The organism is Thermohahella caldifontis, assembly GCF_041153465.1.
In the GTDB taxonomy this organism is placed as follows: domain Bacteria; phylum Pseudomonadota; class Gammaproteobacteria; order Pseudomonadales; family Oleiphilaceae; genus Thermohahella; species Thermohahella caldifontis.
The window spans coordinates 1,665,642-1,723,312 of the sequence record NZ_CP154858.1; the positions used below are offsets into that span (position 1 = coordinate 1,665,642).

Here is a 57,671-nt window from a genome sequence, read left to right on the forward strand (position 1 = left end):
ATTCGATCAGTGCAGTCTGGCGATCAGCCGTCACCACCTTGGGCTGAGCGACAATCTCACCCTTGCCGTCTGCTTCCAGAGCGGAAAGCTCAAGGTTCAGGAGCAGGTTATCACGCGCAAAACCCAGTGCCAGTGACGAGGTATTGGCCTTGGTAACCGCCAGATCAACCGCGTAGGCATCGGGGAACGCGTAGTTGTTGCTCACAAAATCCTGATCACCGGCGTTGGGGCTGCCATTATTGTTAGCCTGTTGTTGGACCTGGTTATTGCTGCCCCCGACGTAGTAGACATTGCGACCACGAACCGCCTTGTGACCGCCACCCCACTGCACTCCCAGATCCGAGGTGACATCCGTCCGGGCACGCACGATACGGGCCTCGATCAGCACCTGGCGCACGGGCACGTCCCAAGTCTGGATCAGCTTGCGTACCTGGGCGATCTTTTCTGCCGTTTCGCGGATGGAAATGGTATTGGTCCGCGCATCAGAGGAAATGAACCCACGTTCGGAGATCAGGTCCTTGTCCTGCTTGAGCAGCTCCACCAGATCTGCCGCCTTGGCGTAATTGATCTGGATGACCTCCAGACGCACCGGTGCCAGTTCGCGCACCTGCTTGTTCGCCTCCAGCTCGAGGCGTTCGCGTGCAGCGATTTCCTCGGCCGGCGCGACCAGCAGGACGTTTCCGACCTTGCGCTTGTCCAGGCCCTTGGTCTTCAGCACCAGCTCGAGCGCCTGATCCCAGGGCACATTCTGCAGACGCAGTGTAATGCGGCCTCCTACAGTATCACTGGCCACAAGGTTCAGGCCGGTAAAGTCGGCAATCAGCTGCAATACGCTCCGCACCTCGATATCCTGGAAGTTGAGGGACAGCTTCTCGCCGGTATAGGGGAATTTTTCCTTCTTGCGCTGCTCGGCCTCGTCGGCAGTCAGGGGTTCCACTGCCAGCGTGAAGACATTTTCTGTCTGGTACGCCAGATAGTCATACTCACCCTGTGCCTTGACCGCAATCACCGCGTTGCCTTCTTCTTCATACGCATCAATCAGGGTGACAGGCGTGGCAAAATCAATGACATCCAGACGACGACGCAACTCGGTCGGCAGCTTGGCATCATTAAAGACCAGTTTGATCCGTCCTGACTCTTCGCTCATGTCCACCGCGATTTTGGGATTGGACAGCTCGATGACCACACGACCATCTCCGCGTTCACCCCGGCGGAAATCCACATTCGCAATGGCAGCATCTGCACTGGCCGTCGCGACAGGCATGGAAACGGTCGCCGCGCTGGCAGTGCTGGTTTGTGCTTCCGCACCGGGCTTGGCCCCCAACTGGACGATGAGCGCGTTGCCATCCACGCGGGTGGCATAAGGTACCAGAGACAGAAGATTGACAATAACACGCGTCCGACCTGAAGCCTCGAGAACCGTGACGCTCTGAGTATTCCCTGTGGAGAGCTGATGGTAACGCTCACTCAGCTTGCTTGAAACGCCCGGCAGATCCAGTGCAATCCGTGCAGGCTGCTCAATGGCATACCCTTTTGGCTGTGGCGGTGTCCCGTCAAAGCTGAGCTTGATCTCGGTCCGGTCACCGGGCAAGGCAGCAAAGTCGATTCCGACCAGGTTTGCCCCCAGGCGGTTGCCGTCGCCACAAGGCCCCCAACAACCATCAGCAGTGTTTTCAAACGCTTTACCATCGTATTCTCCGCCCTATTACTCTTGGCTTCTGCCCTGAATCCCATTTATGACTTCTTGATCGACAGGGAGCGAGGCCGTTCGAACCAGCCACCCTGCCCGTCGGACACGATTTCAACGATTTCGATGTGCGTCTCATCCAGCTTGGTGATCCGCCCGAAATTCTTGCCGATATAGTTGCCCACCTTGACCCGGTGAATTCCGCCCTGATCATCAGCAATCAGCGCATACAGCGTCGGATCACCGGCCTTGCGGATGGTACCCACCATCTGCAGGGAGGATAACGGGAAGGCCTCCAGAGGCTCCTTGGGCCGGTCAAAGTCCGGCTTGATATTGCTCTTGGGCTTGTTTTCAACCTCTGCCAGCTTGACTTCCTGAGGCGGCTGGAAAGGTGACCTCAGGTTGGCTGCGCTATAGGTAAACGCCTGATAGGTTTTGAATTCAGGCAGAGGCTCAATCCTGCCTTTCGGACGCGCCTTGACCTCGGCCACGAATGCCTCCAGGTCAGAAAAGTCGTTACTACCACCGCAACCGGAAAGCACCGCAGCAGTCAGCACAAGAAGTACGGAAGCAAGTTTGCGCATCATTTCTTCTTCGCTCCCTTTTTCTTTTTCTTTTTCGTACCCTGTCCGTTATAGCGGTAGGTTTTCGCCTGGATCTTCATGGACAGGAGATTGCTGTCCTTGCTCTTCTGAATGGCAAAATCATGCAGCGTCACGATACGTGGCAGGCCGGCCACACTGCTGACAAAGGTCGCAATTTCGTGGTAGCCACCTGTCGCCGCAATATCAATCGGCAACTCCACGTAAAATTCCTTTGACACCTCGGGGCGAAGATCAATGGCCTGCAGATTCAGGCCGGACTGTGCCGCCGAGGTTGAAATATCCTCCAGCAATCCGGGCACTTCCGTATCACTGGGCAATTGCTTGAGCAGCGCACCGAATGAGCGCTCCATTTCAGCCATTTGCTCTCGATAGGCGTCAATGTTGGCCACCTTGTAGGCCTTGTCCTCGAACTGCTGCTTGAGCTTTGGTTCCTCGTTACGCGTACTTTCCAGTCGATTGTTCAGCTCCTGGATATCAAACCAGTAGAAGCCGGCAAGTACCAGAGCGAACACGATCAGACAGACAAACGCTTTTACCGGTGCAGGCCAGGAACCCGCGTTGTTGACGTCCAGATCGCTCAGATCCAGTTCGTTCAGTTTCTGTATCGATTCAGCCAGACTCATTCTTCGCTCCACCTAGCTCCGTGCCCCGGAGGATGTATCCTGCTCTTCCGGCGTTTCAAGCCTGACCGTCAGCTCGAAGGCACTCATGCCTTCCCGATCCCCGTCTTCTGCGGCCTTGACGGACGTGAGGTTGGGCTCTGTAAACCACGGCGACCGGTCAAGGTTGCGCATCAGGCTTGAAATGCGGCTGTTGGATTCACCCAGGCCGCTGATCCTGAGCGTATCGCCTTCACGAACGAGACTAGTGTAGTACACCCCGTCCGGCAATGTCCGTACCAATTCGTCAAAAATGCGAACAATGACCGGACGCTTGCCCTGCAGATCCTGAATGACGCGCATCCGCTCAATCAGCTCCTTGCGCTTTTTCTTCAGATCCTGAATTTCCCGGATCTGCTTTTCGAGCTGAGCCATTTCAGAGCGAATGAAGTTGTTGCGCTGCTCCTGGTATTCAATCTGGCGCAGAACCTGCTGGTGCCAGAGAAAACCCAACCCTACGGCAATGATGGCCACGCCGAGAAGCGCGGTAAGAAACTGTTTCTGTTTTTCTGCCCTGAGCTCTTCCCGCCAGGGCCGCAGATTGATTTTTGCCATCAGTCAAAACTCCTCATGGCCAGTCCACAGGCAATCATCAACGATGGCGCATCATTGGCCAGAAGCGATGCATTGACCCTGGAAGAGAGTGCCATGTCGGCAAACGGATTGGCCACCAGCGTGGGAATGCCCATGTGTTCCTGTACCTTTTCCGGCAGGCCGGCAATGGATGCCGTACCACCGGCAAGAATGATGTAATCCACCTCGTTATAAGGTGTTGAAGAAAAGAAGAAGTTCATTGAGCGATGGACTTGCTGTACAACCGCATCCTTGAACGGCTCGAGCACTTCGGGCTCGTAGTCATCCGGCAAACCGCCCTGTTTCTTGGCCATGCCGGCTTCCTCCAGTGACAAGCCATAGCGGCGCTGGATCTCTTCTGTCAGCTGACGCCCGCCAAACAGCTGCTCGCGGGTATAGACCGTCACGCCGTCTGCCAGAACGCTGAGTGTGGTCATGGTCGCACCGATATCCACGATGGCAACCGTCAGTTCCTCACCGGTACGCTCCAGCGAAGGCTCGATCAGACTGTAGGCCCGCTCCATCGCAAAAGCCTCCACGTCAACCACCTTCGCCTGCAACCCCGCGATTTCCAGGGCATCTTCGCGCATCTCGACATTTTCACGACGACACGCAGCCAGCAGGACATCCACCTGATCCGGATTGTTCGGGTTGGGTCCGATCACGTCAAAGTCGATGGCCACTTCGTCCAGGGGATAAGGAATGTACTGATCGGCCTCAAGCTGGATCTGGTTCTCCATCTCGGAGTCCTTGAGGCCTGCCTGCATCTGGATGGTCTTGGTGATGACAGCCGAGCCCGCAACGGCGACAGCAGCCAGACGGGTGCTGGTCTTGGCCTTGGCAACACAACGCTTGACGGCCTCTCCGACGGCCTCGACGTCAGTAATGTTTTTCTCGACCACTGCGTTGGGAGGCAGAGGCTCCACTGCGTAGCTCTCTACGCGGTAACGGCCGCCCTGCTGCCCAAGCTCAATGAGCTTGACCGCTGTGGAGCTGATATCAATCCCCAACAGGGCCTGCTTCTTTTTGCCGAATAGTCCGAACACGTCAATCCCTTCTCCAACCGGTTACCGTTCAGGATTTTACAAAAGCGTACACGTCTTCACGCGGTTTGATCTGAAACGAAGCCGTCTTTGTGCTTATAATACATCAGCCCAAGTTGACCTAAAGAAGTTTCTCAAATAATAGACATACATTCACAGGATGTCAGGGAAAATATGTTTTATTTTGTGAGCCTGTTACGATTTCTCGGCTGGTCCGTCCTGACCGGCCTGTGCGCTGGTCTGCTTGCTGCCAGCGCCTTGTATCTCTACCTTTCACCCCGCCTCCCCGATGTGGAACAACTCCGGGATGTGAAACTCCAGACCCCCCTGCGCATCTACAGCCGCGATGATCAGCTCATTGCCGAGTACGGTGAAAAACGACGCACGCCCGTGCAGATTGAAGATGTCCCCCGCCACGTCGTCGAGGCGTTTCTTGCAGCAGAAGATGCACGCTTTTACGAACACTTCGGCATCGACCCCATCGGGCTGGCCCGCGCCGCCGTGCAGCTGATCTCAACCGGGTCCATCCAGTCGGGGGGCAGCACCATCACCATGCAGGTCGCAAAGAACTTCTTCCTCTCTCAGGCAAGAACGTTTACGCGCAAGTTCAATGAGATCTTTCTCGCTCTGAAAATTGAACAGGAGCTCACCAAACCCGAGATCCTTGAGTTATACCTGAATAAAATCTATCTCGGCAACCGGTCATACGGTATAGAAGCCGCAGCAAATGTGTATTATGGCAAGTCCGTCACAGATTTGAGCATTGCCGAAGCCGCCATGATCGCCGGGCTGCCCAAGGCCCCCTCCCGCTACAACCCGATCATCAATCCCAAGCGAGCAAAAATTCGCAGGGACTGGATCCTCGGGCGCATGAAGGATCTGGGTTACATCAGCGAAGCGCAGTGGGCAGACGCCACCCAGACTCCCGTAACGGCCCGCTATCATGGCACACAGCCCGACCTGGCCGCGCCCTATGTTGCCGAAATGGCCAGGCAGCAGCTCCGCCAGGTATTGGGCGACGATCTTTATACAGCAGGCTACAAGGCATGGATCACGGTCGATAGCCGCCTTCAGCGCGCAGCCCGGAAAGCGGTCCGGCAAGGTTTGCTCGCCTATTCACGCAGACATGGCTGGCTTGGCGCTGCGGGCCGCCTGCCCGAAGGGCAACCCCTGGATGACGACACGCTGCAAACCCTTCTGCGGAATTACCCGCCTCTGGGTGGACTGGAACCCGTTGTCATCACCAGCATGGATGACCAGCAGGCGCAGGGAATCAATCGCCAGCGAAAAAGCATGATACTGCCGTTTGAACAGATGAAATGGGCCTGGCCAAGGATTGACGTGGACAATCAGGGACCGGCACCGAAAAGCCTGCCGACATCCTGAAGGTCGGTGACGTGGTGTACGTGGAACCCATTTCCGATCAGGAGGCGGCACTGGCGCAGGTGCCACAGGTCCAAGGGGCACTGGTATCACTGAATCCCACAGACGGCGCCATGCTGGCTGTTGTGGGTGGTTTTGATTTTGCACAGAGCAAGTACAACCGGGCCATTCAGGCTGCAAGGCAGCCAGGTTCCAACTTCAAACCTTTTGTTTACCTGACGGCCCTGGAGCAGGGCATGACCGCTGCCACACTGGTCAACGATGCCCCCATTGTTTTCAATGACGCCAAACTTGAAACAGCCTGGCGTCCGGAAAACTCCTCGGGCAAGTTTCTGGGGCCGACACGATTGAGGAAAGCACTTTATCAGTCGCGCAACCTGGTCTCCATCCGCCTGCTGCAAAAGATGGGCATCGACACGCTGATTGACGCGCTGGAACGCTTTGGCTTCGACACGTCCCGGTTCCCCCGGGATCTTTCTCTGGCACTGGGTTCCGCTGCACTTACCCCTCTGGAGGTCGCGCGTGGATATGCCATGCTCGCCAATGGCGGCTATAGCGTAACGCCCTGGCTGATTGACCGGGTGGAATCGCAAACCGGCACCGTTGTCTATCGGGAACCCCATGTCCAGGCATGCGAGCCCCCCGAATGCCTGCCTGAAAGCCTGCCGGAACCTGTCCGGCCCGCAAAGCGTGTCGCCGACGAGCGCGCGCTCTACATTCTCAACAGCATGCTGCAGGATGTGATTCGCAAGGGCACCGGCCGCAAGGCCAGGGCACTGGGGCGACGGGATCTGGCAGGCAAGACAGGCACCACCAATGACCAGGTGGACGCCTGGTTTTCAGGTTACGGAGATCATGTTGTAACGTCGGTCTGGGTGGGTTACGACGAACCGCAATCCCTGGGGCGACGGGAGTACGGTGCCCGTGCAGCGCTGCCCATCTGGATGGATTACATGAAAGAAGCCTTGCGAGGTGTACCCGAGTACATCCGCCCCCAACCTCCCGGCATTGTTTCCATTCGCATTGATGCCCGAACCGGAAAACCGGCCGACGCGTGGACAGAGAACGTGCTCTTCGAGTACTTCCGCGAGGAGTATGCGCCCACAGCAGACAGCAATCCCGGGTCGACGGATAATGCCACCACCGAGGCACCGGATCAGGTGCCGGCCGAGCTGCTCTTCTGACAGAAAGCCGGCGATCTGAACGATCGCCGGCTTTTTTGCTTCCGGTGTCTGTCAGGTGGGGCCTGCCACGAGGCAATACCCCCCCATCCCACGTCTATACCGGAATGCGGATGTCCTCAAGTGATTGAAGCGGATAATGAGACGGATAACCCAGGCGCGCGACGCCACTGTCCACCGCCGCCCTGGCCACCGCATCCGAAACCCGGGTCAGCAGACGCGGATCCGTCGGCTTGGGAATGATATATTCCCGGCCAAATTCAAACGACTCACGTCCATACTGCCTGGCGATCTCCCCCGATACGGGCTCCTTGGCCAGACTGCGAATGGCTTCCACGGCGGCCACTTTCATGGCCTCATTGATGCAGGTAGCCCTGACATCCAGCGCCCCGCGGAAGATGAACGGGAAGCAGAGCACATTGTTGACCTGATTGGGATAGTCGGAGCGGCCTGTGGCAATGATGATATCGTCACGGGTGGCCAGCGCCAGCTCGGGACGAATTTCGGGATCCGGGTTGGCACAGGCAAAAATGACCGGGTTGGGCGCCATGAGCCGAAGCAGGTCCGGCGTCAGAACGTCCGGTGCAGACAGGCCAACAAAGGCGTCAGCGCCATCCAGCGCATCTGCCAGCGTACGCTTGTCCGTCTCCACCGCAAACATGGCCTTGTACTGATTGAGGTCTTCACGCTTCGTGTGAATCACCCCCTTGCTGTCCAGCATCAGGATGTTGGCCGGATCCGCACCACAACTGATGAGCAGCTTCATGCAGGCAATGGCCGCACTTCCGGCCCCCAGACAGACGATTCGTGCTGACTCCACGGTCTTTCCCTGGAGCTCCAGCGCATTGAGCATGCCGGCCGCAGTAACAATGGCCGTGCCGTGCTGGTCATCGTGGAATACGGGAATGTTGCACAGGTCGATCAGCTTGCGCTCAATTTCAAAACACTCGGGCGCCTTGATGTCCTCGAGGTTGATACCGCCAAAGGTATCCGCGATTCGGGCAACGGTATCGATGAATTCCTGGGGAACCTGAGTATTCACTTCAATATCAAAGACATCAATTCCGGCAAATCGCTTGAACAGAACCCCCTTGCCTTCCATGACCGGCTTGCTTGCCAGCGCCCCCAGATTCCCCAGCCCGAGAATGGCAGTGCCATTGGAGATCACTGCGACAAGGTTGCCCTTGGCTGTATAGCGGTAGGCTTCATTGGGGTCCCGGGCGATTTCGCGCACAGGCTCGGCCACACCCGGACTGTAGGCGAGCGCCAGATCCTCGGCCGTTTCCGTGGGTTTGGTCACCTCGACGCTGATTTTCCCGGGCCGCGGATGCGCATGGTACTTCAATGCGGCTTCTTTCAAGTCTTTTGTCATTGCACTGTATCCTGGTCTTTCGTGATCGGAGAGCCCGATGGTGTATCGTTATTATGTGGCGGCACCCTTTTATGGTCGCAGACGCGCGTCAGGGCACTCATTATCGTATGTTTGCACACGGGCCTCAACCGCCCGCACGTGGCGCCATCAAAAAAGGCGCCCTCTGGCGCCCTTTTCCGAATCCTGTACCCGCTGTCACCCGCGGTTGATGCGTGTACCGAAACGCTGCTTGAACCGGTCGATACGACCGCCTGCATCAATAACCTTCTGCTTGCCGGTGTAGAAGGGGTGGCAGTTTGAGCACACGTCCACATGCAGATCCTTGCACAGCGTGGAACGGGTCTTGATGGTATTACCGCAGCTGCAGCTGATGGTAATCTCCTGATAATCCGGATGAATGCCTTTTTTCATTACCTTAACCTCAATCAGTTGCCGCTACCCGGTCGATGAGCTTGCCGGGCACCGCAAGGATGTTGCACACTTGGCGCTACACAAGAGCTATGACGCGCCGGCCAGTTGATCACAGTATGATCGGTGTACAGGGAAGGCGCAATCATACCAGAAATTTTCCCGACCTCAAGCCCGGATTGCACGTGTCCTCAGACTCACTGACCAGTATTGAAATTGCGGTTCCCCTGCCTGTCAGGCAAACGTACAGCTATCTTCCGGCTGACGGGGCGATACCCTTGCCCGGCATGCGCGTACGGGTGCCCGTCGGGTCCCGCGAGGTCACCGGATGGGTCGTGCCCCCGACAAACGGCCCCCTGCCGGATCCGGCACGGCTGCGGCCCATCTGCCGTGTTCTGGATGATGCACCGGTTCTGGATACCTCACTCATGAATCTGGCCAGGTGGGCTTGGCGATATTATCACCATCCGCCGGGTGAAGTCCTGGCCGCCATGCTGCCGGCCGCACTCAAGAGTGACCAGCCGCTGGCTGCACTGGAAGCCCGGTACGGTGACACGCTCTGCACATGGCAAACGGAAGCGGAAGCCGGCGTGCGCCTGTCGGCTGCCCGTCAGGCACTCAGGCAACTGCTCATGCATGCCGGTCGTGCAGTCAGGCGGGAGGACATTGAAGCGCAAGGCATCTCTCCGGCAGTCCTGAGAGGGGCCATTCAGGCCGGGGTGGTCAGCGTCACACAATCCTCCCCGTGGTCTGTGCCGCATGATGCGCTGGCCCCCTTCCCCACTCCCTGACACCGGCGCAGGCCCGGATTGCCGAATCCATACTGGCCGCACCGGACAGCGCACACCTTCTGGAAGGTGTCACCGGAAGCGGCAAGACGGAAATCTACCTGTGGCTGGCGCACCAGGCCGTATCCCGGGGAACGCAGGCCCTCATTCTGGTTCCGGAAATCGGGCTGACACCTCAGTTTGCCGCCCGCTTCGAAGCCGTTTTCGGAAAGCGTGTTGCGCTCTACCACAGCGGCATGACCGACCGCGGGCGTCTGCTGACCTGGTTGCGGGCCAGGTATGGCCATGCCGATGTACTGATCGGCACTCGCTCCGCGCTCTTCCTGCCCATGCCGCGGCCGGGGCTTATCGTGATCGACGAGGAGCATGACACCAGCTTCAAGCAGCAGGAGGGCTTCCGCTACCATGCACGGGATCTGGCCGTCGTTCGCGCCCACCAGCTGAAAATTCCTGTGGTACTGGGATCGGCCACCCCCAGTCTGGAAAGCCTGATGAATGCGGAACGTGGCCGTTACATCCACCATCGGCTCACCGAGCGGGCCCAGACGACGCCCATGCCAGGCGTACGGGTACTGGATGTACGGACCCGCCCGCTTCAGGCCGGTTTGTCCCAGCCGCTGATCCAGACACTGCAGCAAACGCTGGATCAGGGGCAGCAGGCGCTGGTGTTCATCAACCGGCGGGGCTATGCGCCGGTGCTCAGCTGTGACAACTGTCAGTGGATAGCCGAGTGCCGGCACTGTGACGTGCGCCTGACCCTGCACCGCCAGCCCCGGCAGCTGGCCTGCCATCACTGTGACCAGCGATACAGCGTGCCGGAAACCTGTCCGGCCTGCGGACAGGCCACGCTGGCGCCTATCGGTTCGGGGACAGAGCGTACCGAAGACGTGCTGGAAAGCCTGTTTCCTGACTTCCCCGTGGTCCGGATTGACCGGGATTCGGCCAGACAGGGCCGGGATCTGCCCCGCCTGCTCAAACGGGTACACGCCGGAGAGCCGTGCCTGCTGGTCGGCACACAGATGGTGGCCAAGGGCCACGACTTTCCCAACCTGGCGCTGGTGGCCATCCTCAATGCGGACGGGGGGCTGTTCAGTGCGGACTTCAGGGGGACGGAATGGATGGCTCAGCAGCTGATCCAGGTCGCCGGCAGGGCCGGTCGCCGGGCATCACAGGGCCAGGTGATCCTGCAGACCCGCTTCCCCGAACATCCGGTGATTCAGGCACTGGCCCGGCATGATTACGCCAGCATTGCCCGTGAAGAGCTGGAACGACGGCGTCTGCATCGCTTGCCCCCCTACGTGCAGCTGGTCGCGCTCTGGGGCGAGGGCCGAACCCAGGCCGAAACCGAAGCGGGCATGATGACCTTGCGCCAGACACTGGCGCAGCTGGGCGCCACACACAACGGTCCACTTCTGACCGGTCCCTTTCCCGCGGTCATTGCCCGCAAGCGTCAGCGTTACCGGGCCGTACTCTGGATTCAGGACGACAACCGCGCTCGCCTGCGCCACTTCCTTGCCCACTGGCTGGATGCCCACCCCAGGGGCGCACCCAAGCTGCCACCCACGTTCCAGTGGCGTCTGGATGTGGATGCCCTGGAGACACTCTGACACGTCCCACATCGGCCTGTGGTGGTCTACACTTTGAATCAGGCATAGATCAGAAAGAGGGCGGCATGACGAGCGAACGTGAGCTGAACCGCAAGCTCAGGGAACTGGAGCGGCGTGAAAAACAGATGGCACGAGAGGCTGACCGGGTCAGACAGGAAAGTCAGAAGCTGCGGCAGCAAACGAATGACCTGGCCGCGCAGCAAAAGCGTCTTCGCGAACAGGAGGCCAGCCTTGCCCGTCTGCGCGACACACTTGACCGCCGGGAGCAGGAAGTCGGGAAGCAACTCAATGAGATACAAAAACAGCTTGCCGGGATTCAGGCCCGGGATCAGCACATGCAACGGCTACAGCGCCGGCTCTGGATTTTCCTGATCCCTGCGCTGGTGGCACTGGCTGGCGTCGTGTATTTTTCCGTGCTGCAGGAGCGTACTCGCACGGCCACCGAGACCCGCCTGATGCAGCTTCAGACTCAGACCGAGCGACTGGTACGGGCACTGGAGGATACCGCCCAGGCCAAGGCTGCCGTGAGTGCGGATCTGAGCTCGACCCGCTCCGAGCTCAGCCGGACAGGCGAAACCCTGGCGTCCGTAAAGCAGCAGCTTGCCCAGACACAGACCACGCTGAAAAGCACCCTGGAGGAGAATGCCCGACTCAAAGCGACGCTCGCACAACAGACGGAGACCCTGTCACAACTCACACAGTCAAAGGCATCACTTGAAGAGCGGCTGCGCAAGCTCGAATCCGATAGCCAGAAACAGATTGACGCACAGACAGAGACGATTACCCGCCTGCAGGCCGACAACACACAGCTTTCAGCGCGTCTCTCCGGCCTGACAGACCAAGTGGCTCAAGCGGATGAACAGATGCGTGCGCTGCAACAACAAATCGCCACCCTGACCCGGGACCTGAGCACAGCCAACACGGCGCTTTCGGAGAAGTCGCAGGCACTGGAAGCCAGCCGCACCGCACTCGCCGACATGGACAGGCAAAACACCGCCCTGCGAATTGAGCTCGAGAATGCGAAAACGGCTCTCCTGCAGTCGGAGACCGAACGTCATGCGCTTGAAACGCGCGTGAACGAGCTTTCTGCGGCGCTGAGTGCGGCCAGATCGGAGGCCAGGACGGCACAGCGTGCACTGAACGAGCTGCGATCACGCATCAGTCAGACATCCACACCGGATGGGACAGCGGCAGACACCCCGAAAACGGCCGCGGGGGCGTCTCAGCCTCAAGCACAAAAGGCGTAGAGCACGCCACCGCCAGCCAATGATGCGGTCCCGGCGACCACAAACCGGTCCGAACCGGCGCCTGCACCCTGAGTGGCTGCCAGCGGATCACCGTCAGCGTGTTCAGATGCCCCGCAATCGTGAGTCCCAGACATTTGAGCGTGGCTTCCTTGAGGCACCAGGCCTGCATGAAGGCGTCCTCCCGCCCCTTCTCCAGTGCGGACAACCCATCTGCTTCCTCCGCCCGGAAAAAGCGGCGGGCCAGGCGTCCGGCAGCCGGATGAGACCGGCGATCCAGGTCAATCCCCACATCCGTATCCGCCGCATTCCAGGCAAGTGCCACCGCGGTTCGGGTATGTGAGAGACTGAAAGCCATGCCGCTATCGGGCACGTACGGCTTGCCGAGATCAGAGCGCGCCAGGGGCACGTCGGCCGGGGGGCATCCGAGCTGTTCTCCGAGCACTCGCCTGACCAATGCACGGGCCACAAGTCTCGGTCGCTGAGCCTCCGCCCCCGCTCCAAGGGCGTTCCATTCCCGGTCAGGTAACAGTGACCGGAGGGGGTCCGTATCGTCCGGGAGGCCGGTCACCACACACCGGATCCTGACGGGGATTTCAGTCGGCAAGGTAACGCTCCAGTTCGTCCCTGAAAGCGGCCTGCACCCCGAGTCGCTTGAGCATCCAGTAGTGACCGGCGATCATCCGGTCTATGAACAGGGTTTCGACGGGCGGCTGAAAATGCCGGATATGCTGCATGACCAGCGGCAGCTTTTCCGCCACACGCTGATGGAGATCCGAGGCGCCAAAGTCATAGGGTTCGCTGTGGCTGGCAAATGGCCGGATGAACACATCCCGCCAGACGGCGTAGTAGTCCGGGTCAACCGCGGGCTGGTCATGCACCCTCACACCCAGATCGATCAGACACCGGTCCAGTGCCCCATAGTCCTCGCTCAGTGCCGCCTTGAGCGCCTCACGGTAGGCGGCAACAATTTCCGGCTTGAGTTTCTTCACACATCCGAAGTCGTAGAGTATCAGCGTGCCATCAGGCCGGAAGGCGAAATTGCCCGCGTGCGGATCGCCATGAATGGCATGAAAACGGAACAACTGATCGGCCATGGTCCTGAACAGCCGGTGCCCGATCAGATTGATGGCCTCCTGGTCATAACGCGGCGGCTTTACCTGTTCAATATGGTCGCCTTCCACATATTCCATGGTCAGCACCCGCCGGCTTGACAGCGGATTGACCACGGCGGGAATAAGGACCCCCTCGTCCTCGGCGTGAAACTGACGGAAAGCCTGGATGTTGCGCGCCTCGTTTTCGTAATCCAGCTCTTCGTGCAACCGTTCGCGAATCTCGTTAAAGAGTTGCTCCAGGCTCTCGGGCGGAATGCGCACAAGACCGCTGAGGCGGAAGGCCAGCTTGAGCTGCCGCAGATCCGCATCCACGGAATCATCCACCCCCGGATACTGCACCTTCACAATCACCTCGCGGCCATCGTGAGTCCGGGCACGATGCACCTGACCGATGGAAGCGGCCGCCCAGGGTGTCCTGTCAAAACGCGCGAACAGATCTTCCGGGTTGCCGCCCAGCTCACGGCGCACCTGTTCGGCAATCACTTCCCAGGGCATGGGCGGCGCTTCCTTTTGCAGCCGCTGCAAAGCCTGGGAAAACTCCCGGGGCAGAAAATCCTGTGTCTGGGACGCTATCTGGCCCACCTTCATCACCGCACCCTTGAGCTGCCCCAGCGTCTCGGTAATGGTTTCGGCCATGGCTTCGTACTGGGCGCGGCGGACGGCCTCCTGCTGTGCCTCATCACGGTTGACAGCATTCCTGACCCGGGTCAGGGCATAGCGTCCGGCAACCGATGCCGTCATGCCGGCCAGCCTGAGCATCCGGCGGGTACGTGTGGCGGGTGGTCTTTTGTCTGAACTCATGATGCCTCCTGCCCACTATCTTAGGTGACGCCGGACAGGGGGACAATCCTCGGGAGATTAAGGTGTATTCAGGCGGTTCTGGCCCAGCGGGCCGTCATCCAGCTTGCGCACCAAGGCGTCATAACGGGACAGCAGCGCCTCGATACTGGCCAGCACTTTCACGGCATGAGACCAGTTCTTCATCCGTTCGGGGGCAAACTCGCAGGTATAGTTGAAGCAACTGCAATGCTTTTCACGACTGACCACGCGGGCTTCCAGCGTATCCAGCCGCAGATCCCCCATTTCCAGCAGGAACTGCACGGACAGGGTCATGCGATCACCCGGCCCGAACTGCTCGTCAGTCCGCAGTACCATGCCTTGAAGACCAAACTCCAGGGGGCGCACCTGCACCCATTCATGGGTCAGCCAGCCACGCCGGACCTTCAGATAGACTCTGAGGTGCGAGAGAGGCTGGCGCGCCTTGAAGCGACGCGCCTTGATACGGTCAAATGAAGACAAGCGGGCAATCCCTTGAAAGGCGTTTCACAATGTTTCACACATTAAACGCTTTTCAGGGTGCTGGCAAGAGCACTGCGGACAGGCCTTTCAGCGGCGCTGCATGGCCGGCGATTCCATCAGCGCCAGAATGCCCTTGAGGAGCATCTCGGGTGTCGGCGGACAGCCCGGAATTACCAGATCCACCGGAATCACCTTGCTGACGGCCCCCACGCAGGCATAGTTTTCGTCATAGATGCCTTCCCCTGCCGCACAACTCCCCGCTGCAATCACCCATTTCGGGTCAGCGGCCGCCTCCCATGTCAGGCGCAGTGCGGCCTCCATGTGCCGCGTCACCGGACCGGTGACCAGCAGGAGATCGGCATGTCTGGGGGAGGCCACGAAATGGATCCCGAAACGCTCGATGTCGTAGAAGGGGTTGTTCAGCGCATGAATTTCCAGTTCGCAGCCATTGCAGGATCCGGCATCCACCTGACGGATGTTCAGGGCGCCCTGAAAATGCCGGTCCACCCCTCGCTTGACCGCCTGCCCCAGCGCTTCGAAGGTGGCATCACGTTCAACGGGTTCGGTCACGATGCCCGTGGAAAAAATTTTGCGCAGCACACGATACATGGCCAGTCCTCAGAGGTCGTGTCCCGAATAGGAACCGTTTACCGATTTGTTGCAGACCGGGAAGTCCGGCACGATATTGCCCTCGATCAGCTGCTCGAGTGCCGGCCAGTTGAGCCAGCTCGGATCCCGGGGGAACCAGCGGGCGATGGTCCCGTCTGCATTCATGCGCACATAATGCACTGTTTCACCGCGCCAGCCTTCCACACTCGCCAGCCCCAGCCGGTCGCTGGCGGCCGGCAGCGCCATACAGGCCTCACCTTCGGGCTGATACCGGTCGATCAGACGGTAGATCAGCGACAGGGACTGCTCGATCTCGTCCAGTCGCACCAGGACGCGGGCCATCACGTCACCGCTCCGGTGGACGACCGGCTCGATGGCCAGCTGACCCCAGGGTGCCGTCGGTGCGTGGACACGCACATCAAACTCCAGCCCGCTTGCCTTACCCACATAACCCAGGCATCCCAGCACACTCGCCGTCTCCTTGCGCAGGATGCCGGTTCCGACCAGCCGGTCTTCCAGGCTGGGATAATCCTCGAGGATATCCCTGAGGGATTTCAGTTCGTCCCGCAACGTGTAAATGTCGTCGCGCTGCGCCAGCATGTCGTCCCTGTCCGGCCACCGGGTCAGCCCCCCGGCACCACCACATCCATCATGAGGCGGTGTCCGAACATGTGGTGCTGCCGGCGTTGCCAGAGTTCCCTCAGCCGGCTGCACTGCATCTGCATGAAGGCAAAGCCCACATCATTACAGATGGCACCGATGTCCCCCAGGTGGTTGGCAATGCGTTCACGTTCCAGTGCAACGGCCCGCACGATCTGTACCGCTTCGGGCAGACAGTCAAGCCCGGTTGCAGCTTCAACGGCCAGAGCAAAGGCCAGACTGTGCGCTGCCGCACTGTCGCCCGATACCCTTGAAGCCAGACGGGCCACCTGTGCAACGGACTGCCCGGCAGCCCGCTTTTCAATGCCCTTGTGCACGTATCCGAGGCGCTCTTCGAGACTGAGGATGCGCTCCCCTGCCGCATTGAAGCGAAAATGTCCCGGCTCGATGATCCCTGCATGGACGGGGCCCACCGGAATTTCATAGACCTGAACCCCCTGCACCTGGTGGTAACCGTAAGGCGCATCCGGATCAGTGCTCGCCTCCTGCCGTCTTCCCTCCGCCGGAAAATCCTTCAGCAGGGGGAAATCCTTCTTGCTCCACGCCTGGTGCCGGGCCCAGCGGCGACTGTCCAGGGCGTCGGTGAAATCAATGCCGTACATGTCCCGGGTGTAGCGTTCGGGCCGGTCCGCATTCGCCCAGATGCGGCTGACAGAAGGCAGCTGCATGTCCACTGGCCGGGTGCGCAGCAGGTAATACTGCCCCTCGCACCAGAGCAACGCATAGACGACCCGATCATCCGGCTCGTCGGCCCACAGGGCGGAAAAGCGCCCGCCCCTCTCCCGTATCTGTTCATGTGCAGCGATCCAGCAGCTCTCCGCAATCTCCCATGCAGCCAGACGATCACCCGCACGGGTCGCCGGGAATTCCCGGACGCCCAGAGTACTCAGCCAGGATTGAAGACTCACAGTACACCCCCTCCACTGATCAGCCGCGTGGCCTGATCAAACCAGCGGGCCAGCATGTCCGGGATGGCCAACCCCAGAAAAAGCACCAGAGCCAGATGCACAAACACCGGTATCATGTTGGCCCGAACCGGCTTCTGTCCTTCCGGTATCTCACCAAACACCATCGGCTGCACCTGCCGGAACAGGCCGGCAAAGGCCACGCCCAGACCGGCGAGCAGCATGACGGACAGCCAGGGCCAGTGCTCCAGGGTCGCGGAGAGGAGCAGGAACTCGCTGGTGAACACGCCAAATGGCGGTACACCGGCAATGGCTGCGGTGGCAATCAGCAAGCCACCGCCCACCAGCGGCTGAGTGTTGTACAGCCCCCGGATCCTTTCGATGGCCTGGGTACCCGCGATCTGGGTCGCGTGGCCGACGGTCACAAAGATGGCAGACTTGGTCAGGCTGTGGACCGCCATATGCAGCAGTCCGGCAAAGGTGGCCAACGGCCCGCCCATGCCAAAGGCAAAGGTAATCAGCCCCATGTGTTCGATGGATGAATAGCTGAACAGACGCTTGATGTCACTCTGCTTGTGCAGAAACAGGCCTGCCACGATGAAGGAGACCAGACCGAAGCCCATCATCAGCTTGCCGGGCATGTGCAGCCAGTAGCCTTCCGCGGGCATGCCGATGGCGGCATCCGCCAGCATCTTGACCCGGACAACTGCATACAGGGCCACGTTCAGCAAGAGGCCGGAAAGCACGGCAGAAATGGGAGTCGGGCCCTCCGAGTGGGCATCGGGCAGCCAGTTGTGCAAGGGAACCAAGCCCACCTTGGTCCCGTATCCCACCAGCACGAAGACAAAGGCGATGGACAGGATCACCGGCTCCAGACCGGCAGCCTGAGCATCCAGGCTCGACCACAACAAGGCATCGTCGGCACTGAGATTGAGCTGCGTCGCCGCAAAATAGATCAACACCGTGCCGAACAGTGCCTGAGCAATGCCCACACCACAGAGCACAAAGTATTTCCAGGCAGCCTCAATGGATCTGGGCGTGCGGTAGAAACTGACCAGCAGCACAGTACCCAGGGTCGCCCCCTCGAGCGCAACCCACAGGATACCCAGGTTGTTGGTGGACAGCGCCAGCAGCATGGATCCCAGAAAGCCTTGGAAACTGGCATAGTAAAGGCGCATGCGACCATCCGGAATCTGGCGCTTTTCCCGCTCGTGACGCATGTAGGGGCCGGAAAACAGCGCCGTGGTCAAACCGACAAAGGCGGTGAGCACGATCAGATAGACATTGAATGCATCCACATAGAACTGATGATTGGCCGAAAGCTGCGGACCTTCATCAAAGACCTGATGCGCCATCATGAGCGTGCCCGCAAAGGTCACCGCCGAGACCAGCATGTTCAGCCAGTCTGCCAGACGCGCCCTGCTGCCCAGCCAGGCCAGCAACAGTGCACCACCAAAGGTGGTCCATAAAGCCAGGTACAATGCCGTCATGAATCCACCTCTGACAACTGATTCAGGTGATCCACATCGAAGGAATCGAAGCTTTCCTTCATCTGGAAGAAGAACACGCCAAAGATGATTGCGGCCACCAGCACGTCAAAGGCCACCCCCAGCTCCACGATCAGCGGCATGCCCTTGGTTGCCGAGACCGCAGCGAGGAACAGGCCGTTTTCAATGGCCATGAACCCGATGACCTGCGAAATGGCTTTCGAGCGGGTGATCAGCACCAGGAAGCCGAGCATGACCGTGGTCATGCTGATGGCCACGATGGGCTGGGTGATGCCTTCGATATAGCGCTCGATGGGCAAGGCAATGTAGTAACAGAAGATGGCAATGGCACCCCCCGCCAGCATGACCAGGCTGGGCGAATACATGATGTCGGCCGCACGCTGGATATGGAACTTGCGCGCAATCCGGTGCAGCAGCCAGGGAATGAAGATCACCTTGAGCACCAGTGTCAGCAGGGCCGAATACATGAGATGCAGTTCCTTCTCTTCGATGGCCACCAGCCCGGTAATCAGCACGATCAGCACACTCTGTGCGGAAAAGGTATGAATGGTGGAGATCACCCGGGATTGTGACAACAGCAGGAACGACATGAACATGACCAGCGCCGCGGCGGTCAGAATCGCCTGCTCGAACAGGTCAAGCTGTGCAAGACTCATGTCAGGCCACCTCCAGCAGTATGTGGCTGAACATGCCCATGAAGGCGAGCATGAAGGCCAGAATCAGAAATACGGGCACCCGGAACAGACGCATCTTCGCCAGTACGGTTTCCACCACCGCCAGACCGGCCCCCATGAACGCCAGCTTGATCAGCACCCCTGCCAGCGCAGAAAGCAGATCGAGAGGCGTCTCGCTGGCAGCCAGACCAAACGGAAAGAATATGTTCACGATCAGCAGCCCGTACAGCATCAGCTTGATCTGCGCCGCCCACTCCACCATGGCCAGGTAGCGGCCACTGTATTCAAGGATCATGGCCTCGTGGATCATGGTCAGCTCCAGGTGGGTGGCCGGATTGTCCACCGGAATCCGTCCGTTTTCCGCCAGCCCGACCAGCAACAGTGCCGCCAGGATGAATACGAGAGAAGGCCTGAGCACCAATCCGGCGCTCTGGAGGGTTTCCATGACGATGGAAAGGTTGGTGGAGGAAGCCACCATGGCCAGAGTGAACACCACCAGCAACATGGCCGGTTCTGCAAAGGCGGAAAAATTGGCCTCGCGACTGGAACCCATGCCACCGAATGCCGTCCCCACATCCATGCCGGCCAGTACCAGAAAGAACTTGGCCAGCGCAAAGTAGCCCACCAGCACGATCAGATCCACGACCGCCGTCGTGGGCAGGTGCGTGGTCACAAAGGGTACCGCCGACGCCGCCAGCAAGGAGGCCCCCATCAGCATGTAGGGCGCCATGCGGAAGATAACCGAAGCGTTTTCAGCCAGCAGGGGCCGCTTGCGGAAAAGCTTGTTCAGCCCCCGGTACGGCTGCAGCAGGCCGGGCGCACGCCGGTTCTGCAGATGACACTTCATCCACTTGATCCAGCCACTGTACAGGGGTGCCAGCGCAACCACCGCCAGTGTCTGCAACAGGGCCAGCGCCCAGCCCGTCAGATCCCACTGTTGATCCATAGCAATACCACCAGCGTCATGAAGGAATAGGCCAGATAATGCCGGACACGTCCGGTCTGCATGCGGGAGACCAGCCGTGCGGAACGATTGATCAACCGTGCGATGGGCAGGTACAGTGCCCACCAGATCCAGTCCTGTGTCGCAGCCTGAAACTGCAGGCGTCGTGGCAGCAGCGCCGGGTGAACGGAAGGCTCTTCCGTCAGGGTCTCCTGCTCCTGCCAGAAGCCTTGCAGGATACGTTGCAGAGGCATGCTGTAGGCATAACCGCTGTACTGGGTTCGCGCCGTTTCACCGCCGAAACCACAGCCCCACGCCGGCACTCGCGGGTGCGCGGCATCCCCGTAGCGACGCCGGAGCACCAGCCAGGCGACCCACCAGACACCGATGGACAGCGACACACCGAGAAACACCAGGGGCGCACTGTAACTGGCAACACGGGGTGAAACCGGCGTGATCCACAACCACCCGTGCCCCATGATCTGCGGCAGGGCACCGTCGAACAGCTGGCCCGGCACTTCGGTCAGTGCTCGCAACAGATATTGCGGCTGCACGCCAATCACCACGCACAGCCCGGTGATGAGCGCAAAACTCACGATCATGGGTACCGGAGCCGGCTTGCTGCGCCGTGCCTGCCGATGACGGGGGCGGCCGAGAAAGGCGACCCCGAAGAGCTTGGTGAAGGTGACAATGGAGATGGCGCTGGTCAGAATGATCAGTGCCGCACTCAGGGGAATGATGGAACGGAGAATGCCGCTTTCCAGATGTATGGACTGCAGCGCTGCCTGCAGGGTCAGCCACTCACTGACAAAGCCGTTCATGGGCGGGAGTGCGGTGATGGCCACAATGCCGAGCAGAAAAAATGCACCCGTCCAGGGCATCAGCCGGAGCAAACCGCCCATCCGCTCGATGCTGGACTGGCGGCTCATCTGCATCACGGCACCGGCGCCGAGAAACAGCAGGCTCTTGTACAGGGCGTGATTGACGGCATGCGCCAAGGCCGCCACAAACGCCAGGGTGGCATAAAGCGTCTGATCCTCTGCCAAGAAGATGAGACTCATGCCAATGGCAAAGAAAATGATGCCGATGTTCTCGATGGAACTGTAGGCCAGCAGCCGCTTGATTTCCGACTGCACGGTTGCGTGGAGAATACCGTACAGGGCAGTGACGGCGCCCAGTATCATCACGGTGACGCCCCAGCCCGCCTGAATATCGCCCTGAAGGTCCAGCACCACACGCAGGAAGCCATAGACCGCCACCTTGAGCATGACGCCGGACATCAGCGCTGACACATAGGACGGCGCCACGGGATGGGCTTCCGGCAACCAGACGTGAACGGGCACCAGACCCGCCTTCATTCCGAAGCCGAGCAATGCCAGCAGGAATGCCACGGTTGCCCAGCCGGCAGACAGATCCACTGACCGGGCCGCGTCAAAGGTGAAACTGTGGGCATGCGCCGCAAAGACGGCAAAGGACAACAGGATGGCAATGGCACCCACATGCGCCATGAGCATGTAAAGGAAACCGGCCCGGCGGTTGGCGCTGTCTTCATGATGATGGCAGACCAGGAAGAAACTGGAAACGGACATCAGTTCCCAGGCGATCATGAAGGAAAAGGCATCATTGGCCCAGGTGACCCAGTGCATGCCCAGGATAAAGGTTGCACTGAAGAACAGGAGCGGCCGCTTGGACTTCCCGTGCCCGTCATGGCGCAGATAGGCGGGCACATAGGGTGCAGACAGCACCACCACCGTACAGATGATCAGGGAAAATAACGCAGACAGCGCATCGACTCTGAATTGCCACTTGAGCCAGGGTAGCCCGAAGGCGCTGGCCCAGGTCAGAGGCGTGTCACCGAGTAGGGCGGGCGCAACCGTCACTGCGCCGGTGATGCCCGCCAGCGCCCACAGGGCGGGGCACACACGCCGGATCCATGCGTGCGGTAACACCACCGCAGCGACCGCGGCCAACAGAAGAAAAAGCACACTAGCCAGGAGCCCGTCAGGCATTGCCACCTCCGATGAGTCAGACTACCCGTCAGAGGCGCTACTATACGCTTCGGCCACCCGGCTTTCAATTTCGATTTTACCGAAACATCACAAGCGCAATGTTGTAACAAGGTTCACGAGGCCGCGACCGGGTGCAGCGTGGTCCGGTTCCGGCCATTCTCCTTCGAATGGTACAAAGCCTGATCAGCCGCCTCAATCCAGGCCGTCCGGTTTGCCATGTTCTGATCCACCTGTGCCAGCCCGAGACTGATGGTAAAGCGGATGTCCTGCCCGCCATGAGTGACAACCTCTTCCATGACGCGCTGACGCAGCCGCTCGGCAAAAATCACGCCTTTCTCTCCCGGTGTATCCGCCAGGATGACCCCAAACTCCTCGCCGCCATAGCGCCCGCCCACATCCGTGGCACGCATGGTGTCCTTGAGTATGGCCGAAACCCGCCGGATGACCTCATCCCCCGCCTGATGCCCGTAGGTGTCATTGACCTTCTTGAAGTGATCGATATCGAACATCACCAGCGTTGAGGGCATTTGCGTGCGCTTGTAGCGCAGGAATTCCCGTTCGAGCAGTTCTTCCCAGTAACCCCGGTTGAAGAGCCCCGTCAGCCTGTCGGTACGGCTGAGCTGTGCGAGCCTGGCATTCGCGGATTCCAGTTGCTTGCGGTGGCTGGCCACATCCGTCACGTCATAAACGAGCACGGAAACAAAGTCCACGTCACCGGTAGCCGAAACCAGGGGCGAGATGGTCACGTTCTGATACATGAACTCTTCGGTGCCGGTGATGGGCCGGTAATTCCTGAACCGAAAGAGGTAGGGACGCTGTTCCCACACCGTGAACGTTCGATTTTTTAAAAGGAACACGGAGCGGGTTTTTTGCCTGAACCAGTCTTCCGGCACCTCGGGAAAAAGCTCGAACAGCAGCCTGTCACGGGCTTCGAAAGAAGGAATGCCGCTGTGATTTTCCATGAAGCTGTTCCAGACCTGCACCCTGTATTCGCGGTCAAGCACCAGCAGCCCCACATCCACTGTCTGGAGCATGTCCATGAGCCAGTGGAATTCTTTCAGTTCCATCGCATTACTCATGTCCGGCTCCTACATCAAATAAGCAATCTTCTTGCGCAATATCGGCAAGGAATCTTCGGTAAAGAGCAGCAGGAGATCACAGGCAACATTGCACCCCTCAAGGCTGTAGCAGATTTCGATGGTCAGGGTTTGCTTCCAGCGCCAGGTCTTGTTCTTCAGCAACTCGCCGATATCCACGTGCTGCCCCAGAACGACCGGGTGCCCCTGGGAAAAGTCCACATCCAGCTGTTCGGCAATACCCTTGATGCAGGCGCCGATCAGAATGGAGGCAACGTCCATGAGCAGCTCCATCTCCACCTGCTCATTGACCTCCCCCTGATACTGCATCAGGCGGGCCATGTCCTCGAAGCTGGAGTCATGAAACAGCAGCAGGGCCTCGCCACTGATGCCCGCGCCAATGAAGCCCTGGCAGACCGCGGAATAGGTGTCCCTGTCCTCCGCGGCCTGAAGGGCCATCTGGAGCTCGGTCACCTCCAGCAGGTTCACTCGCGGGATGGGCAGCACCACGAACACATCCAGCAGCCGTGCCAGCAGGTCGGCCGCCTGCCCCATTGCAACGTTGGCAATCTCCTGATACACCTCCAGTTCCGATACCGGCTGCTCAATCGCCTCTGCCACGGCCTGCGATACCGGCTCGGGTACCGGTTCCGGATCAAAGAGGCCGAACTGTCGCAGTATGGTCTCCAGCTTTTCCGGCGCAATGGGCTTCTTGATGAACTCCATCGCCCCCATTTTCATGACCCGCGCCCGGGCATCCGGCTGAATATCACCCGAGACCACAATGACGACGGTCGGCAGCTCCTGCCTGTGAATTTCCTCCAGTACCTGATAGCCATCCATCTCGGGCATGTTCAGGTCCAGGAAAAGAATATCCCCCTTGCCCTGCCGGATAAGCTCCAGGGCTTCATGGCCATTCGTGGCAAAGCTGACCTCCACGTCCCAGTCCTTGGGCAGGGATTTGGCCATCTGCTTGCGGGCCACGGAGGAATCGTCGCAGATCAGAACAGGTGTTGTCATGTCGGCTCGCTTGAACTCGGTTATCACAAGTAAAGTGCATGACCGGGGATTTCGCAAACCGCTCATTGGGACAAACGCAGGTTCTGCTATACTGGCGCCCCCGGATGACAGTGATATTCAGGCATGACAGCATTTTCCGAACGATTTGGCGGCATTGCCCGCCTCTATGGTGAGCCAGCGCTCACACGCTTTGCCCGGTCGCATGTTTGCATCGTCGGACTGGGGGGCGTCGGCTCATGGGCTGCCGAGGCGCTGGCCCGCACCGGGATCGGCCGGCTGACACTGGTGGACATGGATGACATCTGCATCACCAACACCAACCGCCAGATTCACACACTGGAAGGTACGGTGGGCCAGCTGAAGGCCGAAGCGCTCAGGGCACGCTTGCTGGCCATCAATCCCGCACTGGAATGTACGGCGGATGTCCGTTTCGTGACGCCCGGTAACGTGGGCGAGGTTCTGGGCGGGAATTTTGATGTCGTTCTGGATGCCATCGACAGCGTCAAGAGCAAGGTGGCCCTGCTGGCCTGGTGTCGTCGCAACAAGCAGCCGGTCATCACCACCGGGGGTGCCGGTGGCCTCACCGACCCCACACGCATCCGGGTGGTCGACCTGAGCCGGACCTATCACGACCCCCTGCTGGCCAAGACCCGCAAGCTCCTGCGACAGCATCATGGGTTCCCCGACAACCCGAAGCGCCGTTTCGGTATCGAGGCGGTATTCTCGGAAGAGCAGCCGCGCTATCCGGATGGTCAGGGCGGTGTATGTCAGGCCAAACCGGCACCGGGAGAGTCCACCCGGCTGGACTGTGCCAGCGGCTATGGTGCCTGCACCATGGTGACGGGCTCGTTCGGCTTTGTCGCCGCCGCACGGGTGGCCGGGCGTCTGGCACAGCAGGCGGATCCGGCCTGACACCCTGACAGAGGCAATCGGGCGATTTGTGGCGACCTGTTAATTTGCACATACGCCGGCCGGGGACTATAAAGGAAGTAGCTGATCAGACAGGCCGGGTCCATGCCCCTCCGTATTCTCATTCAGATGTTGCTGCTTGCTGCCGGCATGGCCGGTGCCCGGATCGTCTTCGCCGGGCCGGTGGTCACCATCGCAACGGGGGAATACCAGCCCTGGACCTCCGAACACCTGCCCCACGGCGGCTTCATCAACCATGTGGTCACGGAAGCCTTCCGTGCTCAGGGTATCGAAACCCGTTTTGTCTACCTGCCCTGGAAGCGGACGCTGGAAGATACACGCCAGGGCGTTTACGACGCCACATCCTATTGGTATTACAAGGCGGAACGCGAGCAGGACTTTATCCACAGCCCGCCCGTCAATCATGAGCGAATTGTCTTCTTTGGCCGCAAGGGCCGGGTTCCGGAGCGCTGGTCCACACTGGCCGAACTGGCCGGATTGCGGATCGGTGCCACACGCGGTTTCACGTATTCCGACGAATTCTGGCGCCTGGCAGGTGCCGGCCTGCTGAATGTGGAACAGGTCCGCTCGGATGAACTCAACATGCGCAAGCTGATCGCCGGACGCATCGACCTCTTTCCGGTAGGGGAACAATCCGGCTGGCACATCCTGATGCACGATTTTTCCGAGAAGGATCGCAACGGCCTCTTCACCCTGCAGCCTCCCCTTGCGGAGGTGGATGGCTATATTCTGTTTTCCCGCAAGCGGCCGGAGGTCGGGCGCTGGGTCGCTGCCTTCAGGACAGGACTGCAGTCACTTGAAAAAAGTGGGCGTCTGGCGCAAATGCGTCAGGATCTGGTGGAAGGCCGATACAGTACCGGGCCATAACGCGGCCGGCTCAATAAAAATGACCGCGGCTCATGCCACGGTCATCTTCGGGATCCCGGAGGTCGCCATCATGCTTCCCCCGGAGTATGGCTTGCTTGCTCAGCGCTTCATCCGCCGAACTTTGCCTTGGCTTCCTTGCGGCGGGCATGCAGAACCGGCTCGGTGTAACCGTTCGGCTGCTCGCGGCCCTTGAACACCAGATCACAGGCGGCCTGGAAGGCCACGCTGTCATCAAAGTCGGGGGCCATGGGACGATAGTTGGGATCGCCGGCATTCTGACGGTCCACCACCGCAGCCATGCGCTTCATGGTCTCCATGACCTGTTCCGGCGTACAGATACCGTGGTGCAGCCAGTTGGCGATGTGCTGGCTGGAAATCCGCAGTGTCGCGCGGTCTTCCATCAGGCCCACATCGTTGATATCCGGCACCTTGGAGCAGCCGACGCCCTGGTCGATCCAGCGCACGACATATCCCAGAATGCCCTGAGCATTGTTGTCCAGCTCCTGCTGGATCTCCTCGCTGGAGAGTTCCGTCTTCAGCAGCGGAAGGGTGAGGATGTCGTCCAGGCTCGCGCGCTCGCGCTTGCTCAGCTCTTCCTGACGCGCGGCCACATTCACCTTGTGATAGTGAATGGCATGGAGTGTCGCGGCCGTGGGTGACGGTACCCAGGCACAGTTGGCGCCAGCCAGCGGATGGGCAATCTTGGTTTCCATCATCAGGGCCATCTTGTCCGGGATCGGCCACATGCCCTTGCCGATCTGCGCCTTGCCACGCAGGCCACAGGCCAGACCGATATCCACGTTCCAGTCCTCGTAGGCCTTGATCCAGGGCTCTTCCTTCATGGCACCCTTGCGCACCATGGGGCCGGCTTCCATGCTGGTATGGATTTCGTCACCGGTACGGTCCAGGAAGCCGGTGTTGATAAAGACCACACGGTCCCTGGCCACACGGATACATTCCTTGAGGTTGACCGTGGTGCGGCGCTCCTCGTCCATGATGCCCACCTTGATGGTGTTGCGCGGCAGATCCAGCGCATCTTCCACCCGGGCAAACAGGTCGCAGGTGAACTGAACTTCTTCCGGACCATGCATCTTGGGCTTCACGATGTAGATGCTGCCCTTGCGGCTGTTGCGATACTTGCCGTTGCCGAGCAGGTCATGCTTGGAGATGAGAACCGTGACCATGGCATCCAGGATTCCCTCGGGGATTTCCTCGCCGCTTTCGGTCAGGACGGCATCAATGGTCATCAGGTGGCCCACATTGCGGACAAACAGCAGGCTGCGACCGGGCAGCGTCAGGGTGGAGCCGTCCGGCGCGGTATAGGTGCGGTCTTCGCGCAGCGTACGGGTCAGCGTCTTGCCACCCTTTTCGAAGGTCTCGGACAGATCGCCGCGAATCAGCCCCAGCCAGTTGCGATACACCACCACCTTGTCTTCCGCGTCAACCGCCGCCACGGAGTCTTCGCAGTCCTGAATGGTGGTGATGGCGGATTCCATCAGGATGTCCTTGACGCCCGCAGGGTCATCCTTGCCGACCGGGTGCTTGCGGTCAAACTGGATTTCAGCGTGCAGATTATTGTTGCGCAGCAGGACAGCCACCGGGTCTGCCGGATCGCCATTGTAACCGACAAACTTTTCAGGCTGTGCCAGGCCGGTCTTTTCACCGTTTTTCAGGGTCACGATCAGGGTGCCGTTCACCACGGCATAGCCGACCGAATCCTTGTGAGAGCCCTGGGCAAGCGGCGCAATCTCATCCAGCAGATTGCGGGCGTATTCGATCACGCGGGCACCGCGAACCGGATTATACCCCTGCCCCTTCTCCGCACCGTTGTCTTCGGGGATCACGTCCGTGCCATACAGCGCATCGTAAAGGCTGCCCCAGCGTGCATTGGCAGCGTTGAGGGCGTAACGGGCATTCATGACCGGCACGACCAGCTGAGGGCCGGCGATGGTGGCCACTTCGTCATCCACATTTTCGACCGTGATCTGGAAATCGTCCCCTTCGGGCAACAGATAACCGATTTCCTCCAGGAACGCCTTGTATTCTTCGTGATTGTGCGGCTGACCCTTGCGCTCGAGGTGCCAGGCATCAATTTTTGCCTGCAGCGCGTCCCGCTTGGCAAGCAGTTCCTTGTTGCGCGGACCCAGGTCACGCACAATCGCGCCGAGCGCCGTCCAGAACTGATCCGGCTCGATACCGGTGCCAGGCGCCACTTCCCGTGCAATCAGATCGTACAGTACTTTGGCAACCTGCAGGCCGCCGATTTGGACTCTCTCTGTCATGTTTTGCCTCAACACTCGCTTTATTGTCTAACCGTGTGAGCGCTGCCTTGCGCGTCCCCATACCCAAGGCATCCTCGCTCAAGGGAGCCACATTGTACGCGAAAACCGAAACGAGGTCATGTCTGTCGTGCAGCCTCCCCTGCCCCCGCCCCAAGTGATCGTGCTCATGACTGTCGTCAGGATACCCTGAAACCGACCGGGAACCGGGGCATGCGGATGAAGCCGCTCACTTCAGCGGCACTCCCTGGTCAATCACAGCCCGACACAGTGGCTTGACCAGCTGGGCCGGCTTCATGTCCTCGCTCAGCACGTGCAGACGGCAGGACAGCGGGATTGCCTGCGCGATCTGTGCGGCCAGTTCCTCTGTTTCCACAAAGCCGTTTCGTGGGCGAACCACCAGCAGGTAACACGGCACCTGCCCGAATTCAGGCAGAATGCGCCGGGCGATCCAGAGCTGGCGGGCATCCGGCAGGCGGGCGGCGAAGGACCGTATCTCTTCGAGGGCGCCCGGGGGCAGGTCAGGCACCACAATGGTATCGGAAGGCTGCAGATTTTCGAAGGCGGCTTCCAGAGCCACGGCGCGCTCACTGGCCGCCTGCCACTGACCCTCCCACCACTGTTGTTCCGGGTGAATGTGATCCAACCCCTTCAGATAGAAAACCACCCAGTAACAGGCCTCCGTGGCCCGCTCCACATCTTCCAGAAGCGTTCTGGCGGTCTGCAGACAGGCCGGTTCGTTGTCCCGGGCCTGCAGACGGGTGAGGCGCAGACGATTGTCCGCATCCGACGGGTCATGCCTGTAAAGCACCTCGCTCACCCGGCGTACCGCATCGTCCTGACAGAGGGCCTCCAGATGAGGCACTGCTTCGCGCAGTTCCTGCACGCTCAGTTCGTGCCAGCGGCGCCCGCGAAGCAGTGCATGCAGCGCCTCGCGCGCCTGCTTTCCTGCTTCGTGCGCGGCCGTCCAGCGATCCTGTACCGCGTCCCACCAGAGACGGTCAAAGTGGCTGACAATCTCATTCAGGCAGGGTGACAGCCAGGCTTCGGCTGCTGTCCGGTCTGCCAGGACAAACCCGGGGGGTTGTCCCAGATGCTTCAGCCGGTCCGCCAGGCAGGGGTGCGTGTCCAGCACGTCCGTTTCATTGTGCAGGGCCTGATTGAGCAGGCGCCGGAATACGGGCCCGGGCAGCGTTTCCGAGCGCCAGAAGGTACTCAGGCCGGCCCATGCCCCCATTTTGGGCCGGGATGCCCTCACGGCCTGGCGACCGAAGCGCTCCCAATAGTATTCCCTGAGATAGGGCTCAAGTACATTCACGACTGTCAGCGCACTGGCCGCATCCCCGGGCGTGGTCAGCCGGGCACTGACGCTGTCAGCCTTGTATTCTTCCCGCTGTGCTGCGGCATGAGTGATCGCCTGGAGCCGGGGAACGTAATTTTCGAGCGCCTTGCGGATCGGGGCCGTGGACCAGCCTTGCTGGCGGTCAAAGTAATCGTAAAGACGGGACCAGGTTCTGCGCAGCCAGTACACACGCCGGTCCAGTGACCAGTTGCGGCGCGTCAAATGACCGAGCTCGTGTGCCAGAACACTGCGAGCCTGGGCTTCACTGGTACTCATGAGCAGTTCCAGGCCCAGGGAAAGCGTGACCCGGGGTGGACCAAACCAGCCAAAGCGTGGCTCGACAGCGATAAAGGCATTGAAATCCGGGATCAGCAACACCTGGTTGACACGAGGGGTATCCAACTGCTGCTGAAGCCCATCCAGAGTCTCGAACAGGGCCGGCGCCGATGCGCGGGAAAGGGGGTAGCCCTCCGGCGGCGGATAGCGGACAAACAGTGACCGAATCACCGCCCAGAGCACGGGAATCAGAAGAAATCCCACCTTGAGCTTGAACAGCAGAACAAGCAGCAGCGGGCTCACCAGCGCCATCAGGGTCACCCCGCCCAGCAGTCCCAGCCCGAGCACCATCAGCACGCCGATCAGCAGGTAGCCTTCCCGCACCACCTTGCGCACGGCGCGCTCATAGGCCTCCGGGTTGACCCGGGCCATGGCCCGGTAGCGGGTCACCATGCGGTTGAACGTGTCCCTGTCCATACATCCTCCTGTGGCGGTACTGCGTCGGCGGGCACCGGATCAGTTTAGCCCGCCCGCACCGGATGCTCAGCGTACACTGGCGCAAACCGTGACCCAGTTCTCCAGAACCAGCTCAATCTGATCACCGGATACCAGCGGCCCCACCCCGGCCGGTGTACCGGTCAGCACCACATCTCCGGGATACAGGGTGAAGTAACGGGACATGTCGGCCAGCAGGGTGGCAATGGGAAAGATCATGTGTGCACTGGAACCGGCCTGCCTGATCTCGCCATTGACGGCCATGCGGATATGCAGGTCGCCCAGATCCGCTTCACGCCCGGCCATCGGCACGAAGGGGCCCAGCGGACACAGTCCGTCCATGCCCTTGGCGCGCTCCCAGGGATGTCCCTTCGCCTTCAGCTCACCCTGCACGTCACGCAGGGTGAGATCCAGTCCCACGCCCAATGCGGCGATGGCCATCACGGCCTCCTCTTCCGAGGCGGCAGTGAGCGTATCGCCCACCAGGATGGCGATCTCCGCTTCGTGATGGACACTGCCCAGTCCTTCGGGCAGCCGGATGCCCTCCTCCATCGCCGTAACCGATGAGGCGGGCTTGATGAAGTAGATCGGCGCATCCGGCACCGCGTTGCCCAGCTCACGGGCGTGTTCGGCATAATTGCGTCCGACGCAGACCACCTTGCTGACGGGGGCGTCGAACCGTTCGCCTGAAATCAGGCGGGCAACCGGGAGATGATCCGTTCGCATACGGTGTCCTCAGAGATCGATCAGCTTGCCGGGATTCATGATGCCGTTGGGATCAAACACCCGCTTGATGGCCTTCATGTACTCGATTTCCTCCGCGCTGCGGCTGTAACCGATGTAGTCCTTCTTCAGAAGGCCCACACCGTGCTCGGCGGACACGGACCCGTTGTGCCGGGCCACGATTTCGAACACCCAGGTATTGACCTGTTCACACCGCCTGAAGAACTCCTCCTTGGGCAGATCCCCGGGCTTGAGGATGTTCAGGTGCAGGTTGCCATCCCCGATGTGACCGAACCAGACAATCTCGAAGTCCGGATAATGACGGCTGACCACTTCGTCGATTTCCTCGAGGAAGTCCGGTACGCGTGAGGGCACCACGGAAATGTCGTTCTTGTAGGGTGTATGCCGGGCGATGGTTTCGGAAATGTCCTCCCGCAGCCGCCACAGGTTGCGCGCCTGGGTTTCGTTCTGGCTGATGACGCCATCCAGCACCCAGCCCTCTTCCACGGCCTTTTCGAACAGGCTCATGGCATCGTTGAGCACGTCTTCGGTGGTGGCCTCGAACTCCAGCAGCGCATAGAAGGGCGCTTCGCCCTCAAAGGGTGCCGGGACTTCTCCCCGTGCCAGCACGTGCCGCAGCGCCTTGTGGGAGAAAAACTCGAACGCGGTCAGATCTATGTTTGCGCTGAACAGCTGCAACACGTCCATGATATGACGGAAGTGGGTGAGGCCCAGTACCAGCACGGTGAGATTGCGCGGCGGACGCGTCAGCTTCATGGTCGCCCGGGTGATGAAGCCCAGTGTCCCTTCGGCACCAATGAACAGATGGCGCAGGTCATAACCGGTGGCGTTCTTGACCAGATCCCGGTTCAGATGCAGGACGTCACCCTTGCCCGTGACCACTTCCAGGCCCGCGACCCAGTCCCGTGTCATGCCGTAGCGGATCACCTTGATGCCGCCCGCGTTGGTGGAGAGGTTGCCGCCGATCTGACTGGAACCGGCCGAGGCGAAGTCCACCGGGTAGAACAGCCCCTTTTCTTCCGCGAAATTCTGCAGCTGCTCGGTGACCACGCCCGCCTGACAGACCACCGTCCGGTCCACCGGGTTGAAGTCCTCGATCTGGTTCATGTAGTCGAAGGCCACCACAATCTCGCCGTTGGTGGCCACTGCGCCACCGCTGAGGCCGGTCCGGCCGCCGGACGGTACCAGTCCGATCCGGGCCTCGTTGGCCAGCCGGACAATGGCCTGCACCTGATCGGTGGTCCTGGGAAAGGCGATGGCCAGCGGACGGGGCATGTGCTTTCGGGTCCAGTCCTTGCCGTAGGTTTCCAGGGCTTCTGCGTCGGTGCGCAGCTTGCCGGGTTCGAGAATCTGTTCCAGTTGCGAGAGTATGCGTGCTGCAGCCGCGTCTGTCATGATGTTCAATCCGTCTTGAGACTTTTTCAGGTTGAATGTCGGACGATTATGGTATCATACGCGGCCTTGAGAGTAGACACAGACAGGGCTGGAGAGCATGGGCAAAACGTCACTGGACAAGAGCAAGATCCGTTTTCTGTTGTTGGAAGGGGTGCATCAGAACGCCATCAAGACACTGGAAGCGGCCGGCTATACCAACATCGAGTATCACAAGAAATCACTTCCGGAAGATGAGCTGAAAAAGAAGATTGCGGACGCCCACTTCATCGGCATCCGCTCGCGCACGCAGCTCACCCGTGAAGTGCTGGATCATGCAGACAAGCTGATCGGCATCGGCTGCTTCTGCATCGGCACCAATCAGGTGGATCTGCAGGCAGCCACGGAAAAGGGCATTGCCGTATTCAATGCGCCCTACTCCAACACCCGCTCCGTTGCCGAGCTGGTGCTGGCCGAGATGATCCTGCTGATGCGCGGCATTCCCGCCCGCAACGCCAAGGCACATCGCGGCATCTGGGACAAGTCCGCCACGGACAGCTATGAAATCCGCGGCAAGAAGCTGGGCATCATCGGCTACGGCAGCATCGGCACCCAATTGAGCGTGCTGGCTGAAGGCCTGGGCATGGAAGTGTATTTCTATGACATCGTCAGCAAGCTGCCGCTTGGCAATGCGAAACAGGTGGACAACCTGCCGGAGCTGCTGGGCATGTGCGACATCATTTCCCTGCATGTACCGGAAACCCCCGCTACCAAAAACATGTTTGGTGCGGAGGAACTGGCCCAGATGAAGAACAAGAGCGTACTCATCAACGCCTCCCGGGGCACGGTCGTCGATATCGATGCACTGGTCGAGACCCTCAGAAGCGGCAAGCTGCTTGGTGCGGCCATCGACGTGTTCCCGGTTGAACCGCGCTCCAACGACGAAGAGTTCGTTTCACCGCTGCGCGAGTTCGACAACGTGATTCTGACGCCCCACATCGGCGGCAGCACGCAGGAAGCACAGGCCAACATCGGCATTGAAGTGGCGGAAAAACTGGTGCGTTACAGCGATACCGGTGCCACCGTATCGTCCGTCAACTTCCCGGAAGTGGCGCTGCCGGAGCATCCGGACTACCATCGCCTGCTGCACGTACACGAAAACATTCCGGGCGTGCTGTCCGAGATCAACCGCATCTTCTCGGAGAATGGCATCAATATCTGCGGTCAGTATCTGCAGACCAACGAGAAAGTGGGTTACGTGGTCATTGATGTCAACAAGGAATACAGCGACCTGGCACTGCAGAAACTGCGGGCGGTCAAGGGTACCATTCGCTGCCGCGTCCTGTTCTGACAGCAGCGCGGACAGCGACAGACCGGAAGGCAGACCCCGCGGGTCTGCCTTTTTCATGTGCCCGGGGCCGTACCCGGAGGCGGCTCAGTACTGCGCATTCTCCAGCGGCATGAGCTTGAGTTCCACCCGGCGGTTCTGCGCCCGGCCTTCCGGTGTATCGTTGCTGGCCACGGGATAGCGCGGGCCATAGCCGACGGCATGGATACGCGACGCCGGAATGCCCTGCCCGATGAGATAGCGCTTGACGCTGTTGGCCCGGTCCTCGCTGAGCTTCTGGTTCAGTGCCAGAGAGCCCGTGGAGTCCGTGTGACCGGCCACTTCTATGGCCGTTTTCTTGTACTCCTTGAGCACCAGGGCCACGGAGTTCAGCACATCAAAGAACTCGGCCCTGATCTCACTGCGCCCTGTATCGAAGGTGATATTACCGGGCATGACCAGGATGATCTCGTTGCCGTCACGCACGACACGTACGCCGGTGCCTTCGAGCTGGTGCCGCAACCGCGCTTCCTGCTGATCCATGTAGTAGCCCACGCCGCCGCCGATCGCACCGCCTGCGGCCGCACCGATCAGGGCCCCCTTGCCACGATCCTTCTTGCTGGAGGTGGCGGCACCGATAATGGCCCCGGTCACGGCGCCAATCACTGCACCGGAAGTGGCATTGGCGGTTTTCTTTTCACCGGTATAGGGGTCATAGGTGGCGCAGCCGGCCGTCATCGCCGTCACCAGCGCGAGGCTGACCAGTTTTGTTCTCATGCTTCCGTCTCCTTGCATCTCTGATACCGTCACAGTCTGCCCATCTGAACTGAACAGACACTGAATGTCATCTTGGGCAACCGGCGCCCGGGGTTCAAGTGGGAATGCGTAACTGTTTGCGAATCAGGGCCCAGACGCGCTCCCGGTAAGCCGGACTTTCGTTGACCACCTGATGACGCATTCCGGGCACGAGAATCACACGGGCACCCGGAAACAGGCGCTGGTACTGGGGCAGATTGTGCTGCCAGTCCACCGTGCCATCCTCGTCCCCCTGGATAATCGCCAGAGGTACACCCTGTACCGGGGGGCGTGCTCCACCCGCCTGACCCACCGCTCCAGGGCGCCGACCCAGCGCACGGACAGCACCCGGGGTTGGAGAGGGTCCTGCGTCTGCAGAAAGCGAATGAAGTCCGGATCATGGCTGTTGACCGAGAACTCCCGCTTCCAGATCCGCCGGAAGGGTGAAATCAGCCGGTACATGATGCGCGCCTTGCGGTAACGGGTCGGCCGCAACAACGGCGCCAGAAAGATGTAACGGGGCAGTCTGCGCCAGGCCTCATCGGCCCGGTGCGCGAGGATGTATTCCGTCAGTGCGGCACAACCCGTGCTCTGACCCACTGCGCCCTGCCACGGCGGCAGATCGTCGCCCTGGGCATCCAGCACCGCATCCAGCACCCCCTGATAGGTCCGGAAACTCTCGATGGCCACCAGTTCACCCGAAGACAGACCGTGCCCGGGCTGATCCCAGGTCACCACGGCATAGCCCTCTTCCACCAGAAAACGGATGAGGTGCCGATAGAGCCCCACGTGATCGAAATAGCCATGAACCACCAGCACCGTGCCCCGCGCGCCGGGCGGCACATAGCGATGGACGACGACCCGGTAGCCGCAGGCATTCAGTGTGCCGATCCGCTGGCTGACGTCACCGCCGAACCAGAGTCCGTAGTAGTCCAGATAGCGAATGACAGGCGTGGGGGAGGACGCCGCATCCAGATCGGTTGCAGCGTCCCAGGATGACAGGCTGGCAATCACCTCATGGCGTTGCCAGCCGATGTCTGCAGGTGCGGGAACCCTCAATTGACCTTCGGATCCAGTTCACCGGACTCGTAGCGCTGGTACATCTTTTCCAGCGACACGGGCTTGATCTTGCTGGCCTGACCGGCCGTACCAAACGCCTCGTACCGTGCCACGCAGATGGCCTTCATGGCTGCCACGGATTCCTTGAGGTACTTGCGCGGATCAAATTCGGACGGATTCTTCGCCAGGAAGCGGCGAATCGCACCGGTGGAGGCCAGACGCAGGTCGGTGTCGATATTGACCTTGCGCACACCATGCTTGATGCCTTCGCAGATCTCTTCCACCGGCACACCGTAGGTTTCCGGAATCTCGCCACCGAATTCGTTGATGACCGCCAGCCACTCCTGAGGCACGGATGAAGAGCCGTGCATGACCAGGTGTGTGTCCGGAATCCGGGCATGGATCTCCTTGATGCGCTCGATGGCCAGGATATCCCCCGTGGGCGGACGGGTGAACTTGTAGGCGCCGTGACTGGTTCCGATGGCAATGGCCAGTGCGTCCACACCGGTGGCCTTGACGAACTCGGCGGCTTCGTCCGGATCGGTCAGCAGCTGATCGTGGCTGAGCTTCCCGGATGCCCCGACACCATCTTCCTCGCCCGCTTCGCCGGTTTCCAGCGAACCCAGGCAACCCAGCTCGCCTTCCACGGACACGCCGCAGGCATGGGCCATTTCCACAACCTTGCGGGTGACTTCCACGTTGTACTCGTAGCTGGCCGGGGTCTTGCCGTCTTCACGCAGGGAACCGTCCATCATCACGGATGAAAAGCCGAGCTGGATGGAACGCTGGCAGACTGCCGGTGAAGTGCCGTGGTCCTGGTGCATGACCACGGGAATGTGCGGGAATTCCTCAATGGCAGCGAGGATGAGGTGCCGCAGGAAGGGCGCACCTGCGTACTTGCGCGCACCGGCAGACGCCTGGACGATGACCGGGCTGTCCGTCTCGCTGGCGGCTTCCATGATGGCGCGCATCTGCTCGAGGTTGTTGACGTTGAACGCCGGCACACCGTAACCATGCTCGGCGGCATGATCCAGCAATTGGCGAAGTGAGATCAGTGCCATGTATGTATCTCCTTGGTCAGTCAGGTAACGGGTTTATTCGCTGCGCGCCTGGAGCGCCGCAACGGCCGGCAGTGTCTTGCCTTCCACAAATTCCAGGAATGCACCGCCACCGGTAGAGATATAGGAAATCTTGTCCTTCACGCCATACTTGTCAATGGCTGCCAGCGTATCACCTCCGCCGGCAATGGAGAAGGCATCTGATTCGGCAATGGCCCTGGCCAGTGCTTCCGTACCCTTGCCGAACTGGTCAAATTCGAACACACCGACCGGTCCATTCCAGAGAATGGTGCGGGCCGACTTGAGCAGCTGGCTGAGAACACGGGCCGTTTCAGGGCCGATGTCCAGGATCATGTCGTCATCAGCCACCTTCCCTACGGGCTTGACCGTGGCCGGTGCGTTCTCGCTGAATTCGGGGGCGACCACCACATCGACGGGCAGCGGCACGGACACTTTCTGCGCGATGGCCTTGGCCGTATCGATGAGGTCATGCTCGCAAAGGGACTTGCCCACGGGCTGCCCGGCTGCCGCCAGGAAGGTGTTGGCAATGCCGCCCCCGACGATAAGCTGATCGCACTTGTCCGCCAGGGCATTGAGCACATCCAGCTTGGTGGACACCTTGGAGCCGGCGACGATGGCCACCATGGGACGCTCCGGGTGCTCCAGCGCCTTGCCCAGCGCGTCCAGTTCGGCCGCCAGCAGGGGCCCTGCCACGGCGACCGGTGCCTTGAGAATGACACCGTGAGTGGATGCCTGGGCGCGGTGTGCGGTGCCGAAGGCATCCATGACAAAGACGTCACAGAGGCGGGCATAGCGCTCGGCCAGTGCTTCGTCATCCTTCTTTTCGCCCTTGTTGAAGCGTACGTTTTCGAGCAGGACCACGTCCCCTTCCGCCACTTCAGGAGCCTTGTCGAGATAATCCGCAATCAGCGGCACCGGGCGGCCCAGCAGGCCGGAGAGATATTCGGCCACGGGCTTGAGGGAAGCGGCCGGATCGAACTGGCCTTCTTCCGGCCGGCCCAGATGCGACATGACCATGACCCGGGCACCCTGCTCCATGGCATAACGGATGGTCGGCAGTGCCGCCTGGATCCGGGCATCGGAGGTGACCTTGCCGTCCTTGACCGGCACGTTGAGGTCCTCACGAATGAGGACACGTTTGCCTTTCAGGTCCACATCTTTAATCGTCTTGATTGTCATGGGAATTTCCTCGTTCATGATGTCTTGTCGTGAGCGTTGCAGCGGTCCAGCCAGGCCAGCGCCGTATCCAGCATCCGGTTGGCAAAGCCCCATTCGTTGTCAAACCAGACCATGAGCTTGACCATGTGACCGTCTACCACCTGTGTCTGAGTCAGATCCACGACCGCACTGCGCGGGTCATGATTGAAATCGCTTGATGTCAGGGGTTCTTCGGTCCACCCCAGCACGCCTTCCAGCAGCGGACCGGCCGTGGCTTCCCGGATGCGCCGATTGACGCCCTCCCGGGAGACGGGCCGGGTCAGCTGAACGGTCAGATCAATCATGGAGACATTGAGCGTGGGTACCCGCACCGCGTTGGCGGTGAAACGTCCGGCCAGTCCGGGCAGCAGCCGGTCGATCCCCCGTGCCAGCCCGGTGTCCACGGGAATGATGGACGCCATGGCACTGCGGTTGCGGCGCAGGTCCGGATGGTGATAGGTGTCAATGGCCGGCTGGTCGTTCATGGCCGCATGGATGGTGGTGAGCATGCCCCGCTCCACACCGAACGCTTCATGCAGAATGCGAATCACCGGCACGATGCAGTTGGTGGTGCATGACGCATTGGAGACAATCCGGTCCTCCGCGCCCAGCGTCTGGTGATTGACACCGAAGACAATGGTCTTGTCCACGTCCGGCGAGGCCGGCTCGGAATAGAGGACCCGCGGCGCACCGGCCCGCAGATGCCCCTCGGCCTGCTCACGACGGCTGAGTCGGCCGGTACATTCCATCACCAGATCCACGTTCAGCATTTTCCAGGGCAGCTTTTCCGGATTCGGCTGCTGCTGGATGGCAATACGGTCACCGTTGACCATGAGGCCCTGTTCGGCGACCGCAACCGTACCCGGGAAGCGGCCATGCGTGGTGTCGTACCGGGTCAGATAGGCGACAGTTTCCGGATCGGCCAGCTGATTGATGGCCACCACCTGCATGCGCTGACGGTAACCCCCTTCATACAGGGCGCGCAGCACACACTGGCCGATGCGCCCGTATCCGTTGATGGCTATCCGGTAGTCACTTCTCACGTTAGTCGTCCAGAGACTCCAGCAGTTCGCGTGCCTGGGCCACGACATTTTCCACCGTGAAGCCGAATTCCCGGAAGAGCTCGGCAGCCGGTGCAGACTCGCCAAAGGTGGTCATGCCGATCACGCGGCCATCCAGGCCCACATACTTGTACCAGTATTCGGCCCAGGCCGCCTCGATGGCAATGCGCGCCGGCACATCCAGGGGCAGCACGGCATTGCGGTACTCCGCCGGTTGCGCATCGAATACATCAGTGGACGGCATGGACACGACGCGGACGCGACGACCTTCCGTATTCAGCTCCGCGGTGGCCCTGACGGCCAGTTCCACTTCGGAGCCGGTGGCAATCAGGATCAGCTCGGGCGTGCCGTCACAGTCCACGAGCACGTAACCGCCCCGTGCAATCTGGTCCACCTGCTCGCTGCTGCGCGGCTGGCAGGGCAGATTCTGGCGGGTCAGGATCAGTGCGGTCGGGCCGTCCGCCCGGTTCAGTGCGGCCTGCCAGGCCACAGCCGTTTCCACCGTGTCACAGGGGCGCCAGGTGCTCATGTTCGGGGTCTGGCGCAGGTTGGCAATCTGTTCCACCGGCTGGTGCGTCGGGCCGTCCTCACCCAGGCCAATGGAGTCGTGCGTATACACATGGATGGCACGCTGCTTCATGAGCGCCGCCATGCGTACGGCATTGCGTGCATACTCCATGAACACGAGGAAGGTGGCGCCATAGGGAATGAAGCCGCCATGCAGGGCGATACCGTTCATGATGGCGGACATGCCGAACTCGCGCACGCCATAGTGGATATAGTTGCCGGACGCATCCTCGCGGGTCAGCGCCTTGCTGCCGGACCAGAGCGTCAGGTTGGAGCCGGCCAGGTCAGCGGAACCGCCCAGGAATTCGGGCAGGTGCGGGCCATAGGCATTGAGGGTGTTCTGGGAAGCCTTCCGGGTGGCGACATTTTCGGCCTTGTCCTGACAGGCGCGCACAAATTCGGCGGCCTTTTCGTTGAAGTCGGCCGGCAGTTCACCCCTGATGCGACGCTCGAACTCGGCCGCCAGTTCGGGCCATGCGGCACGATAGGCCTCGAACTGCTTCTGCCACTCCGCTTCGCGGGCCTGCCCGGTCTTGCGCGCATCCCAGGCGGCGTAGATGTCTTCCGGGATGACGAAGGGCGGATGGGGCCAGCCCAGTTGTTCGCGGACGCGCTGCACTTCGTCTTCACCCAGCGGCGCGCCATGACATTCTTCCTTGCCCTGCTTGTTGGGCGAACCGTAACCGATAATGGTCTTGCAGCAGATCAGGGTGGGCTGTTCCGTGTTGGCCTTGGCCGCCTCGATGGCCGCATCGATGGCATCGGGATTGTGCCCGTCCACATCGCAGATCACCTGCCAGCCATAGGCTTCAAACCGCTTCGGGGTGTCGTCCGTGAACCAGCCTTCCACTTCGCCGTCAATGGAGATGCCGTTGTCGTCATAGAAGCAGATCAGCTTGCCGAGTCCCAGCGTGCCGGCCAGAGAGCAGACTTCGTGGGAAATGCCCTCCATGAGGCAGCCATCCCCCAGGAAGACCCAGGTGTAGTGATCCACCAGATTGAATCCATCACGGTTGAACTGGGCTGCCAGAGCCTTTTCCGCAATCGCCATGCCCACTGCGTTGGCCACACCCTGACCCAGCGGACCGGTGGTGGTTTCCACACCCGGCGTATAACCGTACTCGGGATGCCCCGGTGTCTTCGAGTGCAGCTGACGGAAATTCTGAAGATCGTCAATGCTCAGATCGTAGCCGGTCAGGTGCAGCAGAGAGTACAGCAGCATGGAACCGTGACCGTTGGACAACACGAACCGGTCCCGGTTGGGCCACTTCGGATTGGTGGGGTTGTGACGCATGTGGTGACGCCAAAGCACTTCTGCAATATCTGCCATGCCCATGGGCGCTCCGGGATGGCCGGATTTGGCCTTCTGAACCGCGTCCATGCTGAGGACACGAATGGCATTGGCCAGGTCTTGACGAGTCGGCATCTGAGAGATCTCCCGCGCTGGATGTTTCGTTTCGGAGCGCGTATTGTCCAATATTCGGTCTGCCTGAGCAAATCGGGAAACTTACCCAATATTCTCTTTTAAAAACTGCCGAGATCAGTATACATCACCACCAATGTAGTAATTTGACGCACATCAATACCGCGTTCACCGCCTTCATTTCTGCGCAACCATTGGTTCAGCAGCCGGGAGCCGTTATCATCGCTTCACCGGCCCGTCCCGGGCTGACCCACGATTGCAGGAGCCGATCGGATGACAGACACCACACCACTGCTGCCGGATCCCGTAAGGGAGCGCCTGGCGGCCATAGAGGACCCCGAAATGGGCCTGTCCATTGTCGAGCTGGGCCTGGTCTATGGTTTTGAGGCAGAGGACGAGCGCGTGACCCTGACGATGACGCTCACCTCGCCCACCTGCCCCATGGGCGGACTGATCACGGATGCGGTTCACGATGCCCTGTCCGCACTGTACCCGGGCCGTCACATCGAGGTGAATGTGGTCTTTGATCCCCCCTGGACACCGGAGCGCATGGCCCATGATCTCTGAAAACCTGCCCGCCTGGGCAAGACGCGCGCCGGTGCTCGCCTGCGCCGTGCTGACCCTGATTGCCGGCCTGCTGGGCGGCTGGGTCCGTTTCGGCGGCCCCGTGGATATTCCGGCGCACTGGATGACCTGGCACGGAGCCTTGGTGGCCGGCCTCTTCTTCCCCACACTCATTGCACTCGAACGCGCCGTGGCCACCGGGCATGCAGCGCTCTGGGTTGCCGTGGGCATGCTCTGTGCGGCTGATCTGATGGCGGTGATCGGCGGGCAGATGCAGCCGGCACTGGGCACGGCGATGCTCGCCATGCTGCTGCTCCTGGCCGTTCACCTGCAACTGGTGTGGCGCTTCCGCGAGCTCCATCTCGTCATCATGGCGCTGGCCGCCCTGCTGGCCGGCAGCGGACACCTGCACGCCTATGCTGCCGGCCATCCCCTGGCGGGGCTGGCGGGCTGGGGCGGCTTTCTGGTACTGACGATCATGGCCGAGCGCATCGAGCTGAGCCGGGTGCGCCGTCCTGCCGCGCCTTCGCTCTGGCTGATGGGCGCCTTCTGTACCTTCATGGCAGCCGGACTGCTGACCGGTGCCCGGGATGGCTGGTCACAGATGACGGTCGTGCTCGGGGCTGCGGGGGCCTGGGGATGGCTGTGGCGCTGGGATCTGGCCCGCCTGACCTGGCGCAAACCGGGCCTGCCGGGCTATGTGGGCAAGAATGTACTGGCCGGTTACGCATGGCTGGCGGTGGCGCTGATCAGCGCACCCTACAACCGGGATCTGGCCATTCACGGTGTCATGCTCGGCTACGTCTTCACCATGGTGATGGGGCACGCGCCGGTCATCTTCCCGGCCATCCTGCGTCGTCGCCTGCGCTTCAGCCACGCTTTCTACATGCCGGCCGGACTGCTTCAGACGAGCCTGATCCTGCGCGCCGTGGCCGACCTGGGGAAACCCTCCCTGCTGCTGCCAAGCGCCACACTGTCGCTCATTGCCATCGTCCTGCTGTTCGTGACCACCCTGCGTCACCTGGGTCCGCAGCCGGTCCCGCCGCCCGGCGGCTGATCCGGCTCGCGGCAGACGTTACAGCTCCCGCCAGCGCAGACAGGCCACTTCATGGACGTCGCTCACCACGTCCAGATGCGGTCGCGTCTCCGCACAGCGCGGCTCCTCAAAGGGGCAGCGGGTACGGAACACGCAGCCCGTCGGCGGATTGATGGGGCTGGGCAGATCCCCCTCCAGCTCGATGATTTCCTTGTTGCGCTCCAGCTCCGGATCCGGGAGCGGGACGGCAGAAATGAGCGCCTTGGTGTAGGGATGCTTCGGATCGGCATAGATGCTGTCCTTGTCCGCCAGCTCCATGATGTGTCCGAGATAGAGCACCATCACCCGGTGGCTGATATGGCGCACCACGGACAGATCGTGACTGATGAAGATGAGGGACAGGTTGTACTCCTCCTGAAGCGCCATCAGCAGGTTGATGATCTGTGCCTGAATGGAGACATCCAGAGCGGACACCGGCTCGTCACAAACAATCAGGCGAGGCTTGAGAATCATGGCCCGGGCAATGCCGATGCGCTGACACTGCCCCCCGAGAACTCGTGGGGATAGCGGTTGATCATCTCCGGCATCAGCCCCACCCTGGCCATCATTTCCTTGACCTGCTCCCGGATCTTGTCCTTGCCCAGCTCCGGGTGGAAGGTTCGCAGGGGTTCGGCAATGATGTCGCCGATGGTCATGCGCGGGTTGAGGCTGGCCAGAGGATCCTGAAAGATGATCTGCAGGTTCTCCCGCTGGGCACGGAGCAGCGCCTTGTCCATGCGGGTCAGATCCTGGCCGTACCAGAGCACCTGACCTTCGGTGGGCGGAATCAACTGCAGGATGGCGCGACCCAGTGTGGACTTGCCGCAGCCGGACTCACCGACAATACCCAGCGTTTCGCCGGGCATGACATTGAACGACACGCCATCCACGGCCTTGAGCGTGACGGTCTTGCGACGCATCAGGCCGCCCTTGTCCACGGGAAAGTGCACCTTGAGGTCACGGACTTTGAGCAAGGGTTCCATCATCACAGCTCCTCGCGAAAGCAGGCACGGGCACGGTGTTCACCAACTTTTTCCAGCTCCGGTCGCTCCCGCCGGCAACGGTCGTCGGCGTAGGCACAGCGGGGGTTGAACGCGCAACCGAGAGGCAGGCGCTGGAGGTTGGGCGGCTGCCCCGGAATGGCGTAAAGACTGCTCTTGCCCGCCTCGTCAAGGCGCGGCATGGAAGCCAGCAGCCCCTTCGTGTAGGGGTGCCGGGGATCACGGAAGATCTCGTCAACCGGGCCGGTTTCCACCACACGACCGCCGTACATCACCAGCACCCGGTCACACAGACCGGCCACCACCCCCAGATCATGAGTGATCATGACAATGGAGGTATTGAACTCGGACTTGAGCTGGCGCATGAGCTTGAGAATCTGCGCCTGAATGGTGACATCCAGGGCCGTGGTCGGCTCGTCGGCAATCAGCAGTTCGGGCTGACACAGGAGCGCCATGGCAATCATCACGCGCTGGCGCATTCCGCCGGAAAATTCATGCGGATACATGTCGAAGCGCTTTTCCGCCTCGGGAATGCCGACCTTCTTCAGCATTTCGATGCTGCGAGCCCGGGCCGCCTCTTCGCTCATGCCCTGGTGTTCCACCAGCACCTCGGTCAGCTGACGGGAGACTTTCAGGAAGGGATTGAGGGAGGTCATGGGATCCTGAAAGATCATCGACATGCGCGAGCCACGGTAGCGGTTCAGGGCGTCTGCCGGCAGCCCGAGAATGTTCTTGCCGCCAAAGACCACGCGTCCGGTCGCCCGGCCATTCTCGGCCAGCAGCCCCATGATGGACAGGAAGACCTGTGTCTTGCCCGAACCGGACTCGCCGACGATGCCCAGACTTTCGCCGGGGTAAAGTTCAAAGCTGAGGTCATTGACCGCACGCACCTCGCCTTCGGGCGTGCTGAACCGGGTGTTGAGCTTTTCGACTTTCAGCAGGGGTTCGGTCATGCAATCACCTGTCTTTCGGGTCCAGCGCATCGCGCAGACCGTCTCCGATGAAGTTGAAACAGAACAGCGTGGTGGCCAGGAAAATGGCCGGGAAGATCAGCATCCAGGGTGCCGTCTCCATGAGGCGCGCCCCTTCGGAGATGAGCACGCCCCAGCTGGTCAGCGGCTCCTGAACACCCAGCCCGAGGAAGGACAGAAAGCTCTCGGTCAGAATCACCTGGGGAACGGTCAGGGTCACGTATACCACCACCGGACCGAGCACGTTGGGAATGATGTGCCGGAAGATGATGACCCGGTTCGGCACACCACAGGCATGGGCCGCCTCGATGAATTCCTTGCGGCGGACAGACAGCGTCTGGCCGCGCACGATACGCGCCATGGTCAGCCACTCCACGGCCCCCAACGCAATGAAGATCAGGAAGATGTTGCGCCCGAAGATCACCATCAGCAGGATGACGAAGAACATGAACGGCAGGGAATACATGACGTCCACGAAGCGCATCATGATGTTGTCGATGCGCCCGCCGAAGTAGCCGGCGATGGCACCGTAGGTGACGCCGATGATCAGGCTGACCAAGGTGGCCAGCACCCCTACCATCAGGGAAACCCGCGCCCCGTAGAGCACGCGGACAAACAGGTCACGCCCGTTGGAGTCCGTACCGAACCAGTGTGCGTGCTCGAAATCGGGCGGTACCTGAATCCGGTCCCAGTAGATTTCGTCATAGGGATGAGGACTGAGCCAGGGCGCCAGAATGGCCATCAGGGTGATGATGGCCAGAATGACCATGGACACCACCGCCGCCTTGTTCTGCATCAGGCGCCGCCAGGCATCATCCCAGAGACTGCGCCCCTTGATCTCACGCTCAGCCTGTTCCAGCAATGCCTCAAGCCTGTCTTGCTTCTTCTTAATCATGAACGCGCACCTTCGGGTCCAGCCAGCCATAGATGAGATCAACCACCAGGTTCAGGACGATGATCAGCACCGCATAGAAAATGACTGTCCCCATCACCACGGGGTAGTCCCGGTTCAGGGCGCCCTGAACGAAGTACCGGCCAATGCCGGGAATGTCGAAAATGGTTTCAATCACCACCGACCCCGTGACCACGGCTGCCGTGGCCGGCCCCAGGTAGGACACCACCGGCAGCATGGCACCCTTGACCGCATGACGGGCCAGAATCAGCCGCTCGCGAAGCCCCTTGGCATAGGCGGTGCGGATGTAGTTGCTGTGCAATACCTCGATCATGCTGCCACGGGTCAGCCGCGCAATGTAGGCGATCTGGGGCAGCGCGAGTGAAATGACAGGCAGAATCTTGTTGATCCACTGCCCTTCACCCCAGCCGGCCACGGGCAGCCAGGAGAGGTAAACACCAAAGATCAGCGTCAGGATGGGTGCCATGACGAAGTTGGGAATGGCAATTCCGGTCATGGCGATCCCCATCACCGAATAATCCACCCAGGAATTACGCTTGAGTGCAGCCCAGGTCCCCAGGGTGATGCCGATCACCAGCGCCAGCAGAATGGCCATGCCGCCGACCTGAAGGCTGGCCGGGAAGCCGCCCATGATCAGATCCGTCACGGTGAAATCCCGGAACTTGTAGGACGGCCCGAAATCCCCCTGAGCCACGTTGATCACGTAATCGAAGTACTGCTCGATCAGTGGCTTGTCGAGGTTGTAGGCCTTCTTGATGTTTTCCTCGATCTCCGGGGGAGCTGCCGCTCCTTGTCCCAGGGCCCGCCCGGGGCGGCACGCATCATGAAGAATGCGAGGGTGATGATCACCAGCAATGTTGGAATCGCGGTCAGCAACCGCCTCAGGAAATAACCTGCCATGACATACCACTCTCAGCTTTTCAAACAAGAAAACGGGCGGGCCGGAGCCCGCCCGCCTGATATGCCGTGATTACTTCAGGGACATCCAGCGTGCACGATGGATGTCATTGACGGCATCCTGCCAGCCCTGAACCCGCTTGCTGACCAGGTTCTTGGACACGTAGTAGTAGATCGGAATGATGGGCTGGTCCGCCATGGCCAGGGCCTCGGCCTTGCGCATGAGGTCAGCACGCTTCTTCAGATCTGCGGTCTTTTCCGCTTCCATCATCAGGCGGTCAAACTCCGGGTTGGAGTAACGCCCGTAGTTATTGGCCCCGGTACGGGTTTCCAGCAGGTAGAGGAAATTCTGGGCATCATTGTAGTCGGCGATCCAGCCGGCACGGGCCACATCAAAGTTGCCCTGCTTGAGATCCGCGTAGTGCACCTTCACTTCGCTGTTGAACAGTTCCACCTGCACGCCCAGTTGCTTCCACATCTGAGCCACGGCAATGGCAATGCGCTTGTGGTTTTCAGAGGTGTTGTAGCGCAGCTGGAATTTCAGCGGGTTGTCCGGACCGAAACCGGCCTCGGCCAGCAGTGCCTTTGCCTGCCTGATGCGCTCGCCAAAGGACAGGCCCTTCCAGTCCACGTAGGCGGGCTCGCCATAGTTGGCGGTGCCAGGCGGAACGAAACTGTATGCCGGAATTTCACCGGTCTTGAGCACCTTCTCCGTCAGGATTTCACGGTTGACCGCCATGGACAGCGCCTTGCGCACCCGTACATCATTGAACGGTGCCTTGGCCGTGTTGATCGGGTAGTAATAGGTGCCCAGGTAGGGGGCAATACGGGTTTCTTCCGGCAGGTTCTTTCTCAGCCAGTCGATCTGATCACTCGGGAAGTCACGGGTGATGTCCACCTCACCGGCACGGAAGCGCTTGAGTACTGCGGCACGGTCTTCCTGCGGGTAGTAGATGATCTCGTCAATGGCGACGTTGGCGGCATCGTAGAACTTCGGATTCTTGGCCAGCTTCACATGCGTGTTCGGCAACCACTCCACCAGCGTGTAGGGGCCATTGGAAACCATGTGTTCCGGTTTCGTCCAGTCCTTGCCGTATTTTTCCACCACATGCGCCGGCAGAGGATAGGCCGTGTAGTGGGTCAGCAGGCTGAGGAAATAGGGGGCCGGACCCACCAGCTCGATCTTCAGGGTCTTGTCATCCAGCGCCTTGACGCCCAGCTGATCCACCGGAAGCTTGCCGGTATTCACCGCCTCGGCACTGACGTCTCCCCATTTTTTCAGAAGGTGCCATTCAACCTTTTGACTTTAAGGGGAAAAACGTGATGTGGTAACGGAATCGGGGTTTCCCTCCAGGTACAATGTGATTGCCTATAAGTCACTGAACCCAAAGGAAAACCCCGATGCCTTACCATGCCACAGATCGGACAAAATGGAAAGCCCGCCTCTGCAGCCTGATTGACCAGGCACCTGAACAGATCACACGGCCTGTGAGAAAACTCATGGCAGAGGTCACTTTCGGCATCCTCACTTCCGGTTCCCTCACGCAGGCAGAGATTGCCCGCACACTCAATGAGCCATGCAGACTGCACCATACCCAGAAGCGCATCTCCCGCATGCTGGCCGGACACAGTGAAGTGGCCTGGGCCGCAGAGCAGGTGCAGCTTGCGCACGTCAGCCGGCACGTCACGCAGGACATGATCCTGGCCATTGATCCGGGCGATCTGAACCGTGACGGCGCACCGAAAAGTGAATGGCGGGGCCGCGTCAGGGACGGCGATACCGGAGAAATTGTCGGCGGATATCCGCTGATGACCGTGGTGGCACGGGATGTCCGGCGCGGGAAGACGCTGCCGTTGCTGACCCGCCTGAATACCCCGCGGCGCACGGCATTCAGAAGCGAGAACCATGACATTCTCTCGGTGATGGATGAAGTGAGCCGGCATATCCGGAAGGATCTGCTCTGGGTGATAGACCGGGGAGGCGACCGGGGCATCCTGTGGGATGCCTGGATCCGGTGTGAGCGCCAGGTGCTGGTCAGAGCGGCCAATCAGCGCTACTGGTGCTGGCGGGACCGCCATAAAACAGCGCAGCAGATTGCCCGTGAACTGCCGCTGAAGCATCAGGGGCAGCTCAGACGGGGAGGCCCCCGCGTCAGGTTTGGTATCACCCGGGTGATGCTGCGAGAGCATCCGGACAGCCCCTTGTGGATGATTGTCGTCCGCCATGACCGCCCGGAGCCTCTGGTGCTGGTTACCACGCGTCCGGTGCGCGGAAGGCGACAGGGAGAGCGCATGATACATGCCTACATGGACCGCTGGGCCTGCGAGGAAGGCTACCGCTTTACCAAGCAGGGCTTTGCGCTGGAGTCTGTACCGGCACGGCGCTTCACCACACTTCAGAATCTGGTTGCGCTGGCGAGTCTGGCCTGGGGACTGCTTGCCGTCTGGCAGGACCGGGATAGCTGTCTGATCAGAAGTTCACGCCGGCAAAAGCCGGACAAGGCGCTTAAGTTCCCGTTCTACAGCCTGCTCAAGGGATGGCAGAACCTGTTCAGAGGTGCACGGGTGCTGTTCTGGCCACTTTGGCGCAAACGAAAAACACGAAGTCTGATTGATGACTTGTTTGCCCGAAATGGTTCTCTCGCCACGGGGCCGGGGTAAAAAATGGGGAGACGCCAGCCTCGGCATTCTTGATAATGTACAGCAAGGACGCATACTCGGCTGCGGTTTCCGGGTTCAGCACCCGACGGAAAGCATACTGGAAGTCCTTCGCGGTCACGGGCGTACCGTCGGACCACTGATGATCGCGGAGCTTGAAGATATAGGTCTTGCCGTCTTCGGAAATGGTCCAGCTCTCTGCCGCGCCGGGAATGGCGTCGCCCTTCGCGTCTTCGGTCAGCAGTGCCAGAAACATTTCGCCTGCGATATTGTTTTCCCAGGTTCCGCTCATGAAGTGCGGATCCAGTGAAGCCGGCTCACCCATATTGGCGACGCGCAGCACCTGCTTGGCTGCCGCGAGCCCCGGGATCACCAGCACAACGGCTGTCAGCAGCGCCGTCAGCCAACGGGTCATGTGTCGTGAGTGCATGTTGCCCCCTGTCGTTGTTATGGAAAAAACGGGTACCGGTGCAGTGTGTGGATACGGGGGGCAGGCGTCAATCGAAGTTACGTATGGTGCCATGCGCATTTTGCATCATGGCACGGAATGGATTGCATAGCTCACAGGAATGCGAGGAGGCCGGGCATCCCCTTACGCCTCAAAGGTCCGGTAGAACTGCCACGCCGTGCGGCCACTGCGGACACCACGCTCCAGGGCAAACCGCAGCGCAGCCTTGTGCAGGGCTTCCCGGTCACCTTGCCAGTCCCGGAAATAATGGTCGATAATGGCCAGGTACTCATCCTGCGTGAAGGGGTAGAAGGACAACCAGAGCCCGAAGCGGTCGGACAGGCTGATCTTCTCCTCAATGGCCTCGCCGGGATGCAACTCCCCTTCCACCATGCGCGCCTCCCGGTTTTCCGACATGTATTCGGGCAACAGGTGGCGGCGGTTGGAGGTGGCATAGACCAGCACATTTTCCGGGGGTGACTCGATGGAGCCTTCCAGCACGGATTTCAGCCCCTTGTAGGTTTTCTCGCCGGCATCAAAGGACAGCTCGTCACAATAGATGATGAAGCGGTGGACATCGTCGCGGATGGTATCGACGATTTCCGGCAGGAACAGCAGGTCGTCCTTGTCCACCTGAATGACACGCAGGCCGAGCCGGAAGTAGTCATTCAGCAAGGCCTTGATGAGCGAGGACTTTCCGGTACCACGCGCCCCCCAGAGCAGCGCATTGTTGGCGGGCTGGCCGGAGAGGAAACGCTCCGTGTTGCGCACCAGCGCGGCCTTCTGGTGTTCGATGCCCAGCAGGTCATCCAGGCGCACCGGGTCGATGGTGCGCACCGGGCGCAGCTTTTGCGAGGCCGACCGCCAGATGGCCGCCGGTGTCGCGGACCAGTCAATGGCGCCGGTCATGCCCTGCCCTCCCGACCCCAGGCCGGCATGAGCTGATGCGGCACCCCAATCTGATTCAGTATCCGGGCGACAATGAAATCAATCATGTCTTCCACACGTTGCGGTTTGTGATAGAAGCCCGGGGCAGCCGGCAGAATGACGACGCCTTCCCGGGACAGTTTCAGCATGTTCTCCAGATGCAGGCTGGACAGGGGCGTTTCCCGCACCACCAGAATGAGGCGCTTGCGCTCCTTGAGCACCACATCTGCAGCGCGCTCGATCAGGTTGTCGGACGCACCGCAGGCAATTGCGGACAGTGTGCCGGTGCTGCAGGGGCAGACCACCATGGTGGTGGGCGCGCCCGAACCGGACGCCACGGGAGACAGCCAGTCTTCCCGCCCCCAGACCCGCACGGTCCCCGGACGGCCCGGGAACGCCTCCCGGATGGCCTCGCCCAGTGCGGCCGCCTGTCCCGGCAACTTGATATCCGCTTCCTCGCTGGCCACCACATGGGCCGCCCGGGAGAGGAGCAGATGCACTTGAATGCCGGCCGAAAGCAGGACGTCCAGCAGCCGCCAGCCGTACTGGAAACCGGAAGCGCCGGTAATGGCCAGCGTGACTTCGGAAGGCGCCGCGGTCATGCCTCGCGCCCCCAAACGTCGCGCACCCATCCCGGCAGACCGGCAAATCCGCCGTTGCTCATGAGTACAACCTGCGCCGGCCCTTTCAGCTCGCGGATCCGTGCCTGGATGGCCTCCACCGTGGTCAGTATCCGGTGTCTTGGGCCTGCAGCGTTCAGGAGGCCGGCCAGCCAGTCGTGGCCGCCCAGGTTGGCCCAGATCACTTCATCGGCCACCTCTGTCGCATCAAGCAGCGCCTGTCCGTGCACCCCCATCTTCATGGTGTTGGAGCGGGGTTCAATGATTGCCACCAGTTGCTGATCCGGGCAGGCGGCACGCAGTCCGGCCAATGTGGTGGCAATCGCGGTCGGGTGGTGGGCAAAATCATCATACACAACGACGCCGTGACGCTCGGCCAGCCGGTCAAGCCGTCTCGCCACCCCTTCAAAGGCGCTCAGGGCCTGGCAGGCATGGGTCTCGCGTACACCGATATGCCGCGCAGCCAAGATGGCGGCCAGGGCATTGTGCAGGTTATGCTGGCCGGTCAGCTTCCAGTTCACCTCACCCAGACAGGTGCTTCCGCGCCAGACCGTAAATGCACGCCCATCGGGGGACTCGGGCCGGATCCAGGGCAGCTCATCATCCCCGTCCGCACCTGGGCTGGCCGCCACCCGGAAAGGCTGGCGCTCGCTCCAGCAGCCCCGGGCCAGCACCCGGTCGATCACCGGATCATCCGCGGGGTGGATGATCTGTCCGGTGGAGGGCAGCGTCCGCACCAGATGGTGAAACTGACGCTCGATGTCACCCAGGGTGTCGAAGATGTCCGCGTGATCAAACTCGATGTTGTTGATGATCAGCGTGCGGGGCCGGTAGTGAATGAACTTGGAGCGCTTGTCGAAAAAGGCGGTATCGTATTCATCGGCCTCGATCACGAAAAAGGGCGAATCGCCCAAGGCCGCCGACGCCTCGAAGTTGCGCGGCACCCCGCCGATCAGATAGCCCGGTGCCAGACCATTGTAGGTGAGTATCCAGCTCAGCATGGAGGCGGTGGTCGTCTTGCCGTGGGTGCCGGAGGCGGCGAGCACCCAACGGTCACGCAGCACATGCTCAGACAGCCACTGGGGGCCTGACGTATAGGGCAACCCCCGGTCCAGCACATGTTCCACCAGCGGATTGCCGCGGCCGAGTGCATTGCCGATCACCACCAGATCCGGAACCGGCTCCAGATGGGAGGGACGCCAGCCTTCACTGATCCGGATACCGGCATTTTCCAGCTGGGTACTCATGGGCGGGTAGACGTTGGCGTCCGACCCGCTGACACGATATCCCAGCTCACGGGCCAGCAGCGCAAGGCTGCCCATGAAGGTGCCGCAAATCCCGAGAAAGTGCAGATGCATGAATCGTTTCCCTGACTGAATGGTCATCCCATTATGGCCTACCCTCCCCCCGGGTGACCAGACATCAGCGCAAAATCCGCGTGCCGGGGGGCATGAAATCTGAAGGCAATTCCAGTATGATTCGCGGCCAGAGTGCAAGTGAGAGGGCAGCCCACATCATGTCAGTCAAGAACGCGTTCTACGCGCAATCCGGTGGCGTGACCGCCGTGATCAATGCTTCCGCCTGCGGTGTACTGGAAACCGCACGCAAGTATCCTGAAGCCATCGGCAAGGTATTCGCCGGCCGCAACGGCATCATCGGCGCGTTGCGCGAAGAGCTGATCGACACCAGCCTCGAACCGGACGAGGCCATTGCCGCGCTGAAGCACACCCCCGGCGGCGCATTCGGTTCCTGCCGCTACAAGCTCAAGAGCCTGGAAGCCAACCGGGCCGAGTATGAACGTCTGATCGAAGTCTTTGACGCTCACAACATCGGCTACTTTTTCTATAACGGCGGCAACGATTCCTCGGATACCGCCCACAAGGTGTCCCAGATAGCCGAAAAGATGGGCTATGACATCCGCTGCATCGGCATCCCCAAGACCGTGGACAACGACCTGCCCATCACCGACACCTGCCCCGGCTTCGGCTCGGTGGCCAAGTATGTGGCAGTCTCGGTGATGGAAGCGACACTGGACATCCAGTCCATGTGCGAGTCCTCCACCAAGGTGTTCATCATGGAGGTCATGGGGCGCCATGCGGGCTGGATCGCCGCCGCCGGCGGGCTGGCAGACCCGGCACCGCAGGTGATCGTGTTCCCGGAAGTGCCCTTCAACGAAACCGCCTTCCTGGCCCGGGTGGATGCTGCGGTCAAACGTGACGGTTACTGTACGGTCGTGGTATCCGAAGGCGCCCAGTATGCCAACGGCACCTTCCTGTCCGAGGCGGATTCGACCGATGCCTTCGGCCACAAGCAACTTGGCGGTGTCGCGCCCAAGCTGGCCCGGCTGGTCAAGGATGAACTGGGTTACAAGTATCACTGGGCGGTCGCGGATTATCTGCAGCGCTCGGCACGGCACATTGCTTCGGCAACGGATCTCGAGCAGGCCTATGCCGTCGGCCAGGCGGCCGTGGAGCTGGCCGTGGCCGGTCATAACGCCATCATGCCGGTGATCGTGCGCGAGAGCAGTTCCCCCTACCGCTGGTCCATCGGCCATGCGCCCCTTTCCGAGGTGGCCAACGTGGAGAAGAAAATGCCCGGAAACTTCATCAGCGATGATGGTTTCGGGATTACCGATGCAGCCCGTGAATACCTGTCCCCCCTGATCCAGGGCGAGGCGTATCCGGACTTTGCCGGCGGCATTCCCCGCTACGTCAGGCTGCGCAACCAGCTGGTGGAAAAGAGACTGCCACCCTATACGAAGCTGGGCTGAGCGTCATGATCCGTTGTCCTGCCCCGCCGGGGGCAGGACCGCTTCGCGCTGTTCACTGCTGAGCGGCAGGCTCGCGTGATCGCCGGAGGCCGGTTGCCGGTCCTCCGGATCCTCGACTGCCTCCGCAACCTCGACCCGGTTCCGCCCGCCGCGTTTGGCCCGATACAACGCAATATCGGCGGCCCGGATGATCTGGCCCCCACGACACCCCATGGCCGGATACCAGGCCACACCAACGGACAGGGTCAGATTCAGGCGCGTGCCGGCCTCGTCGATGACAAATGCGGTATTCTCCACCCGCTGCCTCAGCGCCTCGGCCCGCTCAACGGCCTGGTCCGGCTGAATATCCGGCAGCACCAGCACAAATTCCTCGCCACCATAGCGGCAGACCAGATCAGACTCCCGCACGGAGGTCTGCATCAGCGTTGCAAGCTTGATGAGCACCTGGTCTCCCGCCGGATGGCCCCAGGTATCATTGATATGCTTGAAGAAGTCCACATCAACCAGCAGGATGGCCAGCGGTACCCCCGCCCTTTCACAGCGCCGGATCTCCGCCTCCAGCCGGTCGTCCAGAAAGCGCCGGTTGTACAACCCGGTCAGGCCATCCCGGATACTCTGATCCCTGAGCCGCTGGCGCAGATGCAGGTTGTGCAGGGCCATGCCCAGCGGCCTGACAATGCGCTCCAGGCGCCCCCTGAGCCGCTTGCGTGCGAGGCTGTCCGGCACGGCATTCTCATCGAAGACCAGCTCAACCACGGCACGGATCACCCCGTCGTAGCTGACCGGCAAGCACAGGGAGACCCCCGCTTCGTCCTGCTTCGGGCACCCGCACACCTGCTGACCGGCCGTACCGCACTGTTCATGAATGCCGCCCAGACGCGCTGCCGGACACTCCTTCAGGCGCAGCACCTGGCGCCCGGGCTCGACGTGCCCCCAGCGGGCAGCCATCCGCAAATAGTCTTCTTGCCCCGCATGCCGGATCCAGATCACCCCGGAGGATCCGGGACTCCAGTCCGCGATCGACCGTGCCAGCGCTTCACACGCCTGCATCTCATCCTCTGCCTGCTGCACGGTGGTCAGGATCCGGCTGATCAGCGCCTCGTCACGGGTGCGCTGGCGCAACTCTTCCACGCGGGCCCGAAGCTCGCGCGTCTGCATTTCCACTTCCGTTTCAAGGGCCGTGAGCGCGTTGTGCAGGCGATCCACCATGCGATTGAAGGCGGCGGCAAAACGCCCCACCTCGTCGTGGCGCGAAACCTCGAGGCGCTCACTCAGCCGGCCGTTGGCAATCAGGGTGGCAACCTCGGCCATGTGCTCCAGCGGCCGGCTGAATCGGCGCGCCAGAATCCCGGCAACCAGCACAAGAATCACCATGACGGCTGTAGCCATCACCACAATGCGTTGAATCAGCGCATCCGCATGGGCAAACAGATCGGCCCGGTAGACCGACGTGGCAATGTACCAGTCCGCTTCCGGCAGATAGCGCACCCAGGCGATTTTCCAGTAGCTGTAATTGTCCGGATCACCGGGCCGGTTCCACTGATATTCGAGCACGCCGCCATCCCGCGCCGCGGCCATGATCTCTGCCGCCAGCGGCTTGCCGGTCGCAGGGTCTTTCAGGGTGCTGACATCCATGCCTTCGAGAGCGGGGTCCGGATGGACCACCATGCGCCCTTGCCCGTCAAAAACGTAGATATAACCGGCCCCGCCAATGGGTGTGGCCTTCAGCAAGGCCCGGATATCTTCCAGTTGCCGCTGGCGGCGTGTCGCAACGGCCTTTTCAAGATCGGAGAGATAGACACCGCTGCCCATCACCCAGCCCCAGGCCGGGACATCCAGCACATAGCTCAGCTTGGGTTCCTCGGGCAATCCCGGTCGCCGGGGCCAGCGATACTGAGTGAAACCTTCGCCCTCCTGTCTGGCCAGATCCACCAGGCGGGGCAGAATCCGCTCGGCATGCGCCAGCAGGTCCACCATACTGCCGCTGCCGGCCGAAGGCTGCAGGTAAGGATGATAGACAGGCCGGTAAGCGTAATCGGTCACCCAGATATAGTCATCCGGGCCGCCAAGGGAAGCCAGCAATCGCACCACTTCCCGGGACAGCACCTCACGCGGACGGCCGGAACCTGCCAATGAAGAAACCAGACGGGCGGCGCTGCGGACCCGCTCGCGCAGGAGCTGCTTGCGGGCCTCAAGCATCTGTTCGCGCCAGCTTTCCAGCTCGCGCTGGTAGCCACGGACCACCTCAACGGTATTGTTCAGCAGCACCTGGTTGGCACGACGCTCCTGCTCCAGAAGCTGCTCGCGCACCCACGGCAGGGTGTAGGCATAAAAGGCCAGCGCGATCGCGGCCGTCAGTGCCAGGAACACTGAATAGATTTTGAAAAAGACGCCCCCGGCACGCATGACCGATCCCTGCTTGCTCCCTGCCCGGAATCAGTATAGCGTATTTTTCAGGCAGAGAACCCCTTGAGAGCCAGCCTGAGTGCAGCGCGCAGACGCGCCTCCAGTGCCTGCTCGCTGTCGTGGCGCCCGAGCTGCCGGTCAATGGCCAGGCTGGCCAGTCCGTGTACCAGTGCCCAGGCCGTCTGGGCGGCGATCATGGGGTCGCCAGCGTCAAAGGCTCCCGCCTCGATGGCCGGCCGCACGATGCGCACGATCACGCCGAAGGCCTCGTGCCCGGCCTGCTGCAAATCCTCGAATTGCGCCATCTCGGCCAGCACAGGCCCGAACATCAGCTTGTAGAGTGCCGGTTGCGCACGGGCAAAGCGGATATAGGCCAGCCCGCCCTCAACCATCCGGTCTTCGTGACTCTCTGCCTGCTCCACCGCATTTTCGGTGGTCGTCTTCAGGCGCCGGAATCCTTCCGCAGCCAGGGCAGCCAGCAGGGCGGACTTGTCACGGAAATGCCGGTAGGGTGCCGTCTGCGAGACACCGATATCACGTGCCAGCGCTCTGAGACTGATCTTGTCGGGCCCGAGTGTTTCCAGGTGAGCCAGCCCGGTTTCCAGCAGTGCCTGACGCAGATTGCCGTGGTGGTAGGGCGCAGTTCGGGCAGCCGGTTCTGCGGGTGGAACAGACATCAGTTTTCTCCGGACAGATTTCAGAAAGCGCCTATGGTACCCCATGACCACGCCGGAGGACACATCGCTCCGCAAGTCCGCCCTGGCCCGGGACCGTCCGGATCACACAGCAAAACCGGTAGGTAATTTCCGAAATTGCCTCAATTTCAGCGCCACAATTGCCACAAGTTGGGGTACGCTGTCTCCGGTGAGATACACCATAACAACAAACAATGAGGAACACACATGAAAAAAATCAAAGCTCTCGTTACGGCGGTTGCCGCTGTCGGTTTCATGGCTTCCACGGCTGCACATGCCGGTGCAACCCTGGACGCGGTGAAGAAGAAGGGCTTCGTGCAGTGCGGTGTCAGCACCGGTCTGCCGGGCTTCTCCAACCCGGATGAGAAAGGCAACTGGGTGGGCATCGACGTGGACGTGTGCAAGGCCGTTGCCGCAGCCGTTCTGGGCGACGCCAGCAAGGTCAAGTATGTTCCCCTGAACGCCAAGGAGCGCTTTACTGCCCTCCAGTCCGGTGAAGTGGATGTGCTGTCCCGGAACACCACCTGGACCCTCACCCGTGATGCT

General features: G+C 60.8%; 52 protein-coding genes and 2 pseudogenes (2 of these 54 cut by a window edge). 13 read left to right on the forward strand and 41 right to left on the reverse strand.

The genetic code is table 11. The annotated features are described in order from the left end of the window. The 5 genes from pilQ to AAIA72_RS08170 form a co-directional block, all read right to left on the reverse strand. Positions 1-1,591 carry the 5' portion of a type IV pilus secretin PilQ gene (gene pilQ / locus AAIA72_RS08150; RefSeq protein ID WP_369602903.1) on the reverse strand. It extends 407 nt beyond the left edge of the window, so 1,591 of the gene's 1,998 nt are visible here — the first part of the coding sequence; its start codon is at positions 1,589-1,591; its stop codon lies beyond the left edge, outside the window. 143 nt (positions 1,592-1,734) lie between these two features. Beyond that, positions 1,735-2,274: a pilus assembly protein PilP gene (locus AAIA72_RS08155; protein WP_369602904.1), complete on the reverse strand. Its 540-nt coding sequence runs from the start codon at positions 2,272-2,274 to the stop codon at positions 1,735-1,737. Next, positions 2,271-2,915 carry a type 4a pilus biogenesis protein PilO gene (locus tag AAIA72_RS08160; protein ID WP_369602905.1) on the reverse strand — a complete coding sequence of 215 codons (645 nt, stop codon included), beginning with the start codon at positions 2,913-2,915 and terminating at the stop codon, positions 2,271-2,273. The genes AAIA72_RS08155 and AAIA72_RS08160 overlap by 4 nt, the downstream gene beginning before the upstream one ends. 12 nt (positions 2,916-2,927) lie before the next feature. Beyond that, a complete protein-coding gene (locus tag AAIA72_RS08165; protein WP_369602906.1) occupies positions 2,928-3,506 on the reverse strand; it encodes a PilN domain-containing protein in 579 nt (192 codons plus the stop codon). Further along, positions 3,506-4,570, reverse strand: coding sequence for a pilus assembly protein PilM (locus AAIA72_RS08170; protein WP_369602907.1), 1,065 nt, complete (start codon positions 4,568-4,570; stop codon positions 3,506-3,508). The genes AAIA72_RS08165 and AAIA72_RS08170 overlap by 1 nt, the downstream gene beginning before the upstream one ends. Positions 4,571-4,741: 171 nt before the next feature. Between AAIA72_RS08170 and AAIA72_RS08175 the strand changes: the two are divergent. Together AAIA72_RS08175 and AAIA72_RS08180 are read left to right on the forward strand one after the other, a co-directional pair. Then, positions 4,742-5,964 (forward strand): annotated as a pseudogene (locus tag AAIA72_RS08175) (penicillin-binding protein 1A); the annotation flags it as partial. Positions 5,965-5,973: 9 nt separating this feature from the next. Next, positions 5,974-7,134 carry a penicillin-binding protein 1A gene (locus AAIA72_RS08180; protein ID WP_369602983.1) on the forward strand — a complete coding sequence of 387 codons (1,161 nt, stop codon included), beginning with the start codon at positions 5,974-5,976 and terminating at the stop codon, positions 7,132-7,134. A gap of 94 nt (positions 7,135-7,228) precedes the next feature. Here the strand turns inward: AAIA72_RS08180 and AAIA72_RS08185 are convergent, their stop codons facing one another. Both AAIA72_RS08185 and rpmE read right to left on the reverse strand, forming a co-directional pair. Further along, positions 7,229-8,503 (reverse strand): malic enzyme-like NAD(P)-binding protein, encoded by a 1,275-nt coding sequence (locus AAIA72_RS08185; RefSeq protein WP_369602908.1) that lies wholly within the window; start codon positions 8,501-8,503, stop codon positions 7,229-7,231. Positions 8,504-8,698: 195 nt separating this feature from the next. Beyond that, complete coding sequence (gene rpmE / locus AAIA72_RS08190) at positions 8,699-8,914, reverse strand: 50S ribosomal protein L31 (RefSeq protein WP_369602909.1); 216 nt, start codon at positions 8,912-8,914, stop codon at positions 8,699-8,701. 182 nt (positions 8,915-9,096) lie between these two features. Between rpmE and AAIA72_RS08195 the strand changes: the two genes are divergently transcribed. The 3 genes from AAIA72_RS08195 to AAIA72_RS08205 all read left to right on the forward strand — a co-directional run bounded on the left by AAIA72_RS08195 (position 9,097) and on the right by AAIA72_RS08205 (position 12,553). After that, complete coding sequence (locus AAIA72_RS08195) at positions 9,097-9,702, forward strand: hypothetical protein (protein ID WP_369602910.1); 606 nt, start codon at positions 9,097-9,099, stop codon at positions 9,700-9,702. Next, positions 9,699-11,306 carry a primosomal protein N' gene (gene priA / locus AAIA72_RS08200; protein ID WP_369602984.1) on the forward strand — a complete coding sequence of 536 codons (1,608 nt, stop codon included), beginning with the start codon at positions 9,699-9,701 and terminating at the stop codon, positions 11,304-11,306. Before AAIA72_RS08195 ends, priA begins: the two co-directional genes overlap by 4 nt. 65 nt (positions 11,307-11,371) lie before the next feature. Continuing rightward, positions 11,372-12,553 carry a hypothetical protein gene (locus AAIA72_RS08205; protein WP_369602911.1) on the forward strand — a complete coding sequence of 394 codons (1,182 nt, stop codon included), beginning with the start codon at positions 11,372-11,374 and terminating at the stop codon, positions 12,551-12,553. Here AAIA72_RS08205 and AAIA72_RS08210 read toward each other — a convergent pair. From AAIA72_RS08210 to AAIA72_RS08265, 12 genes are all read right to left on the reverse strand, one after another. After that, positions 12,465-13,157, reverse strand: coding sequence for a 4'-phosphopantetheinyl transferase superfamily protein (locus tag AAIA72_RS08210; RefSeq protein WP_369602912.1), 693 nt, complete (start codon positions 13,155-13,157; stop codon positions 12,465-12,467). The genes AAIA72_RS08205 and AAIA72_RS08210 overlap by 89 nt on opposite strands. Next, on the reverse strand, positions 13,147-14,466 hold the full coding sequence (locus AAIA72_RS08215; protein ID WP_369602913.1) for an ABC1 kinase family protein: 1,320 nt from the start codon (positions 14,464-14,466) through the stop codon (positions 13,147-13,149). The genes AAIA72_RS08210 and AAIA72_RS08215 overlap by 11 nt, the downstream gene beginning before the upstream one ends. 57 nt (positions 14,467-14,523) lie before the next feature. Continuing rightward, entirely contained in the window at positions 14,524-14,964 is a 441-nt protein-coding gene (locus AAIA72_RS08220; RefSeq protein WP_369602914.1) for a hypothetical protein, read from the reverse strand. Positions 14,965-15,051: 87 nt separating this feature from the next. After that, positions 15,052-15,573, reverse strand: coding sequence for an NADH-quinone oxidoreductase subunit B family protein (locus tag AAIA72_RS08225; RefSeq protein ID WP_369602915.1), 522 nt, complete (start codon positions 15,571-15,573; stop codon positions 15,052-15,054). Between the two features lie 9 nt (positions 15,574-15,582). After that, entirely contained in the window at positions 15,583-16,173 is a 591-nt protein-coding gene (locus AAIA72_RS08230) for a hypothetical protein (protein ID WP_369602916.1), read from the reverse strand. A 23-nt stretch (positions 16,174-16,196) separates the two neighbouring features. Further along, positions 16,197-17,141: an NADH-quinone oxidoreductase subunit C gene (locus AAIA72_RS08235; protein ID WP_369602917.1), complete on the reverse strand. Its 945-nt coding sequence runs from the start codon at positions 17,139-17,141 to the stop codon at positions 16,197-16,199. Beyond that, positions 17,138-18,628: a hydrogenase 4 subunit F gene (locus tag AAIA72_RS08240; protein ID WP_369602918.1), complete on the reverse strand. Its 1,491-nt coding sequence runs from the start codon at positions 18,626-18,628 to the stop codon at positions 17,138-17,140. The genes AAIA72_RS08235 and AAIA72_RS08240 overlap by 4 nt, the downstream gene beginning before the upstream one ends. Further along, positions 18,625-19,302: a hypothetical protein gene (locus AAIA72_RS08245; RefSeq protein ID WP_369602919.1), complete on the reverse strand. Its 678-nt coding sequence runs from the start codon at positions 19,300-19,302 to the stop codon at positions 18,625-18,627. The genes AAIA72_RS08240 and AAIA72_RS08245 overlap by 4 nt, the downstream gene beginning before the upstream one ends. A 1-nt stretch (position 19,303) precedes the next feature. After that, positions 19,304-20,266 (reverse strand): respiratory chain complex I subunit 1 family protein, encoded by a 963-nt coding sequence (locus AAIA72_RS08250; RefSeq protein WP_369602920.1) that lies wholly within the window; start codon positions 20,264-20,266, stop codon positions 19,304-19,306. Next, entirely contained in the window at positions 20,245-22,272 is a 2,028-nt protein-coding gene (gene hyfB / locus AAIA72_RS08255; protein ID WP_369602921.1) for a hydrogenase 4 subunit B, read from the reverse strand. The genes AAIA72_RS08250 and hyfB overlap by 22 nt, the downstream gene beginning before the upstream one ends. A gap of 113 nt (positions 22,273-22,385) precedes the next feature. Beyond that, a complete protein-coding gene (locus AAIA72_RS08260; RefSeq protein ID WP_369602922.1) occupies positions 22,386-23,351 on the reverse strand; it encodes a diguanylate cyclase in 966 nt (321 codons plus the stop codon). A 9-nt stretch (positions 23,352-23,360) separates the two neighbouring features. Further along, the gene (locus tag AAIA72_RS08265; protein ID WP_369602923.1) at positions 23,361-24,368 is read right to left on the reverse strand and encodes a response regulator; all 1,008 of its coding nucleotides are present in this window, start codon (positions 24,366-24,368) and stop codon (positions 23,361-23,363) included. A gap of 123 nt (positions 24,369-24,491) precedes the next feature. Here AAIA72_RS08265 and tcdA point away from each other — a divergent pair, with 123 nt between their 5' ends. Together tcdA and AAIA72_RS08275 are read left to right on the forward strand one after the other, a co-directional pair. Further along, the gene (gene tcdA, locus AAIA72_RS08270; RefSeq protein ID WP_369602924.1) at positions 24,492-25,280 is read left to right on the forward strand and encodes a tRNA cyclic N6-threonylcarbamoyladenosine(37) synthase TcdA; all 789 of its coding nucleotides are present in this window, start codon (positions 24,492-24,494) and stop codon (positions 25,278-25,280) included. Positions 25,281-25,382: 102 nt separating this feature from the next. Continuing rightward, on the forward strand, positions 25,383-26,165 hold the full coding sequence (locus AAIA72_RS08275; protein ID WP_369602925.1) for a substrate-binding periplasmic protein: 783 nt from the start codon (positions 25,383-25,385) through the stop codon (positions 26,163-26,165). Positions 26,166-26,272: 107 nt separating this feature from the next. On the opposite strand, the gene AAIA72_RS08280 is transcribed toward AAIA72_RS08275, so the two are convergent. The 4 genes from AAIA72_RS08280 to AAIA72_RS08295 all read right to left on the reverse strand — a co-directional run bounded on the left by AAIA72_RS08280 (position 26,273) and on the right by AAIA72_RS08295 (position 32,696). Beyond that, the gene (locus tag AAIA72_RS08280; RefSeq protein WP_369602926.1) at positions 26,273-28,447 is read right to left on the reverse strand and encodes a malate synthase G; all 2,175 of its coding nucleotides are present in this window, start codon (positions 28,445-28,447) and stop codon (positions 26,273-26,275) included. A 226-nt stretch (positions 28,448-28,673) separates the two neighbouring features. Beyond that, positions 28,674-30,539, reverse strand: coding sequence for a M48 family metallopeptidase (locus AAIA72_RS08285; RefSeq protein WP_369602927.1), 1,866 nt, complete (start codon positions 30,537-30,539; stop codon positions 28,674-28,676). A 66-nt stretch (positions 30,540-30,605) separates the two neighbouring features. Further along, positions 30,606-31,283: a fumarylacetoacetate hydrolase family protein gene (locus AAIA72_RS08290; RefSeq protein ID WP_369602928.1), complete on the reverse strand. Its 678-nt coding sequence runs from the start codon at positions 31,281-31,283 to the stop codon at positions 30,606-30,608. A 9-nt stretch (positions 31,284-31,292) separates the two neighbouring features. Continuing rightward, a complete protein-coding gene (locus AAIA72_RS08295) occupies positions 31,293-32,696 on the reverse strand; it encodes an FAD-binding oxidoreductase (protein WP_369602929.1) in 1,404 nt (467 codons plus the stop codon). 97 nt (positions 32,697-32,793) lie between these two features. On the opposite strand from AAIA72_RS08295, the gene serA reads away from it, so the two are divergent. Next, the gene (serA, locus tag AAIA72_RS08300) at positions 32,794-34,023 is read left to right on the forward strand and encodes a phosphoglycerate dehydrogenase (RefSeq protein ID WP_369602930.1); all 1,230 of its coding nucleotides are present in this window, start codon (positions 32,794-32,796) and stop codon (positions 34,021-34,023) included. 84 nt (positions 34,024-34,107) lie between these two features. On the opposite strand, the gene AAIA72_RS08305 is transcribed toward serA, so the two are convergent. The 6 genes from AAIA72_RS08305 to tkt all read right to left on the reverse strand — a co-directional run bounded on the left by AAIA72_RS08305 (position 34,108) and on the right by tkt (position 41,183). Continuing rightward, positions 34,108-34,776, reverse strand: coding sequence for an OmpA family protein (locus AAIA72_RS08305; protein WP_369602931.1), 669 nt, complete (start codon positions 34,774-34,776; stop codon positions 34,108-34,110). Between the two features lie 195 nt (positions 34,777-34,971). Continuing rightward, positions 34,972-35,853 carry an alpha/beta hydrolase gene (locus AAIA72_RS08310; protein WP_369602932.1) on the reverse strand — a complete coding sequence of 294 codons (882 nt, stop codon included), beginning with the start codon at positions 35,851-35,853 and terminating at the stop codon, positions 34,972-34,974. Beyond that, the gene (fba, locus tag AAIA72_RS08315; protein WP_369602933.1) at positions 35,850-36,914 is read right to left on the reverse strand and encodes a class II fructose-bisphosphate aldolase; all 1,065 of its coding nucleotides are present in this window, start codon (positions 36,912-36,914) and stop codon (positions 35,850-35,852) included. Before fba ends, AAIA72_RS08310 begins: the two co-directional genes overlap by 4 nt. Positions 36,915-36,947: 33 nt before the next feature. Then, positions 36,948-38,111 carry a phosphoglycerate kinase gene (locus AAIA72_RS08320; protein ID WP_369602934.1) on the reverse strand — a complete coding sequence of 388 codons (1,164 nt, stop codon included), beginning with the start codon at positions 38,109-38,111 and terminating at the stop codon, positions 36,948-36,950. A 14-nt stretch (positions 38,112-38,125) separates the two neighbouring features. Next, positions 38,126-39,172: a type I glyceraldehyde-3-phosphate dehydrogenase gene (gene gap, locus AAIA72_RS08325; RefSeq protein WP_369602935.1), complete on the reverse strand. Its 1,047-nt coding sequence runs from the start codon at positions 39,170-39,172 to the stop codon at positions 38,126-38,128. Between the two features lies 1 nt (position 39,173). After that, a complete protein-coding gene (gene tkt, locus AAIA72_RS08330; protein ID WP_369602936.1) occupies positions 39,174-41,183 on the reverse strand; it encodes a transketolase in 2,010 nt (669 codons plus the stop codon). A gap of 270 nt (positions 41,184-41,453) precedes the next feature. Between tkt and AAIA72_RS08335 the strand changes: the two genes are divergently transcribed. Together AAIA72_RS08335 and AAIA72_RS08340 are read left to right on the forward strand one after the other, a co-directional pair. Continuing rightward, on the forward strand, positions 41,454-41,747 hold the full coding sequence (locus tag AAIA72_RS08335) for a metal-sulfur cluster assembly factor (RefSeq protein ID WP_369602937.1): 294 nt from the start codon (positions 41,454-41,456) through the stop codon (positions 41,745-41,747). Then, the gene (locus AAIA72_RS08340) at positions 41,737-42,801 is read left to right on the forward strand and encodes a hypothetical protein (protein ID WP_369602938.1); all 1,065 of its coding nucleotides are present in this window, start codon (positions 41,737-41,739) and stop codon (positions 42,799-42,801) included. Before AAIA72_RS08335 ends, AAIA72_RS08340 begins: the two co-directional genes overlap by 11 nt. Positions 42,802-42,819: 18 nt before the next feature. Here AAIA72_RS08340 and AAIA72_RS08345 read toward each other — a convergent pair whose 3' ends face one another. The 6 genes and pseudogenes from AAIA72_RS08345 to AAIA72_RS08370 form a co-directional block, all read right to left on the reverse strand. Then, positions 42,820-43,293, reverse strand: a complete 474-nt coding sequence (locus tag AAIA72_RS08345; RefSeq protein ID WP_369602939.1) for an oligopeptide/dipeptide ABC transporter ATP-binding protein — start codon at positions 43,291-43,293, stop codon at positions 42,820-42,822. Continuing rightward, positions 43,290-43,805 (reverse strand): ATP-binding cassette domain-containing protein, encoded by a 516-nt coding sequence (locus AAIA72_RS08350; protein ID WP_369602940.1) that lies wholly within the window; start codon positions 43,803-43,805, stop codon positions 43,290-43,292. The genes AAIA72_RS08345 and AAIA72_RS08350 overlap by 4 nt, the downstream gene beginning before the upstream one ends. Beyond that, positions 43,805-44,773 (reverse strand): ABC transporter ATP-binding protein, encoded by a 969-nt coding sequence (locus tag AAIA72_RS08355; RefSeq protein WP_369602941.1) that lies wholly within the window; start codon positions 44,771-44,773, stop codon positions 43,805-43,807. Before AAIA72_RS08355 ends, AAIA72_RS08350 begins: the two co-directional genes overlap by 1 nt. Positions 44,774-44,777: 4 nt before the next feature. Next, positions 44,778-45,686, reverse strand: a complete 909-nt coding sequence (gene oppC / locus AAIA72_RS08360; protein WP_369602942.1) for an oligopeptide ABC transporter permease OppC — start codon at positions 45,684-45,686, stop codon at positions 44,778-44,780. Further along, a pseudogene (gene oppB, locus AAIA72_RS08365) lies at positions 45,679-46,604 on the reverse strand (oligopeptide ABC transporter permease OppB). The gene oppC and the pseudogene oppB overlap by 8 nt, the downstream one beginning before the upstream one ends. 70 nt (positions 46,605-46,674) lie before the next feature. Beyond that, a complete protein-coding gene (locus AAIA72_RS08370) occupies positions 46,675-47,850 on the reverse strand; it encodes a peptide ABC transporter substrate-binding protein (RefSeq protein WP_369602943.1) in 1,176 nt (391 codons plus the stop codon). Between the two features lie 251 nt (positions 47,851-48,101). Between AAIA72_RS08370 and AAIA72_RS08375 the strand changes: the two genes are divergently transcribed. Further along, on the forward strand, positions 48,102-49,262 hold the full coding sequence (locus AAIA72_RS08375) for a hypothetical protein (RefSeq protein ID WP_369601481.1): 1,161 nt from the start codon (positions 48,102-48,104) through the stop codon (positions 49,260-49,262). On the opposite strand, the gene AAIA72_RS08380 is transcribed toward AAIA72_RS08375, so the two are convergent. The 4 genes from AAIA72_RS08380 to mpl form a co-directional block, all read right to left on the reverse strand. Next, positions 49,153-49,689: an ABC transporter substrate-binding protein gene (locus AAIA72_RS08380; protein WP_369602944.1), complete on the reverse strand. Its 537-nt coding sequence runs from the start codon at positions 49,687-49,689 to the stop codon at positions 49,153-49,155. The two genes, AAIA72_RS08375 and AAIA72_RS08380, sit on opposite strands and share 110 nt — an antisense overlap. A gap of 162 nt (positions 49,690-49,851) precedes the next feature. Continuing rightward, positions 49,852-50,616: an ATP-binding protein gene (locus AAIA72_RS08385; protein ID WP_369602945.1), complete on the reverse strand. Its 765-nt coding sequence runs from the start codon at positions 50,614-50,616 to the stop codon at positions 49,852-49,854. Continuing rightward, positions 50,613-51,236, reverse strand: a complete 624-nt coding sequence (locus AAIA72_RS08390; protein WP_369602946.1) for a flavin prenyltransferase UbiX — start codon at positions 51,234-51,236, stop codon at positions 50,613-50,615. Before AAIA72_RS08390 ends, AAIA72_RS08385 begins: the two co-directional genes overlap by 4 nt. Continuing rightward, positions 51,233-52,612, reverse strand: a complete 1,380-nt coding sequence (gene mpl / locus AAIA72_RS08395) for a UDP-N-acetylmuramate:L-alanyl-gamma-D-glutamyl-meso-diaminopimelate ligase (RefSeq protein ID WP_369602947.1) — start codon at positions 52,610-52,612, stop codon at positions 51,233-51,235. The genes AAIA72_RS08390 and mpl overlap by 4 nt, the downstream gene beginning before the upstream one ends. Before the next feature lie 158 nt (positions 52,613-52,770). Between mpl and AAIA72_RS08400 the strand changes: the two genes are divergently transcribed. Beyond that, positions 52,771-54,024 carry a 6-phosphofructokinase gene (locus tag AAIA72_RS08400; protein ID WP_369602948.1) on the forward strand — a complete coding sequence of 418 codons (1,254 nt, stop codon included), beginning with the start codon at positions 52,771-52,773 and terminating at the stop codon, positions 54,022-54,024. A 3-nt stretch (positions 54,025-54,027) separates the two neighbouring features. On the opposite strand, the gene AAIA72_RS08405 is transcribed toward AAIA72_RS08400, so the two are convergent. Continuing rightward, positions 54,028-56,430: a diguanylate cyclase gene (locus AAIA72_RS08405; RefSeq protein WP_369602949.1), complete on the reverse strand. Its 2,403-nt coding sequence runs from the start codon at positions 56,428-56,430 to the stop codon at positions 54,028-54,030. 47 nt (positions 56,431-56,477) lie between these two features. Then, a complete protein-coding gene (locus AAIA72_RS08410; RefSeq protein ID WP_369602950.1) occupies positions 56,478-57,107 on the reverse strand; it encodes a TetR/AcrR family transcriptional regulator in 630 nt (209 codons plus the stop codon). 225 nt (positions 57,108-57,332) lie between these two features. On the opposite strand from AAIA72_RS08410, the gene AAIA72_RS08415 reads away from it, so the two are divergent. Next, on the forward strand, positions 57,333-57,671 hold the beginning of the coding sequence (locus tag AAIA72_RS08415; protein ID WP_369599881.1) for an amino acid ABC transporter substrate-binding protein. 684 nt of this gene lie beyond the right edge of the window; only the first 339 of its 1,023 coding nucleotides appear in the window; its start codon is at positions 57,333-57,335; its stop codon lies off the right edge, out of view.

Coding starts and splice junctions, on each gene's coding strand:
- AAIA72_RS08350 (WP_369602940.1), bottom strand. CDS start 43,805: ATGATGGAACCCTTGCTCAAAGTCCGTGACCTCAAGGTGCACTTTCCC.
- AAIA72_RS08385 (WP_369602945.1), bottom strand. CDS start 50,616: ATGACCGGCGCCATTGACTGGTCCGCGACACCGGCGGCCATCTGGCGG.
- AAIA72_RS08215 (WP_369602913.1), bottom strand. CDS start 14,466: ATGAGTTCAGACAAAAGACCACCCGCCACACGTACCCGCCGGATGCTC.
- AAIA72_RS08260 (WP_369602922.1), bottom strand. CDS start 23,351: ATGAGTAATGCGATGGAACTGAAAGAATTCCACTGGCTCATGGACATG.
- fba (WP_369602933.1), bottom strand. CDS start 36,914: ATGGCACTGATCTCACTTCGCCAATTGCTGGATCATGCCGCCGAGCAT.
- AAIA72_RS08410 (WP_369602950.1), bottom strand. CDS start 57,107: ATGTCTGTTCCACCCGCAGAACCGGCTGCCCGAACTGCGCCCTACCAC.
- AAIA72_RS08355 (WP_369602941.1), bottom strand. CDS start 44,773: ATGACCGAACCCCTGCTGAAAGTCGAAAAGCTCAACACCCGGTTCAGC.
- AAIA72_RS08205 (WP_369602911.1), top strand. CDS start 11,372: ATGACGAGCGAACGTGAGCTGAACCGCAAGCTCAGGGAACTGGAGCGG.
- AAIA72_RS08290 (WP_369602928.1), bottom strand. CDS start 31,283: ATGCGAACGGATCATCTCCCGGTTGCCCGCCTGATTTCAGGCGAACGG.
- rpmE (WP_369602909.1), bottom strand. CDS start 8,914: ATGAAAAAAGGCATTCATCCGGATTATCAGGAGATTACCATCAGCTGC.
- AAIA72_RS08185 (WP_369602908.1), bottom strand. CDS start 8,503: ATGACAAAAGACTTGAAAGAAGCCGCATTGAAGTACCATGCGCATCCG.
- AAIA72_RS08165 (WP_369602906.1), bottom strand. CDS start 3,506: ATGGCAAAAATCAATCTGCGGCCCTGGCGGGAAGAGCTCAGGGCAGAA.
- AAIA72_RS08160 (WP_369602905.1), bottom strand. CDS start 2,915: ATGAGTCTGGCTGAATCGATACAGAAACTGAACGAACTGGATCTGAGC.
- AAIA72_RS08275 (WP_369602925.1), top strand. CDS start 25,383: ATGCCCCTCCGTATTCTCATTCAGATGTTGCTGCTTGCTGCCGGCATG.
- AAIA72_RS08245 (WP_369602919.1), bottom strand. CDS start 19,302: ATGAGTCTTGCACAGCTTGACCTGTTCGAGCAGGCGATTCTGACCGCC.
- hyfB (WP_369602921.1), bottom strand. CDS start 22,272: ATGCCTGACGGGCTCCTGGCTAGTGTGCTTTTTCTTCTGTTGGCCGCG.
- AAIA72_RS08225 (WP_369602915.1), bottom strand. CDS start 15,573: ATGTATCGTGTGCTGCGCAAAATTTTTTCCACGGGCATCGTGACCGAA.
- AAIA72_RS08380 (WP_369602944.1), bottom strand. CDS start 49,689: ATGCACTCACGACACATGACCCGTTGGCTGACGGCGCTGCTGACAGCC.
- serA (WP_369602930.1), top strand. CDS start 32,794: ATGGGCAAAACGTCACTGGACAAGAGCAAGATCCGTTTTCTGTTGTTG.
- AAIA72_RS08335 (WP_369602937.1), top strand. CDS start 41,454: ATGACAGACACCACACCACTGCTGCCGGATCCCGTAAGGGAGCGCCTG.
- AAIA72_RS08400 (WP_369602948.1), top strand. CDS start 52,771: ATGTCAGTCAAGAACGCGTTCTACGCGCAATCCGGTGGCGTGACCGCC.
- AAIA72_RS08230 (WP_369602916.1), bottom strand. CDS start 16,173: ATGCTGGCGCAGCGCGACGACATTTACACGTTGCGGGACGAACTGAAA.
- AAIA72_RS08280 (WP_369602926.1), bottom strand. CDS start 28,447: ATGACAGAGAGAGTCCAAATCGGCGGCCTGCAGGTTGCCAAAGTACTG.
- AAIA72_RS08320 (WP_369602934.1), bottom strand. CDS start 38,111: ATGACAATCAAGACGATTAAAGATGTGGACCTGAAAGGCAAACGTGTC.
- AAIA72_RS08295 (WP_369602929.1), bottom strand. CDS start 32,696: ATGACAGACGCGGCTGCAGCACGCATACTCTCGCAACTGGAACAGATT.
- AAIA72_RS08265 (WP_369602923.1), bottom strand. CDS start 24,368: ATGACAACACCTGTTCTGATCTGCGACGATTCCTCCGTGGCCCGCAAG.
- AAIA72_RS08390 (WP_369602946.1), bottom strand. CDS start 51,236: ATGACCGCGGCGCCTTCCGAAGTCACGCTGGCCATTACCGGCGCTTCC.
- AAIA72_RS08345 (WP_369602939.1), bottom strand. CDS start 43,293: ATGATTCTCAAGCCTCGCCTGATTGTTTGTGACGAGCCGGTGTCCGCT.
- oppC (WP_369602942.1), bottom strand. CDS start 45,686: ATGATTAAGAAGAAGCAAGACAGGCTTGAGGCATTGCTGGAACAGGCT.
- AAIA72_RS08240 (WP_369602918.1), bottom strand. CDS start 18,628: ATGACGGCATTGTACCTGGCTTTATGGACCACCTTTGGTGGTGCACTG.
- tcdA (WP_369602924.1), top strand. CDS start 24,492: ATGACAGCATTTTCCGAACGATTTGGCGGCATTGCCCGCCTCTATGGT.
- AAIA72_RS08305 (WP_369602931.1), bottom strand. CDS start 34,776: ATGAGAACAAAACTGGTCAGCCTCGCGCTGGTGACGGCGATGACGGCC.
- AAIA72_RS08285 (WP_369602927.1), bottom strand. CDS start 30,539: ATGGACAGGGACACGTTCAACCGCATGGTGACCCGCTACCGGGCCATG.
- tkt (WP_369602936.1), bottom strand. CDS start 41,183: ATGCCGACTCGTCAAGACCTGGCCAATGCCATTCGTGTCCTCAGCATG.
- AAIA72_RS08405 (WP_369602949.1), bottom strand. CDS start 56,430: ATGCGTGCCGGGGGCGTCTTTTTCAAAATCTATTCAGTGTTCCTGGCA.
- mpl (WP_369602947.1), bottom strand. CDS start 52,612: ATGCATCTGCACTTTCTCGGGATTTGCGGCACCTTCATGGGCAGCCTT.
- AAIA72_RS08375 (WP_369601481.1), top strand. CDS start 48,102: ATGGCAGAGGTCACTTTCGGCATCCTCACTTCCGGTTCCCTCACGCAG.
- AAIA72_RS08155 (WP_369602904.1), bottom strand. CDS start 2,274: ATGATGCGCAAACTTGCTTCCGTACTTCTTGTGCTGACTGCTGCGGTG.
- AAIA72_RS08340 (WP_369602938.1), top strand. CDS start 41,737: ATGATCTCTGAAAACCTGCCCGCCTGGGCAAGACGCGCGCCGGTGCTC.
- AAIA72_RS08250 (WP_369602920.1), bottom strand. CDS start 20,266: ATGGATCAACAGTGGGATCTGACGGGCTGGGCGCTGGCCCTGTTGCAG.